General features: G+C 43.2%; 50 protein-coding genes. 31 read left to right on the top strand and 19 right to left on the bottom strand.

Annotation, left to right across the window (positions count from 1 at the left end; translation table 11 throughout):
- The first annotated feature begins 1022 nt into the window (after positions 1–1022).
- The 10 genes from AC2204_RS05900 (at position 1023) to AC2204_RS05855 (ending at position 5072) form a co-directional block, all read left to right on the top strand.
- Entirely contained in the window at positions 1023–1235 is a 213-nt protein-coding gene (locus tag AC2204_RS05900) for an HP1 family phage holin (RefSeq protein ID WP_318924551.1), read from the top strand.
- Entirely contained in the window at positions 1216–1722 is a 507-nt protein-coding gene (locus tag AC2204_RS05895; RefSeq protein ID WP_318924550.1) for a lysozyme, read from the top strand. Before AC2204_RS05900 ends, AC2204_RS05895 begins: the two co-directional genes overlap by 20 nt.
- Positions 1704–2072 carry a DUF2570 family protein gene (locus tag AC2204_RS05890; protein ID WP_318924549.1) on the top strand — a complete coding sequence of 123 codons (369 nt, stop codon included), beginning with the start codon at positions 1704–1706 and terminating at the stop codon, positions 2070–2072. Before AC2204_RS05895 ends, AC2204_RS05890 begins: the two co-directional genes overlap by 19 nt.
- Positions 2011–2286 carry an Rz1-like lysis system protein LysC gene (gene lysC / locus AC2204_RS05885; protein ID WP_486766997.1) on the top strand — a complete coding sequence of 92 codons (276 nt, stop codon included), beginning with the start codon at positions 2011–2013 and terminating at the stop codon, positions 2284–2286. The genes AC2204_RS05890 and lysC overlap by 62 nt, the downstream gene beginning before the upstream one ends.
- 259 nt (positions 2287–2545) lie before the next feature.
- On the top strand, positions 2546–2839 hold the full coding sequence (locus AC2204_RS05880; protein WP_318924548.1) for a glycine zipper domain-containing protein: 294 nt from the start codon (positions 2546–2548) through the stop codon (positions 2837–2839).
- The gene (locus AC2204_RS05875; RefSeq protein WP_318924547.1) at positions 2823–3062 is read left to right on the top strand and encodes a hypothetical protein; all 240 of its coding nucleotides are present in this window, start codon (positions 2823–2825) and stop codon (positions 3060–3062) included. The genes AC2204_RS05880 and AC2204_RS05875 overlap by 17 nt, the downstream gene beginning before the upstream one ends.
- 3 nt (positions 3063–3065) lie before the next feature.
- Positions 3066–3440, top strand: coding sequence for a phage tail protein (locus AC2204_RS05870; protein ID WP_318924546.1), 375 nt, complete (start codon positions 3066–3068; stop codon positions 3438–3440).
- Positions 3430–3633: a hypothetical protein gene (locus AC2204_RS05865; protein ID WP_318924545.1), complete on the top strand. Its 204-nt coding sequence runs from the start codon at positions 3430–3432 to the stop codon at positions 3631–3633. Before AC2204_RS05870 ends, AC2204_RS05865 begins: the two co-directional genes overlap by 11 nt.
- 4 nt (positions 3634–3637) lie before the next feature.
- Positions 3638–4714 carry a hypothetical protein gene (locus AC2204_RS05860; RefSeq protein ID WP_318924544.1) on the top strand — a complete coding sequence of 359 codons (1077 nt, stop codon included), beginning with the start codon at positions 3638–3640 and terminating at the stop codon, positions 4712–4714.
- Positions 4715–4775: 61 nt separating this feature from the next.
- A complete protein-coding gene (locus AC2204_RS05855) occupies positions 4776–5072 on the top strand; it encodes a MarR family transcriptional regulator (RefSeq protein ID WP_318924543.1) in 297 nt (98 codons plus the stop codon).
- On the opposite strand, the gene AC2204_RS05850 is transcribed toward AC2204_RS05855, so the two are convergent.
- From AC2204_RS05850 to AC2204_RS05840, 3 genes are all read right to left on the bottom strand, one after another.
- The gene (locus AC2204_RS05850) at positions 5056–5313 is read right to left on the bottom strand and encodes a GNAT family N-acetyltransferase (RefSeq protein ID WP_413466678.1); all 258 of its coding nucleotides are present in this window, start codon (positions 5311–5313) and stop codon (positions 5056–5058) included. The two genes, AC2204_RS05855 and AC2204_RS05850, sit on opposite strands and share 17 nt — an antisense overlap.
- A gap of 537 nt (positions 5314–5850) precedes the next feature.
- On the bottom strand, positions 5851–6015 hold the full coding sequence (locus AC2204_RS05845) for a hypothetical protein (protein ID WP_318924542.1): 165 nt from the start codon (positions 6013–6015) through the stop codon (positions 5851–5853).
- A gap of 101 nt (positions 6016–6116) precedes the next feature.
- Positions 6117–7403 carry a radical SAM protein gene (locus AC2204_RS05840; RefSeq protein WP_318924541.1) on the bottom strand — a complete coding sequence of 429 codons (1287 nt, stop codon included), beginning with the start codon at positions 7401–7403 and terminating at the stop codon, positions 6117–6119.
- A 1284-nt stretch (positions 7404–8687) separates the two neighbouring features.
- Here AC2204_RS05840 and AC2204_RS05835 point away from each other — a divergent pair.
- The 7 genes from AC2204_RS05835 to AC2204_RS05805 all read left to right on the top strand — a co-directional run bounded on the left by AC2204_RS05835 (position 8688) and on the right by AC2204_RS05805 (position 14125).
- Positions 8688–8825, top strand: a complete 138-nt coding sequence (locus AC2204_RS05835) for an integrase (RefSeq protein WP_318924540.1) — start codon at positions 8688–8690, stop codon at positions 8823–8825.
- 292 nt (positions 8826–9117) lie between these two features.
- Positions 9118–9666, top strand: coding sequence for a cysteine hydrolase family protein (locus AC2204_RS05830; protein WP_318924539.1), 549 nt, complete (start codon positions 9118–9120; stop codon positions 9664–9666).
- A gap of 160 nt (positions 9667–9826) precedes the next feature.
- Positions 9827–10240, top strand: coding sequence for a nucleoside diphosphate kinase regulator (gene rnk, locus AC2204_RS05825; RefSeq protein WP_318924538.1), 414 nt, complete (start codon positions 9827–9829; stop codon positions 10238–10240).
- A gap of 149 nt (positions 10241–10389) precedes the next feature.
- Positions 10390–10971 carry an HD domain-containing protein gene (locus AC2204_RS05820; protein WP_318924537.1) on the top strand — a complete coding sequence of 194 codons (582 nt, stop codon included), beginning with the start codon at positions 10390–10392 and terminating at the stop codon, positions 10969–10971.
- 203 nt (positions 10972–11174) lie between these two features.
- Positions 11175–11693, top strand: coding sequence for a macro domain-containing protein (locus tag AC2204_RS05815; RefSeq protein ID WP_318924536.1), 519 nt, complete (start codon positions 11175–11177; stop codon positions 11691–11693).
- Between the two features lie 418 nt (positions 11694–12111).
- Positions 12112–12987 (top strand): rhombotarget lipoprotein, encoded by an 876-nt coding sequence (rhlP, locus tag AC2204_RS05810; RefSeq protein WP_318924535.1) that lies wholly within the window; start codon positions 12112–12114, stop codon positions 12985–12987.
- Between the two features lie 919 nt (positions 12988–13906).
- Positions 13907–14125, top strand: a complete 219-nt coding sequence (locus tag AC2204_RS05805) for a DUF6500 family protein (RefSeq protein ID WP_318924534.1) — start codon at positions 13907–13909, stop codon at positions 14123–14125.
- An 885-nt stretch (positions 14126–15010) separates the two neighbouring features.
- Here AC2204_RS05805 and AC2204_RS05800 read toward each other — a convergent pair.
- Positions 15011–15514 (bottom strand): asparaginase domain-containing protein, encoded by a 504-nt coding sequence (locus tag AC2204_RS05800; protein ID WP_318924533.1) that lies wholly within the window; start codon positions 15512–15514, stop codon positions 15011–15013.
- A 311-nt stretch (positions 15515–15825) separates the two neighbouring features.
- On the opposite strand from AC2204_RS05800, the gene AC2204_RS05795 reads away from it, so the two are divergent.
- The 4 genes from AC2204_RS05795 to AC2204_RS05780 all read left to right on the top strand — a co-directional run bounded on the left by AC2204_RS05795 (position 15826) and on the right by AC2204_RS05780 (position 19923).
- Positions 15826–16263: a hypothetical protein gene (locus AC2204_RS05795; RefSeq protein ID WP_318924532.1), complete on the top strand. Its 438-nt coding sequence runs from the start codon at positions 15826–15828 to the stop codon at positions 16261–16263.
- An 83-nt stretch (positions 16264–16346) separates the two neighbouring features.
- On the top strand, positions 16347–17534 hold the full coding sequence (locus AC2204_RS05790; protein ID WP_318924531.1) for an alkaline phosphatase: 1188 nt from the start codon (positions 16347–16349) through the stop codon (positions 17532–17534).
- A gap of 168 nt (positions 17535–17702) precedes the next feature.
- On the top strand, positions 17703–19412 hold the full coding sequence (locus AC2204_RS05785) for a diguanylate cyclase (RefSeq protein ID WP_318924529.1): 1710 nt from the start codon (positions 17703–17705) through the stop codon (positions 19410–19412).
- Between the two features lie 154 nt (positions 19413–19566).
- Positions 19567–19923, top strand: a complete 357-nt coding sequence (locus tag AC2204_RS05780; RefSeq protein ID WP_318924528.1) for an MmcQ/YjbR family DNA-binding protein — start codon at positions 19567–19569, stop codon at positions 19921–19923.
- 15 nt (positions 19924–19938) lie between these two features.
- On the opposite strand, the gene AC2204_RS05775 is transcribed toward AC2204_RS05780, so the two are convergent.
- Both AC2204_RS05775 and AC2204_RS05770 read right to left on the bottom strand, forming a co-directional pair.
- Entirely contained in the window at positions 19939–20415 is a 477-nt protein-coding gene (locus tag AC2204_RS05775) for a tellurite resistance TerB family protein (RefSeq protein WP_318924527.1), read from the bottom strand.
- Positions 20416–20539: 124 nt separating this feature from the next.
- Complete coding sequence (locus AC2204_RS05770; protein ID WP_318924526.1) at positions 20540–21424, bottom strand: AraC family transcriptional regulator; 885 nt, start codon at positions 21422–21424, stop codon at positions 20540–20542.
- A 159-nt stretch (positions 21425–21583) separates the two neighbouring features.
- Between AC2204_RS05770 and AC2204_RS05765 the strand changes: the two genes are divergently transcribed.
- Both AC2204_RS05765 and hrpA read left to right on the top strand, forming a co-directional pair.
- The gene (locus tag AC2204_RS05765; protein ID WP_318924525.1) at positions 21584–22987 is read left to right on the top strand and encodes an MATE family efflux transporter; all 1404 of its coding nucleotides are present in this window, start codon (positions 21584–21586) and stop codon (positions 22985–22987) included.
- A 292-nt stretch (positions 22988–23279) separates the two neighbouring features.
- Positions 23280–27155: an ATP-dependent RNA helicase HrpA gene (gene hrpA, locus AC2204_RS05760; RefSeq protein ID WP_318924559.1), complete on the top strand. Its 3876-nt coding sequence runs from the start codon at positions 23280–23282 to the stop codon at positions 27153–27155.
- Between the two features lie 77 nt (positions 27156–27232).
- Here hrpA and AC2204_RS05755 read toward each other — a convergent pair whose 3' ends face one another.
- Together AC2204_RS05755 and AC2204_RS05750 are read right to left on the bottom strand one after the other, a co-directional pair.
- Positions 27233–28537, bottom strand: coding sequence for an inosine/guanosine kinase (locus AC2204_RS05755; RefSeq protein WP_318924524.1), 1305 nt, complete (start codon positions 28535–28537; stop codon positions 27233–27235).
- Between the two features lie 297 nt (positions 28538–28834).
- Positions 28835–29533, bottom strand: a complete 699-nt coding sequence (locus AC2204_RS05750; RefSeq protein WP_318924523.1) for a DUF2786 domain-containing protein — start codon at positions 29531–29533, stop codon at positions 28835–28837.
- 207 nt (positions 29534–29740) lie between these two features.
- Between AC2204_RS05750 and AC2204_RS05745 the strand changes: the two genes are divergently transcribed.
- Positions 29741–30721 carry a hypothetical protein gene (locus tag AC2204_RS05745; protein WP_318924522.1) on the top strand — a complete coding sequence of 327 codons (981 nt, stop codon included), beginning with the start codon at positions 29741–29743 and terminating at the stop codon, positions 30719–30721.
- Between the two features lie 141 nt (positions 30722–30862).
- The gene (locus AC2204_RS05740) at positions 30863–31216 is read left to right on the top strand and encodes an XRE family transcriptional regulator (protein ID WP_318924521.1); all 354 of its coding nucleotides are present in this window, start codon (positions 30863–30865) and stop codon (positions 31214–31216) included.
- Positions 31217–31302: 86 nt separating this feature from the next.
- On the opposite strand, the gene AC2204_RS05735 is transcribed toward AC2204_RS05740, so the two are convergent.
- Positions 31303–32031, bottom strand: a complete 729-nt coding sequence (locus AC2204_RS05735; RefSeq protein ID WP_318924520.1) for a phosphatase PAP2 family protein — start codon at positions 32029–32031, stop codon at positions 31303–31305.
- Between the two features lie 258 nt (positions 32032–32289).
- On the bottom strand, positions 32290–33330 hold the full coding sequence (gene rsgA / locus AC2204_RS05730) for a ribosome small subunit-dependent GTPase A (protein WP_318924519.1): 1041 nt from the start codon (positions 33328–33330) through the stop codon (positions 32290–32292).
- A gap of 360 nt (positions 33331–33690) precedes the next feature.
- Between rsgA and AC2204_RS05725 the strand changes: the two genes are divergently transcribed.
- The gene (locus AC2204_RS05725) at positions 33691–34584 is read left to right on the top strand and encodes a GNAT family N-acetyltransferase (protein WP_318924518.1); all 894 of its coding nucleotides are present in this window, start codon (positions 33691–33693) and stop codon (positions 34582–34584) included.
- Positions 34585–34654: 70 nt separating this feature from the next.
- Here AC2204_RS05725 and AC2204_RS05720 read toward each other — a convergent pair whose 3' ends face one another.
- The 7 genes from AC2204_RS05720 to AC2204_RS05690 all read right to left on the bottom strand — a co-directional run bounded on the left by AC2204_RS05720 (position 34655) and on the right by AC2204_RS05690 (position 42327).
- A complete protein-coding gene (locus AC2204_RS05720; protein WP_318924517.1) occupies positions 34655–35371 on the bottom strand; it encodes a DUF3581 domain-containing protein in 717 nt (238 codons plus the stop codon).
- A 677-nt stretch (positions 35372–36048) separates the two neighbouring features.
- The gene (locus AC2204_RS05715; protein ID WP_318924516.1) at positions 36049–37875 is read right to left on the bottom strand and encodes a bifunctional molybdopterin-guanine dinucleotide biosynthesis adaptor protein MobB/molybdopterin molybdotransferase MoeA; all 1827 of its coding nucleotides are present in this window, start codon (positions 37873–37875) and stop codon (positions 36049–36051) included.
- A complete protein-coding gene (gene mobA, locus AC2204_RS05710; RefSeq protein ID WP_318924515.1) occupies positions 37862–38455 on the bottom strand; it encodes a molybdenum cofactor guanylyltransferase MobA in 594 nt (197 codons plus the stop codon). Before mobA ends, AC2204_RS05715 begins: the two co-directional genes overlap by 14 nt.
- Positions 38442–39146 (bottom strand): ABC transporter ATP-binding protein, encoded by a 705-nt coding sequence (locus AC2204_RS05705; protein WP_318924514.1) that lies wholly within the window; start codon positions 39144–39146, stop codon positions 38442–38444. The genes mobA and AC2204_RS05705 overlap by 14 nt, the downstream gene beginning before the upstream one ends.
- Before the next feature lie 15 nt (positions 39147–39161).
- Positions 39162–39863, bottom strand: coding sequence for an ABC transporter permease (locus AC2204_RS05700; RefSeq protein WP_318924513.1), 702 nt, complete (start codon positions 39861–39863; stop codon positions 39162–39164).
- A 45-nt stretch (positions 39864–39908) separates the two neighbouring features.
- Positions 39909–40721 (bottom strand): ABC transporter substrate-binding protein, encoded by an 813-nt coding sequence (locus tag AC2204_RS05695; protein ID WP_318924512.1) that lies wholly within the window; start codon positions 40719–40721, stop codon positions 39909–39911.
- A gap of 388 nt (positions 40722–41109) precedes the next feature.
- Positions 41110–42327 (bottom strand): transglycosylase SLT domain-containing protein, encoded by a 1218-nt coding sequence (locus tag AC2204_RS05690; RefSeq protein WP_318924511.1) that lies wholly within the window; start codon positions 42325–42327, stop codon positions 41110–41112.
- Positions 42328–42561: 234 nt separating this feature from the next.
- On the opposite strand from AC2204_RS05690, the gene AC2204_RS05685 reads away from it, so the two are divergent.
- The 5 genes from AC2204_RS05685 (at position 42562) to AC2204_RS05665 (ending at position 46160) form a co-directional block, all read left to right on the top strand.
- On the top strand, positions 42562–43095 hold the full coding sequence (locus tag AC2204_RS05685) for a lecithin retinol acyltransferase family protein (RefSeq protein ID WP_318924510.1): 534 nt from the start codon (positions 42562–42564) through the stop codon (positions 43093–43095).
- A 131-nt stretch (positions 43096–43226) separates the two neighbouring features.
- Positions 43227–43505 carry a polyhydroxyalkanoic acid system family protein gene (locus AC2204_RS05680; protein WP_318924509.1) on the top strand — a complete coding sequence of 93 codons (279 nt, stop codon included), beginning with the start codon at positions 43227–43229 and terminating at the stop codon, positions 43503–43505.
- 258 nt (positions 43506–43763) lie between these two features.
- Positions 43764–44384: a phasin-related domain-containing protein gene (locus AC2204_RS05675; protein ID WP_318924508.1), complete on the top strand. Its 621-nt coding sequence runs from the start codon at positions 43764–43766 to the stop codon at positions 44382–44384.
- Positions 44385–44548: 164 nt separating this feature from the next.
- On the top strand, positions 44549–44908 hold the full coding sequence (locus AC2204_RS05670) for a phasin-related domain-containing protein (protein ID WP_107282595.1): 360 nt from the start codon (positions 44549–44551) through the stop codon (positions 44906–44908).
- 307 nt (positions 44909–45215) lie between these two features.
- Positions 45216–46160 carry an alpha/beta hydrolase gene (locus tag AC2204_RS05665; protein ID WP_318924507.1) on the top strand — a complete coding sequence of 315 codons (945 nt, stop codon included), beginning with the start codon at positions 45216–45218 and terminating at the stop codon, positions 46158–46160.
- Between the two features lie 35 nt (positions 46161–46195).
- Here the strand turns inward: AC2204_RS05665 and pbpG are convergent, their stop codons facing one another.
- Both pbpG and AC2204_RS05655 read right to left on the bottom strand, forming a co-directional pair.
- Positions 46196–47092, bottom strand: a complete 897-nt coding sequence (pbpG, locus tag AC2204_RS05660) for a D-alanyl-D-alanine endopeptidase (RefSeq protein ID WP_318924506.1) — start codon at positions 47090–47092, stop codon at positions 46196–46198.
- A gap of 289 nt (positions 47093–47381) precedes the next feature.
- A complete protein-coding gene (locus AC2204_RS05655; protein ID WP_318924505.1) occupies positions 47382–48347 on the bottom strand; it encodes a hypothetical protein in 966 nt (321 codons plus the stop codon).
- Positions 48348–48786: the final 439 nt, after the last annotated feature.

Raw genomic sequence — 48786 nt, 5'->3', positions numbered from 1 at the left:
TATGTGTTTGCCGCAAGCGTGACTTGACCGGCTGCTCTGACTAACGAAAAGGACGCGCTTGTTAATCGACTTTCAGTCGACCGCTAACGCGGCCGATAGGATTCGCTTTACTGCTTGACGCCCGAAGGCTCATATGTGTTAAGTGTGGGCTTCACAACACGCTGCCAACTCAATAACATAGATAAAATTTCAGCGACATTCACCGAAGCCAGAGGCACCGGTTCGCAAAACTATCCTTTGCCGAACTTCAATGCCGCAATTTATACGGATTTAATTCTCCATCATGAAAATTTCGATTGCGGCAAGCCGTTGAAACTAATTTGCTGACTTAATGGCGGTGATTGCGGTAAACCAAAAAGCCTAAAGATCACTGAATTTCTGGCATACGACGCTGAAGTTACTCTTCATGCTCGAAAGCATCACCGCAATTTGCGAGAAAATAACCACAACCAACAATGTCAAAATTGCGGCTCGCGGAACCGACAAAATACTACGCGCCCACATTTAACATTTTATACAACGATCATAGATCGCATATCTTTCCTGAATTGGACCTATACGATCTGTGATCGCTACGTCCCAACCTATTCCCAAGAACATGAAGATCTATTCTCAGGAATATCAGGGGAAAGGCATATTTTTCATGCACATATCTTGTTATAAGCACGCTACCGCCCTTGAGTCACAGCCTCACAACCAAAAAGGGCAAGAAATTTTGCGGGACATTATGCCTTAAAATCCGTCATTAAGTGTATGTTACACATCAAAGTTATTACTCTATTTTATGATAAAAGCACTTAAAATTAGTAGATTATCGGGATGGTACGTTTTGATGAAAAATTCGAGCGTCTAATTATCCGTACATTTTCAACCTGATTGTTGACACTCACCCTTGAATGGGGCAACATTACCATGTTGAGAAACCTCGCCTGATTGGCGGGGTTTTTTCGTTTTAGCACTATCAACAAGAATCGGCGCCTTTGGTCTTCAGATCAGCGGCGCTTTTTTTATGGGTGAAAAGCATGCAAGAAAAACTCAATTCAGCTTTGGCGTATTTCTTCGCCTGGCTGTTGGCTTTCTTCGGGGCGTTATCACTACAAGATTGGGCCACCATTATTGGCGTGGGGTTGGCGATTGGTACGTTCTGTGTCAATCGCCACTACCGAAAGAAAAGCTTCAAGTTGTTGCAGCAGCATCCCCAGTTGAGGGAGCTGTATGAAGATATCAACGGCTAAACGCTGTATCGCTGTTGTTATCGTTGGTCTGTTATCTGCTTTGCCAACCGGCACATTAAAAACCAGTGACGTCGGGCTTAAGCTGATAACCGATTATGAAGGGTGCCAGCTTAATACTTATCAATGCTTTGCCAATGTCTGGACCAATGGCTTCGGCCATACCGTCGGCGTCAGCCCCGATTCTGTGGTTACACATGAAGAGGTGGTCGATAACCTGGTGAAAGATGTGCAATCGGCTGAGGCCGTGATTGATAAGCAGGTAACGGTACCACTCGAACAATTCCAGTTTGATGCGTTCGTCAGCTTTGTTTTTAACGTTGGGGCAGGGAACTTCAAACAATCGACGTTGCTGAAAAAACTGAATACCAAAGATTATACCGGAGCCTGTAACGAACTTACTCGCTGGGTGTATGCCGATGGTAAACGCTTGAAGGGCTTGGTTCGTCGAAGAAACGCCGAAAAGGAGGTGTGTTTGAATGTTCACTAGCATTAAAGCGTACTTCAGTTTTGGTGTCGGGCTTTCTCTTGTTTGTCAGCCTCTTATTCAATTATTCCCAATCTCAAGTAAACGAAAATCTAAGCACACAGCTTATAACTTCCAACCTTTCTGTTAAGTCTCTTACTGCCAAGAACCAAGCGCTTGATAACCAAATGCAGGCGTTGTTGTTGGATCGTGATGCGGCGCAACAGGCCGCTGATGAAAATCAGCGCGAGGTATTGACGTTAAGGCGCGATGCTCTGGTTAAAGTGAAAGAGGTTCGGACGGTGATACAACATGAAGATTGTTATTCTCAGCCTTTGCCTGACAGCGTTATTAAGCGGATGCACTACAACTGAAATTGTCACTGAATATCGGGAGGTGTTTGTTAAGCCTCCCGCTTCAGACCTTACCTTATGCTTACAACCGTTTGAATTGCCTCCCGCCACGTATGGCGAGGCGGTTGAACGTGATCCTTTATGGTTCGCTTCCTGGAAGGAGTGCGCCAACAAAATTCAACGTTTGAGAACCTTCTACGGCTTCTTGAACGTTAACCCGAATACGGGCGAATAAGTCATTACCTATTGGGTGGTCGTCCACCGTTAAAACCTAGTCGCCCGTTCCTTATTAGCTTTGCTTAGTTTTACTTTCCTGCGTCAGTACCTCGCCGTCTTAGTTGTTAGCCACGACGGAGCTCCTTACTCCTGAGCGCAATATAAGAATCAAAAAGGTATTAGCCTCGCGTATCCCGCGACATTAAGGCCAACGTCAGGCCGAGGCGAACAATGGCGTGACACCCGGAGAGACGGGATTACTTTTATCGAGGGTGGTTATGAATAATGAAAAACGGCTCTGGAATACCAGTGAATTAGAGCAGTTTGGTTCTCACCGCTCGACTGTTCGAAAACGTCTTAACGGAATAGTGAATGGTGATATGGAACAAGCTGGTGGCGCTATTGGTGACATTGGTGGTTCGCTGGCGGGGGCTGCAGCAGGTGCGGCTATTGGTTCTGTGGTACCGGTGATCGGGACTGCCATTGGTGGATTAGTTGGCGCGATTGCTGGTGGCATGGGCGGTGAAATGATCGGTAGTTGGTTTGGTAGCCAACTTGATTTTGCCCAATGAAACCGCCAAGAAAGTGAATGATGTGCAAATGAAAGAGGCTGAAGCAAGGCAACGTGGCAATGTGCATTTTGCTCCGGTCATTCAAGTTAATGGTGCAGCTCTACAAGATCCAAGCGCTGTCGCTAATGCTGCCGTAGAGAAAATGAATCAGCAATATAGCTATTTAATGGGCGGCAACACCATGACTAAACAGTTTGGCTATGCAGCGATCGATCAGGGGTAAGCGATGCAACATCTTGTTATTGGTGCGTTTGTGTTTTCGGTGTCTGCTCATACGCCGCTCACTAAATTTACGCGTACTACCAAAGGTGCCTTTTCTGAGGTGCCGTTAGTCGATAACGCGACTTCTGAAAAAACAGGCAGACCACTAGAAACCATCGATATTACTGCGAAATGGCTCCGTTATGGAGCTCATGACAATGTGGAAGCATTGCGTGGCTTAATCGACGAACCGCAGCAAGTCAGCAACGGCCAGGGTGAAAACCTTGGCCGTTGGACCATTAAAAGCCTGACAGAAGGTAAAACTGATTTTGTTCATGATGGCCGCAATATGGTGACCGAGGTGAGCTTGCAACTGTTGGAGTATCGAGGTGAGAGTTAACGTTAATAAAGGTGAGTTGATCACCGATATTTTATATCAACACACAGGACAGGATGACGATCAGGTTGAGGCGGAGTTTTATCGCATTAATCCGGGTGTCAGGGGGGAGCTATTTACGGCTGATATGGCTGTGACTCTCCCGCAACCCACTCATAAACAAAACCTGAAAACAGTGAATCGAAGTTGGGACTAAGAGAATGTTTAAATTAATGGGTAAAAACAGCGAATTGATTTTATCTCGCCTGAAATCATGGCGCTTAACAGATGGCAACGGCACTGAAGGGGATAACCTGACATTGACGATTAACTCTGATGATATTGACGGTATACCGCCCAAAGGTGAGAAATACACCGTGTATTTGGGAGAAGTGAAACGTGATGTGTTTGAGATCTCTCAGCGCTCCATTGAGTTGCACCCGCGTGAAGTTAAACTGGTGCTTACTGTTAGCCCATTCTCGATTAATGACGTGACCGGATACAGAGAACGTAAGTCACTCAGTTGGGATAATGCGACGCTTAGTCAGGTTGTCGGTGATTGTGTTACTCCCCATGGCTTTGCTTTATTTGTTCATCCTGAATTACAAAAAATTGTAATCCAGCATTTGGATCGGACAGAAGAAAGCACTCCAGCTTTTCTTAACCGGTTGGCAAAACAATATGATGCCGTCGCTAAACCTGTTGAAAGTAAATATATTTTTGTACCCATTGGTAAACAGAAATCCGCAACGGGTACAGACATTGAAGCCATTACGCTGTCACTTCCTCAAGGTAATACTACCGAGAATACAAATTTCATTAGCTTGAGTGCCGATCTCGATGGTCGGTCTGAGTTTAATGGGGTACGTGCGTTTTATGTTCCGACCGAAGATGGCAGTAGAAAAGAGGTTAAGACTGGCAGCAAGCCGTTTAAGTTACTGCGCTCATACCGTGAATGGCAAATTGAGCTAGGTTATAGAAGTGACTCAGTCTTTCCTGTTTCAAAGCACAGCAATAAGCCAATCTATGGGGCTAAGGCAAGTGATTGGATCCGTGCTATTGCTAAAAAAGAATGGGCGGCTCATGACCTGAGAAAACGGGCGCGTACTGTCTGGGCTGAATTGGGTGTTGATTACATTGTCGGTGAAGCATTGTTGAATCACGCAAGGGATAAACTAGATCAAGCCTATATTCACACTCATATGGAAAAGCAAAAGAGAGAAGCCCTAGAAGCCTATCATAATTGGCTAAAAAACTGCTGGTGTAACTGTTTTACGCCTGTCTCGGATCATATTTAGCTCCCACTTTAACCCGCGTCAGACCTGCTCAAAATGAAGATCTCACGCTAAACCCCAGAGGATGATAAAACGAATGGATAATTTGGCTCAAAGCGGCCCAATCGACCTGAGTTTGGTAAGTATTGCGCGTGTGGTTCCGCACCAGGTTGGATTGGTTAAGCTGAGTAAGACACAGTTGCGAGTGCTTAAGTCGATTAAAGAACAGGAGGAGGTGACCGCGTTGATGATAGCTACACGTTGCCAAGTGTCTCCCAGTTGGGCGAGTTCCTTGTTAAGACGGCTTTTTGAAAAGTGTTACCTTCAGAGGTCTGTGGGTGTTCTTCAAACTGGAGGTGTTGAATTTAAATATTATCGTTAAGCCTGAGATCTAGGAGACCAGTCTCTGGGTAAATATCAAATCCTAACCTTCGGTAGAAGTTGTGAACCGGGTTGGACTCACCAACTGAACAGTAGCCATAAATTCTTTCATAGCCTTTGCGTCGGGCTAATTGAATTGCTAGAGATAAGACTGCATTTCCAATCCCGCCGGAGCGTCTGGAGTAATCATGGATGTAGATGTCTCCAATGAACAGCCCATCTTCCTTGATTGAAATGTGCAAGCGAAGGACTGGTTCTCTATAACCCTTATCTCTTTAATGATGAAAGAAAACCAAGGCAACTCTCGTCTTACTTCTAGATCATAAGTCATATCTTCGATGTTGATTTCAAATAGCATTCTTCGAACCTCCTTGTAACATATTGAATGTATTAGAACATAGGTTCTTCTAGCAAGTAAATCTCTGCATACGATGCGACATCTCGCGAAATAAAAATTTTTCGGGCTCTTTGGTCACCACCACCGGGCTTGCATCAGAAGTAGCCCGGCGTCATTTGGACTATGCGCGTTATGCGTAACGTATTGATGATTTATCACGATGAATGAGAGTTGCTATGCAGCTCGAGCTAACCGGTATGAGCTGCTTTGGACAGAAGTTTGTTAGTGCTTTTAATCTAACGTGTCAGGATTAAATTAGTAAATGTATAGAAAACGCAAACATAACCGACCAACTAAAGCGGAGCCAAGAGAAAGCGCCGCTTTATTTGGTTCGAGTTGATGCACATGTTAGGCTTTAGGCGGCCTGCAATAGCTGTCTAAACTAGTCCATCCCAGACCCAGAGCAGCTACCACAACACACAACTTGATCGCCTTTTTCATCGTCGCTTGGCTTCTCGTCCTCAGTTGTTTCAGTGATTTCTTTTTCGTCTTCTTTCGTTTTATCATCGTCTTTTTTAGGGCCACTATCGGAATTTACTACTTTCATTGTTTCACCTCATTCATAGTTAGAGTTGCAGGTATCGTTGCTCAATTTGAACAGTTAAGACTACATATAAAGCGTGCGCTTAGTTTAGGGCTTATGAACAACTATTCTTGAAAAAAGCCTCTGAAGTAATGCTGATTTCCCAATAAAGTCTGTTTAACATACGTGCGAAGAAAAATTTCTAAATCAACAGTTCCATAGTTGCACGGATTATCTCGACAAAAGTGTTTGCCGCCACAAATAGCTATTTCTCGGCAACTAATGCAAGTATCATTATTAAATGGGCTCATGTTTTTTTCTTGAGCGAGTTCAAGCAATTTATTGGGATTTGTATATATATCATTAATTTTTAAGCACTTTCTTCCCGTAAAATCTCCATTGCATAATCCAACCCTACCATCTGCAAAAATTTTTATGTTATGTCGATAGTATGCCCTACATGGAGTTTTAAGGAGACTAGGGCTTTGCAACACGTTTAACCCGTGCTCAATAGACAGATCTATTACTTGGGATGAGTTCCATAATTTGAACTCATCATATGACATGCCGTTCTTGTAATGGTTATATTTGTGCTCGTGTGTATAAGCTATCTTTGGCGTGTATTTGATTCCAAGGTTCTTCATGTGCCCGAAGAATTCTGGTAAATATTTCTTGTTTGTTGAATCAGAATTATACCTGATTATTAATTCTTTTCTTGAATCATTTATAAAAATACGATTACAACTGACAATATTCCTTTCAATGGCTATATAATTAGCCTTATTTCCTCTTGTTAGCCGTTTTTTGTCATGATCCACCTGAAGAGTTAGAGAGACTGCGACCCGTAAGTTATCAAATTCTTCAATAAATTCAGGAGCTAACAATACACCATTAGTATCAATGTGTATCCAGATTAGAGCATTATGATTTTCACAAATAGATTTGGCTTTTTTGTAAATTTCTAATATCTTTCTTTTTTGTAGTAACGGCTCACCACCAAAAAAATAAAATTGAAGACCTGAGTACTCTCCAGTCTTAAAACAATTCTCAATATATTTAATTGTTTTGTCTATTGTTGCTGATGAAATATTGGAATTCTTATTCCATTGAGACTGATAACAGTAAACACAATCCATATTGCATTTTTCTGTTAGTTCAATAATGATTTCTAGACGGTTGGAGTAAAAATTATTATACGTATTCTGAATATGAGAAATAGCTTCTACGTCACTCAGAAAAAATCCAAGTCGTCGTAACTCATCTAGTTCACCCTCACTGCCACGTATCACCCCATCCTGTAGCTTTTCTCGTTCCAATAAAACAGTGGCCCTGTTTATTGAATTATAAAGTATAGAGTTTTCCTTGTCATAACCAACCTCGAAAACATACTTATTTAATCCATAGTTATTCACGACAGTGCTACCTATTCAAACAGCCTAACAACCGTATATATTGCTTTCTGCCACATAACAGATCTATATAGTTCTGGAAATAGCGGCAATTTCAACTTAAGCCAATTAGCGAAAGCATGTGGGCTACGATGTGATGTGTAGCAACAGGTTATATATCATGCGCTACCGCTATCACGTCACCAAGACTTCATTCATCAGCATAGCCAACCTTGCAAGCAAAGAAAACTAGGCAGTCCGATTCATATCACAAAACAAGTAACATAAGGGAAATTTGGGCAAAAGTTATGGTTGATAAACACAACTAAATAACTGTGTTATCAAGCTTTGTGGCAGAAGTAAGCTAAAGCTGCCAAATTAGCCCGCATCAATAGTCGTGTAGTTTTTTAGGCGTATATGAATCGAAGAAATTTGGCTTAGGTCATGGGGGCAAAAAAGGGGTATTTAAAAACCGTTATAAACAATAATGCTAGTAGGTTTAATGCCTTGAATGGTAATGCTTTTTCTGGTTTTCGTCGCTAAATCGGGCTTTTGCAAGGCACTAAGTCAGCATTCCGCCCAGTATTTTGGATATTGCTTATAATAGTGTTACTCAATATAAGGGATGAATTGATTCCTGAAAGGGGAGGTAGCCTGGTTTTATTTTTCAGCTATGATTTGTACTGTTATGGAATTACGCTAAATAATCGATTGTGTAATGTGTCCACACTGCGTCCTAGTAATCGGCTCTTAAATATATAGTCTTTATAAAACAATAGATTAAAGTGATCGTCTCATAAACTAACCAAAACAGTGTTGGCTGGTTTTCATTGTTGCTCATTATAATCTTCTGCACAGTTAATGATCTGTTGTCTTTGGTCATAATAACAGAGAATTATGACGACTGCGGAATTAGATTAGATGGAGGGGATCATAAACCAATGATTATGAAGAACGGGTGGTGTGAGTTGTGAAAAGGCATGTTGGTACAACCGGCTGTCAGAGCTGCGCTTAGCCAGGCGATCACACTTTGACATGCATGCTGCAAAGCCAATAAGCCAATAAGCCAATAAGCCTATCCGCCGATCAATCCCCACTAAATCGAGAGCGATACTAGAACGAGTAATGGAAAATCATATGGAAAGCAGTGATGATGTATTGTTTCCTGCCCCTTAGTTAAACAGCCCTATTACCATTTCAGGGGCTAATCGTTATATCCGGCGTATACGTGACAACTAGCCATAAGAAAGCTGGCGAACCCACGACTTCAGGCGATCACTTTCAACGGGTGTTTCAGAACTTGGTGTAATGCCACGTGTAGTAAAAAAGATGTTAGGTCATGAGCTGGGTGGGGGACTTGCCGTCTACAACAATCAGGATTGGTTAGACAATCAGCTTGAAGCGTATGCGGATCGGTTGTTTGAGGCGATAGAGTTCAAGCAGTAAAAGCAGATTATCCTTCGATACACATATTCGTTACGTTTCATTTGCAGTTCAATATGTTCCGAGTAATATGTACATATAATTGTGCGAAATTGCTTGTTTTTATAGACAGTTTGCGTGGGATGATTAGAGCTGTTACTTGAGGGCGATGAGAGAGCTTAAGAAGATATGTGATCCAAATTCGCATATTTCCTTTATATCTTTCGATTGGTGAAGGATATTCGAAAGGTGTCCGTATAATAAAATGTTATATGCCAATATTCATGTTTAGCGTAAATATTAAGGATAGTGAATAATGAAACAGGGATTACTTGTAATAGATGTTCAAAATGACTATTTCAGTGGCGGGAACATGGAATTGGTCGAAATGGACGCAGCGGCTTCAAATTGTGAAAGGTTACTAGATACTTTCCGTAATAAACAAGCTCCAATTTTCCACATTCAACATCTCGCAATCAAAGAAGGGGCAACATTTTTTGTTCCAAATACTCAAGGATGTGAAATTCATAAAAGTGTAAAACCTCACGGTAAGGAACCAGTACTTGTTAAGCATTATCCTAACTCGTTCCGTGATACTGAACTTCATGAAATGCTCCAACGGGCGGGTATTGAAGAAGTCGTTATTTGTGGGGCAATGACTCACATGTGTATAGATACAACAACTCGTGCGGCCTTTGATTTAGGGTACAAGTGTCAAGTTGTTGCTGATGCATGTGCAACACGAGATTTAGAGTTCAATGGCCGTCTTCTTAAAGCCGTTGATGTGCAGACTGCTTTCATCGCTGCTTTGAATGGTCCATTTGCTGAAATATCATCAACAGAGCAATATTTAAGTTTACAGTAACAGGCATACAATGCCATCAAGGTGACGCCTTACATTCGGCTTTTTGGTTTGGAGTTCGGTATGCTTGGCTAGTTCAGAGTTGGCACAGCTTATTGTAGGCGTTATACATCCCTCATAATGTTGTACTTATCTGTAAAATATAGATTTAAAGGAAGATAGAATGAACACAAAACCAAAAATTATTATTTCGTCACTTGATGCAGAAAGGCTGGATAATATTCTGGATTCATTACCTCATAATTCCTTCCCGGGTAAGCAATCTTTAGAAGATGAGTTGGACAGAGCTCAAATTGTAGAGCCGAAGGATGTTCCATCTACAGTGGTGACAATGAACTCAACTGTCAGATTTATAGTTAAATCTTCAAAAGAAAAGTTCTGTTTGACGCTGGTATACCCTAAAGATGTTAATGCTAAAGCAGACAATATCTCAATACTTGCCCCCGTGGGTAGTGCTCTTCTCGGGTTGTCCCAAGGCGATGAAATAGAATGGCCAAAGCCGGGCGGTGGAATGTTGAGTGTACGCATTGAAGAAATTTTATATCAGCCAGAGCGTAGTGGAGACTATCATCGTTAGATGTTCTGTACATTTTTGCAGCCTGGTGCATATAAGGCAATTATGGTGATGCCTTAACTCGGCAGCTTTAGTATGGAGTTAGGTGTGCTTGGCGGGTTCAGCGTTGGCACACCTTATTACAGGCGTTAATGCCCAAGGAAGGTATTTAGATGAATGAAATCACGCAAATTTTAGACTTTATAGTTGAAGTTGAAAAGTTAAAATCGGTTATACGTAAAACTCGTCCAGTAGGCCTGCGACGCTATGAGAATTCAGCCGAACATAGTTGGCATGTTTGTCTTTCCGCCCTAATGCTTAAAGATTACGCCAATGAACTTGTGGATATCAATCATGTGATAAAGATGCTGTTGATTCACGATTTAGGGGAGATAGATGCTGGTGACAAAATCATTTATTCAAGTGAAACAACTGAGAATAAATTGAATGAAGAGTCAGGGATAAAACGACTTATTGATATTTTGCCGCAAGGCCAAGGTGATGAATATCTGTCGTTATGGTATGAGTTTGAAGCTGGAGAAACTCCCGAATCAAAGTATGCGAAGGCAATCGATCGTGTTCCACCTTTACTTCATAATCTTCATGATAATGGGCATAGTTGGAAAAAACATAATATCCCGAAAGAGAAAGTTTTTTCCTTGAATGGCAGTCGTATATCAGAAGGTAGTCACCAGCTTTGGGATGTGCTTGAAGTTCAATTACAACAAGCAGTGAAAGATGGCCTGTTGAACTAAGGGCACTTTACAAAGCATCAACACATTGCAAACGTTAATCTCGACGAGTATCTACAAAAGCGGTTACTCTATAGTGACCGATTTTCACTAAACATCTACCTCGAACACCCACCAACATTCAGCTTCCATTCTTCCACTACAAGTAGTTTCTAGAGGTTCAATGCAAGTTTTAGAGGAGATGTTGTAACAGGGCTTTAATACGAATGAATAATATCTTTATCGTTGAAGGCGATTTAACAAAAGCAAATGTCGATGCAATCGTGAATGCAGCAAATCCCAAAATGTTGGGAGGTGGTGGCGTTGATGGAGCCATTCATCGAGCGGCCGGCCCTGGTTTACGAGAAGAATGTTTTAAGGTTAAGCCTGTAAATGGCATTCGCTGCCCAGTTGGAGAAGCACGAATTACCTCGGCAGGAAATCTGCCTTCAAAGTATGTAATTCATACTGTTGGACCTATATATAAACACGTTGCTAATCCGAGAGAATTGCTTGAATCTGCTTATTTAAACTCGCTTCGTTTGGCTATAGAGAATCATTGTCAGACAGTAGCATTCCCTGCGATATCTTGCGGTGTATATGGCTATCCTCATCAAGAGGCTGCGGAGGTTGCGCTTGGTGTCTGTAGTCGCGATGAATTTCAAGCGCTTAAAATCTACTTCTACCTAATTGGTCGCCAGATGGTAGATATATGGCGTTGTGCAAAAAGTAATAGGTATAACTAACCATTTTCGTGCTAAGAGCAAGGAGAGCTTCATTTCTGTCGTCACAATAATCCCACTTTCCCCAAATCAGATATGGATATTCGAATTATTACATATGCACACGATGGAACTTTTTGCTATACATATATAAGTGATATCTAAAGTACAAGGTAAAAATGTAAAAGTTACTGTTGTTATCTAAGGGGTATATCTAGAGTGTTTTTTACTTTGCATGCGATAGACATAAATCTTTCGATACTTGTTGGAATTACGATCTGAGGTTGTGGGGTAAGTTTATTGAGATTTATAAAACAATCAAAATCCCAGCGATGAACGATTTATCAAGTTAGATCGAGAGGCTAATGAAATTTAAAGCTTCTTCAGGCAGACGTTGGATTTTCCATAAACCAAGACATTGGTGAATTTTGAAGGTGGAAAAATGAATTTACAAATTGGTAAAGCTGCTCCTTACTGGATGGTGATTTTGGTAGCGTTAATATCCGGGTGTGCCGGTCAACAGATCAGAACGAAAAGTAGCGTTGTTGACTATCTTTATCCAACAGAGTCTGAAGCAATAGTGCAGCCTTCAATCCCTGTACTAAATCTTCCTGTTAAGGTTGGGATAGCCTTTGTTCCTGAACAATCTTCCAGATTAAGAGGGGTTAATATGTGGTCTGGAGTTACGGTTGGTGGATCACTTACCGAAGCAAATAAAACAGACCTCCTCGAAAAAGTAGCAGAAAATTTCAGAGGTCAGGAATTTGTCAGTGACATTGAAGTTATACCATCAGCCTATTTAGCTGCCGGAGGTGGATTTTCTAACCTTGAACAAATACGTACCATGTACGGAATCGATATAATCGCTCTGGTTTCATACGATCAAATTCAATTTACTGACGAAGGGCTGCTTTCATTAGCTTACTGGACGTTAGTTGGCGCGTATGTGATTTCAGGTGAGAAGAATGATACTAGCACCATGTTAGATACAGCTGTATATGACATACAAAGCAAAAATATGTTATTCCGAGCGCCTGGCACCAGTAATGTAAAAGGGAGTTCAACACCAATAAACCTGAGTGAAGAATTACGAAAGGATAGTGTCAGGAGCTACGATGAAGCAACGGATAATATGATTTCGAACTTAGAGGTGCAGCTGGAAAAGTTCAAAGAGAAAATAAAACAAGACCCCGAGCAAGTTAAAGTTGTACACCGAGAAGGCTATAGTGGTGGTTCTATTGGGTTGTTGGAAATGATAATGATGTTTTTGCTCTTTGGGGCTGTCAGGCATGGTTACTCAAAATACTCTCCCAGATAGGGTACTTAATGCCTAATGTTAAACTAAGTGTTTATAATTAAGTGCTTAACTAAAGTTTGTCAATGTTTTAAGCTTCAGAAAGGTTAAAAAACGCCGAGTGTTGGCTATCCACCAAAGTTGTTTGTACGGTATTGTTATCCGTTGTAGTCGTAGAGATTGTTTTGTGAACCATACAGTTCCATTGTTCCTTTCAGGCTAAAGCCTACGTTTTTTAATAAACGATTAGAGCCTAAATTTTACTTGACCACTACAATTACTGATGTTAACTAGATCGACAGAGGTGTACAGTTTCCCGTCCCTACAAACCATCGTCATGGTTTTATCTCGACATTTAGGGTCATCACATAAAAAATTATATCTATTACATTAGTTGCATATTTGGGGTTTTCGTTCTTAACTTATAGTACGGTGCAGTCGAGGTAGATGTTAACCGCAGAAGTCTAATCAATAGATGGAGGTAGCAGATGACAATAACAAGAACCTTGGTGGCTGCAACTCCAGAGATATTATATAGTTTTTTGCAGAACAGACTCGAACGTGATTATTTTATCTACTGTCAATTCAGCAAGGAGTGCTGGCCAGGGAACAGTCGATTTTTTGGTGCGAAAGGCATTGAATTCAAAGAAGAATATGACAATAACGTTCGGTTTCTTAACCCCAATGACTACTTCTGAGGTCATTATGACAGTTCGGCAAAGGCGCTGACAGAGCTGTGATGCTTGTTACTTCTATACTTTACTATTTCTTGGGCTAGTCGATATTTGTGACGTAAACGTCACTGCATGCGATTTGAAACCTGGCGAAACCACGATAATTGTCGACAGTGGTAATACTGTGTATAAATACAGTTTTCGGGTTGCTTGTTGTGGCAACGCTATGTAATGTTTATGTAATTCTTACTTCAACTCAAAGGCCTGAAATGCGCCATTCATTACGCGAAAAAGTCATAGAAGTCTGTACTAAAAAAATAGAGCAAAAAGGAGACAACGTAGGTGTCTCTTTTTACGCATTCTTCGCTAACAAGAATGATGCGCCAGAATTGTTGATGGAAGCGGCAACGTGGTGGATTCAAACTCATCAACTCGATCATTTCGAGAAAGCGAAAAAAATCATAGCCATGATGGAGGATGGCAAGTAGCAAGCTATCAGGTTTACGGCCATACAAGGCGTCCAAAAGGGATTCATTACGCTTGGTGTTTTAACTTTAATCCGCTTCCATATTGATGGAACAATAATGGATTGTCGTCTGGTTGGCGTTGTTCAGCCCTTAACGGGTCAGGCATTCAGTCATCAAGATAGAAAGCTGTAACAAATGGTTAAGGGAAACAAGAAATACTAGTGTTAATACTGTATATTTCTCACTTTAGTTCCTGGTACATCAAAGAGAAAAATCTTCATGAATTTAATTGTCATATTTCTAGCTGTAATGGTCGGTGATTTTCTTACTGACCATTTTGGATTTGGCTTTAATGTTTTTTCTGACCCATTCGATTTAACGCTACTTGTTATTAATGTTATTACATACATTGCGATTGCTACATGTCTTGATTTTGCACTGAAAAAATTTAAATTTCACACGAAGAAATTATAAAGATGGTTTCATGGTATTGACAGCAATACTCTTGACATCTGTCTTATCCGATATACTCGCTCAGGGTGTTTTTGTCTAATATTGTATTGGTTCTGTTCACGATTTGGCTTGGTGTCGCTTGAATCCTGAACAGGGCTCCAATTACTCGTTGACGCCCATCATGTGATATTTTCAATTTTTTACTCAAGGCACTTTAGGTGAGTGTAACTTTATCGAACAGGAGTCTGGATACAACAAGCAGCTGCGGATCCTCGATAGTGGTTGTGGTACGGGTCGCCAAGCAACTGAACTGACCAAACGTCGTTACACTAATCTGCTGGCGAAGCTTTTTCCTCCCTCTTTAACAGACGCGAATTAAGGCATCAAATCAGACTAATACACTTGTGGCCGTGCCGTTTTCTGGCCGGTTTTCGTTGTCTCACTTTAATGTAACTAGTGCAAGCCTTCGAGATCATCTGGTTGGTAAAGCTTTCCGTTAAACGCGACATAGATACCCGGAGGGGCGAGCCGGGCCGCCAGAAAAGCGGAACCCAAATTAAAGCCGGCATCGTTGGGTGAAAATCCGACTAATGGCCACATTGCTCCTGTAAAAATAATAGTTTGACCATGATTTTTTGCTAATAGAATTTGTAGCCGACGAGCACTGTCGAACAGCGTAAAAGTGCCATGAGTGATAATGTGGCGGCAGCAGTTACTGAGGCTAATCGAGATATGTATCTTTTCAATATCCTGGTGATTAATATTCCGGCTATCTTTCATGCAGATCTCGGTGAGTTCGAATTCGTCGTTTGAAAGTTGGCCGAATCTGGTTATGAATTCGGGAATGGCGGTTTGTTGATGGCATAAAGTTGTACTGGCATCAATATCATAGTAGGAATCAATAGTACCGCCGGTAACGAGAATTTGAATTCTTTCTTCATTGTAGTTTCTGCTCATATCAGCCTCCTAAGGAGCAATAAGGGTAAGTATAGTTAGCGACAGATGACTCGGTGTATTTGCGTTCGCTAGAGCGTCGTCTGGTTATCGAAGTCACAGTCAAACTATCGTATTTCGTGCGAAATTCAAAAATCGCGTGAATGGTATCCGTACGGCTAAAATATGATTAGGTTCTTAATAAGTGAAATGCTATGTCAGAACACTATCCACAATTGCACGATTACTATCTATGACGGCATTAAAGTATCCGGATTGCAAAGACTTGATCTTAAAGCTTGAACGACTTTAAAACCAGGAAGAAGGATTTCATTATGGGATTTGAACAACTGACCCGTGCAGAACGAATTGTATTAATTGGTCTGGCAAGGCGTGGCGGTTCAACCAGCGAAACTTTTAGCTATGGTTTTGTTACCGGTGATATGTCTGTGTTTAAAGGGTTTTACAAGAACTTGCATGAAGCATGGGGGCGACTTGATGCCAGCCAGCAAGATGCGGTAATCGCCGCCCGCAAAGTAGCGAATATAGGGTGCCATTGCGCAGAGGGTGGTAGCACTATTGTGCCAGAGCGCGATGATTTTGTTCTTGATTTCACTCGCTGGAAAAGAAAGCTGATGCTAGCACAGTTAAAATCGGAATGGTTTGAGGCAAACCCGAACGGTGGCGTGGGTAAAGATAATGAAGACTTGCCTGAAAACGTTCTGGCTGAACATATTGAAAGTGTCGATACTGAAATGATGACGTATTTCTAAAACAACGGAAATCAGAACTCAATAAATTGATTTTTCTGCTAGGTTTAGATTGATATTTGCCAATGATAAAGTAGAGGTTGAATATGGAAATCACTCTATTGAGAGTCTTCCTGGTTATTTATGTGGCAACTTTTATATTTAAATGTGGTGATAGTGAGATTGATTCTGTTTTTATTCCACCTGTCGTGACCTCAGAAGCAAAAAATATTATTTTATTCATTGGCGATGGCATGGGGGAGGAACATCGAAAAGCGGCGCGTTTGGTAAAAGTAGGATCTGCAGGCAGACTTTCCATGGACAACATGCCAACAAGAGGCTTTTTACAGACGTATTCTGCTGATAGTCTTATCACTGATTCTGCTGCAGGGGCAACAGCATTAGCGACGGGAGTAAAAACAAACAATGGTGTTATAGGGCTGGATGCTAACCTCGGGTTTGTTCCAACAATATTAGAAGATGCAAAAAATCAAGATAAGCTTGTTGGTTTGGTAACTACGGTACAGATCACACATGCAACCCCAGCTGCATTTTATGCGCATGTTGAAAATAGAGCTATGATGACAAATATTGCACTTCAGATGTTGCATGCAGATATTGATGTATTGCTCGGCGGTGGAGAGGATGAATTTCTCCCAAGCTCAGAAAGTGGCTGCTATCCGGAAGCGGGAGAAAGAGGTGATGGAAGAAACCTCATTCAGGAAGCGATATCAATTGGATACACCTATGTATGCGATTTACCTTCATTTAGAGCAATCGATTCGTCAACATCGCCAAAGTTACTTGGACTTTTTGGTGATGAAGGCCTGATACGCCCTTTTTCTCCTTCATTAGCTGAAATGACCCAACGTGCGATAGATATACTTTCGAAAGAAACAAATGGTTTCTTTTTGATGGTCGAAGGCGGTCAAATTGATTGGGCTAGTCATAATAATGATGCGACCAATGCTATTTCCGATACGATAGACTTTGATGAAGCCGTTGAGGTTGCCAGGCAATTTTCATTTATTGATCGTGATACATTGATTATCGTAACGGCAGATCATGAAACGGGTGGCATGTCAGTTTCACCGTCACCGAATGGTTTGGCTAGCGAAGATGGGCCATTTAGTACCGCGGATGGAAATTTGTTTTATGTTAATTGGTCAACGACAGGGCATACTGCAGTCAATGTGCCAATAACATCACAAGGTCCGGCGTCTGAAAGATTATCCGGCGTACATGACAATACATTTGTTCATAGTGTCATGCATGGTGCTCTTAGCGACGACTAACTTAAGCGGTATTATATTTTTAATCTCTCTTTTGTGATTACATATCACGACTCAATCGATAACAACTAGATTGAACAGAGTCAATAAATTATACTCAATTGGTATGTTGGGGGTGAGTGGATACACATGCCTTTTTGGAACAACAAGAATGGTTAAGGTGTCCCCTCGGTGGTAAATCAGCACTCGTCAATTAAGCATAAAATTGCCTTTTCATTTTTTGGTGTTTCTGCTCTGCTCACCGCGATGATTTTATTTGTAGTCGTGATTGTGTTTCTTCCGAGCATCTGGAAGGTAGAGGAAGAGACGATTGAAAGCGATCTGCATCAAGCCATCAATACGCTCGACCGCGAACTCATACGTTTGGGCCACTACGCAAATGATTGGGCTTATTGGGATGATACCTACCGTTATTTAGTCGCTGAAGCGCCCAATTTTGAACAATCAAACTTAAATGATGATACTTTGCGTATTGCCAACGTTAGCTTTATAACAATAGCAACGTCAGATGGCGAGATTGTATGGGGGCGTTACTTCAAACCTGACAGTGTGGATACTGGCTACCCGGGAGCGCCGACAGTTGACGGGGTCTGGTCTGAACGGTTTAAGAGTGAATTAAGTCAATCACCGGAAGGGTTAGATGGTTACTTTTCAACGCACTTAGGTACTCTTTTTATTGCCGCCAGGCCTGTTTTAACCAGTCATAAAAAAGGACCCTCACGAGGTTGGTTCATTACGGGCCTTTGGTTGAATCATCAGTTCACACAAGAATTTAGCAATCAATTACAGAAGTCTGTTCTTTTTTCCCCGGCTGATTTGAATGAGGTTGGAGTATTCAGAAAATCGCTTACCATCAGTACTGATTATTATATTAAGAGACTAAGCCTTACAGAAATCAGAGCAAAAGCCCTTATTCGCGACTACAAAGGTGACGCTGATTTTACGTTAACAATTGATAAACAGAGAACCGGGTTTATTGAATCATTGAAAGCAATCATGATCGCCATATTAGGACTGATTATTGTCGGCATATTTTGTTCCTGGTTTGCTTATCGGCGGGTAAAAAAAGTCGTGTTGGATCCTTTGTCGGAGCTGGCCAACTCCATGGATCAATTGGGTAATGAGAAGACACTCTCTTCGCTGCCAACAATTAATAACGGTGATGAAATTACCTTGCTCTACCATAAATACCGACAGATGGCGAAGAGGTTGATTAAGACTCAGCAAGCACTGAAAGAGCACTCAGCGAACCTGGAAGAAGAGGCATTAACCGATCCTCTTACTAAATTACACAATCGACGCTACCTAGAACGCTTAATGGCACGTGTGAGCAGAAATGTGCTGCATGATCCCAACCAGAAAAAGTTATTGTTGGTTATTGATGTCGATCATTTTAAAAAGTTGAACGACAATTATGGCCATGCAACCGGAGACATGGTTTTGATCCAGTTGGCAAATATTCTCAATTCTATTTTCCGTGAAAATGATCATGTGGTGCGCATGGGCGGTGAAGAATTTTTAGTCGTTGCCGCTTGTCAGGGAGAGGACCATAGTCAAAAGTTGGCAGAGCGAGTCAGAACATGTATTGAAGCGTTCCGGTTTGGCTCTGATCAGGATAAGTCTCTCTCTGTCACTATCTCAACAGGGTTTGCCTGTTTTCCGATATGTGATCAGCCCGCAATATCACGAGAAAGCTGGCAGACTGCATTAGAGCTGGCCGATTATGGTTTATATAAAGCAAAAGTGGCGGGCAGAAACGCTTGGTGTGGCTATTATGCCGAATCTTCAATCTCTGAAACTCAATTAGCGATGATACCGGATAGAGTAGACACTCTGGTTGAATCGAAAATGTTGCGGCAAGTTGCGTTCGCCGCTGAATAAAAATGGGTTAAGTAATCCATATAACTGTTTACGCGTGAAGTGAGGTCTAGCCCGCGTAGTTAACAGGAAATGCTTCTTTAGTTGTTGATTCATTTTCATGCCATAACCGTCTTTGTTAATATGTTTTACCATATACAACATAAGGTTAGGTCTAATGGGAAAAGTTGATATTGAAAACTACCTGTCTGGTTTGCGGGGTTCTGAGTCCAGTTATCCTTTTGGGCCCGAAGCCCTCGTCTTTAAGGTGATGGGCAAGATGTTTGCGCTTGTTTCACAGCTAGACGACATACCCAGGGTTACATTGAAATGTGCGCCTGCTGATGGTGAGGTACTGACAAGCCAGTTTGAGTCTATTACTCCGGGTTACTATATGAATAAGAAGCATTGGATCACGATCTTGCTCTCTGGAGAAGTATCGGAATCCATGCTGATTGATTTGGCTAATGGTTCATATTCACTTGTTGTTAGTAAATTAACGAAAGCGAACAAGCAGGAACTTGAACAAATTTAGCATAGTCATAAACAGTTATAGCTTAACGTTATTCTTGGCTGAAATTTTCGCTCGAATAAACTCTGAGTGCTCGAGATAAATTAAGTCCGAAACCTGTCGAATGACCGCTTCTTCTATTGGTTCGACGATGCCATCGGCATAAGCAACCTGCCACATAGCTTCAATAAGCTGAAAGCGTTCTTCCGGCATCAAAGCACGTAACTTTGTGGTGAAATCGAATAATGATACTGACTGTTTACTTTGGGTAACGGCTTTAGCCAGCAGTTCTTTGGCTTCATTTTCACTGATATCGAGTAGCAGAACGAGCAAGTGTATTTTGGCTGACTCTTCCCGGGGGGCGATATCGTGATCGGCATTGGCGACTTCACAGAGTAGTGAGGCCATCGCGAGGTTCATTGCAGGGGTATTATCCTCCGCACCCTCTTGAAAAATGCCGCTTTCGCCCCCTTCGAGCATCACTTTGCGGAACAGGGTACGTAATTGAGTAAACATAAGTTGCCTCTTGGTGAACGAAACGTCATACAGAATACTGTATATCTATATTGCATTACTTTGGGTGTTTATTCCCATAATTCAAGGTTTGCGGAGTGATTTTCTACTAGAGAGTCAGCTACAGCTAAGGATTGTGGCGGAAGCGTTGCCTGAACTCTCTTGGTGTCAGTGAACTCCATTTTTTGAAACGGGTGCTGAAATTGCCCGGGTTAGGATAGCCGCTTAGTTCGCAGATATGCTGGATTGGCCAGTCAGTAGCACTGAGCAGGCGAGCCGCATATTCCATTCGCAATCGTGTTAAATGGGCCATGGGGCCGTGTCCATAGTATTGCTGACATAAGCGATGAAAGTGGGGCTCTGAACAAGGGTGAAGTTCGGCAAGTTCTGAAACCTGCCAGCTTCGATGAAATTGTTCTTTGGCGCGATCAAACACTTTCTCTAAACGCTGCAGTGAAGTCGGCATTGATGTAGGTAGCCGGTGAGACACCAGCAAATTGATCTGTTCAACCAGGCTGTTTCCTAATTGATTGCCGACGGGATAGGGCAGTGACATCGACTGATGCAGGCAGTCGATGGTTTTTCTTAACATATCACCACATTGAGTTTTACTGTATGTCACCTCTTTCGGCATAATGTTTTCCCATTCGCCATTGTCGCTGAGCATAACCCAGGCGATATCCCAGATATTGCTTTCATCGCTGCCCTCATTTGCGCCCTCTTTATCATCTAGGTTCATACCAAAACCATTGGCATAGCCGGGCGGCACATAAATAACACTGCCGGGTTCAAGTTTCCATTTTCTTAACGGAGTTTCCAGCCATCCTTCACCGCAACAAGTGAATAGCAGCATGTGCATATTAGGATTACGACGGTAAATCGTGAAGCTATCACGGGCGTAATTTATGCCGCATTGAATAATCTTATGCTTCTCTAAAGCAATAAGCTGACCCTGATCGATAGTCGTTGTGCGGCAGAGATCAGAAATTTGGAAGTGCTCAGGCCAATTCATCAGGTGATTTTATTCCATCAGTTATTTTGATGTTTGATAGTTTTGCAAAAGTTATTGAGACGCAAGCATAAGTCGTTTTCATTCTTTGCGAGTATGATTCACATCACGCTTTGGGAATATGAATCACATCACACAAAAAACAATAATAAGGAGGCAAAAATGCAAAATTGGCGAACGGCCGCAGATAAAGAGTTCTGGAATAAAACCTGGCGTTTAGCGATACCCGTTTCGATGCAGTCGATGCTTTTTGCCGTCTTAGGTTTAGTCGACATTATGATGGTGTCAAAGCTGGGTGAATCCCAGATCGCTGCGGTCGGCGTTGGTAATCGGATATTCTTCTTTAACTTACTGATAACTATCGGTGTAAGTGGTGCTGTTGGTGTACTTGCCGCACAGTTTTTCGGTGCCGGAAGAATGGATGGTGTGCGTCGTACTTTGCTTCAGTCGTGGGTCTGTGCGGTTGTTTTTACGATACCTTTTGCCCTTTTGTACCGTCTGGAGCCTGAAAGTATTGTCAGCTTGATTACCGATGATCCCGCCTTTGTCGAACATGCCACAACGTATCTGTTTGTGTGCGGCTGGAGCATCATTTTTACCGCCATTGTTGTGCCACTCGAATCGGCACTTCGTGCTGTCGGTGTGGCTAAAATGCCGACTGTTGTGGGGCTGATTGCGGTGCTGATCAATGCGCTGCTGAATGCCTTATTGATCTTCGGCCTGTATGGCTTCCCTGAGATGGGGGTAGCGGGTGCCGCGTTAGGAACAACGATCTCCCGTGGTATCCAGACGGTGGTATTACTGTGGGTGACTTACCGAAAGTATAATGAGATTTTGCCAAAAGCCAAAGATGTAGATAATGCTGTTGTCCCTAAAGCGCGTAAGAAGTACTTGTCAGTGGCACTGCCGATGATTATTCATGATGGTGGCTGGGCGATGGGTCTGTTGGTTTATAATTACATTATCGGGCAGCTTGGAGTGACAGAACTGGCCATTATCAGTCTGTTGTCGCCCATTGAAGGTGTTCTGATCTCTGGCTTTATTGGTTTTGCGGTAGCGGCTTCAACCATTCTTGGTCATGAACTGGGCGCAGAGAACTATCAACGAGCCTGGCATCAGTCATGGTGGTTTGTTGGGCTGAGTGCATCGCTCGCACTGTTGCTAGGTATGACAGTCATCCTGTTCCAGGATGGTATCGGTAGCTTGCTGGCTAAAACAGAGGCCCCAAATATGGAAATGGCTATCAATGTTACCTTGGTACTGGGACTGGGCCTGTGCCTGAAAGTGTTTAATATGGTAGGTATTGGCGGGGTGTTGAGAAGCGGCGGCGATATTCGCTACAGCATATTCATTGACTTGTTTGCGCAATGGGGCGTTGGTATCCCACTTGCGATCTTTACCGGTATTTACCTTGGCTGGCCATTACACTGGGTGATGCTGGCGATACTGGCTGAAGAGTTAGTTAAAGTCGTACTGACGACACATCGTATTAGAGGTCGCCACTGGTTAACCAACCTGATTAATGACGAATTACCTGATAGTGACAAGGAGTGTTTGGCTGCCTGAAGAAGCGTATATTTAGTATCTAGGTTCTAGGTTCTAATGACGAGTCGCGAGTAAAAGTGTGTTCAAAAGCAGAGTCTGGGTAGGTATATCCGACTCTGCTTTTTTGTGTCTTCAGTTCGTTGCTTCATTTTTTTTACTGTTCGTTTGTTTCTTAATTTATGATTTTTGTGGCAGCCGGATCAGGTGTGAGAAATGTGGTAGAATCGAACCTGTTTTTATTACTATTTATTACTTTCAAATTGAAAAGTCAGGAATTCCGTTGAGTTTGTCAAATACACCTCAATCAGACGTTTTGAATAATGAAAAAACGCTGAAAGCCGCAATTAAAGATTGCATGATCCGCGATCGTTTTCGTTTGCACAAACGTGTGCAGGGTGCGGCAAGAATTAAGAACGAAAAAGCGAAACACGCTGTTTTCGATGAAATCGCATTAGATATTGTCAAGTCGATGCAAACCGTTGAGTTACGCAGAACCCAACGCCCCACCATTCGCTATCCTGAACTGTTACCTGTCAGCCAAAAGAAAGATGATATTGCAGAAGCCATTAAGCATCATCAGGTAGTCATTGTTGCGGGTGAGACCGGCTCCGGTAAAACGACTCAGCTACCTAAAATCTGTATGGAACTGGGGCGCGGTACTCATGGCATGATTGGCCATACCCAGCCTCGTCGTCTGGCTGCCCGTACGGTAGCAAGCCGTATTGCCGAAGAGCTGGAATGCGAGCTGGGTGCGTCGGTCGGTTACAAAGTCCGATTTAACGATCAGGTATCTGATCGCAGTCAGGTCAAACTGATGACCGATGGTATCTTGCTGGCTGAAATTCAGAGCGACCGCTATCTGAACCAGTACGACACCATTATTATCGATGAAGCCCACGAACGTAGCTTGAATATCGATTTCATCATGGGCTACTTGCGTGAACTGTTACCGAAGCGTCCTGATTTAAAGGTTATTATCACTTCAGCAACGATTGATCCGGAGCGTTTTTCTAAACACTTCCATAACGCACCTATCATTGAAGTGTCTGGCCGCACTTATCCGGTAGAAACGCGTTATCGCCCGGTGACAGAAGAAGAGTCTGAACGTGACCAGCTGCAGGCTATTTTCGATGCGGTCGATGAACTGTGCGATGAAGGCTTGGGTGATATCCTGATCTTCATGAATGGTGAGCGTGAGATCCGCGATACTGCTGATGCACTTGAAAAACGTAATTTGCGTGATACTGAAATCTTACCGCTTTATGCGCGCTTGTCTGCCGGTGAGCAAAATCGGGTATTCCAGTCGCATGCCGGCCGCCGTATTGTGTTGTCGACTAACGTGGCCGAAACCTCGCTGACGGTACCGGGGATCAAATATGTGATTGACCCGGGTACAGCACGGATCAGCCGTTACAGCTACCGAACGAAAGTACAGCGACTACCGATAGAAGCGATTTCTCAGGCCAGTGCTAACCAGCGAAAAGGTCGATGTGGTCGTGTGCAGGAAGGGATCTGCATTCGTCTCTATTCTGAAGAAGACTTCCTGTCGCGTCCGGAATTTACCGATCCGGAAATTTTGCGTACTAACCTGGCATCCGTTATCTTGCAAATGACCAATATTGGTCTTGGCGATATTCAGGCATTCCCATTTTTAGAAGCGCCGGATAATCGTAATATTCAGGATGGTATTCGCCTGCTTGAAGAGCTGGGTGCCATTAATACCAAAGCGACGGATCCGCGCAAGCGTCTGTCACCAATGGGACGTCAGTTAGCCCGTTTACCGCTCGATCCACGTCTGGCACGAATGGTTTTAGAAGCGCCCCGGTTGGGTTCATTGCGTGAAGTGATGATCATCGCTTCTGCGCTATCAATTCAAGATCCGCGTGAACGCCCATCAGAAAAGAAGCAAGCGTCTGATGAAAAGCATAATCGTTTTGCCGATAAAGAGTCGGATTTCATTACGTTTGTTAACTTATGGAATTATGTACAAGAGCAGCAAAAAGCGCTGTCTGGTAATCAGTTCCGTAAGCAGTGTAAAAATGATTATCTCAACTACCTGCGAATTCGTGAGTGGCAAGATATTTATTACCAGGTCAGTCAGGTAGTGAAAGAGCTGGACTTGCGTTTGAATAGTCAGGAGGCCAGCTATGAAAGCATTCATACCGCGTTACTGGCAGGTATGCTCTCTCATATCGGGCTTAAAGATCAGGAAAAGAATGAATATCAGGGCGCGCGTAATGCCCGTTTCAATATTTTTCCGGGATCGGGTATTTTCAAGAAACAGCCCAAATGGGTGATGGTGGCTGAGTTAGTTGAAACCTCGAAATTGTGGGGACGTATTGCCGCCAAAATTCAACCTGAGTGGGTTGAGCCTCTGGCTCAGCACTTGCTCAAGCGAAGCTACAGCGAACCGCATTGGGAGAAAAAGCAGGCAGCAGTGTTTGGTTTTGAAAAAATCATGCTGTACGGCATTCCGATTGTTGCTAAACGCAAAGTTAACTACGGCAATATTGATGCGCAGGTATCTCGTGAGATTTTCATTCGATCGGCCTTGGTAGAAGGTGATTGGGAAACCAAACATAAGTTCTACCATCAAAACCGCAAGTTATTACGGGAAGTCGAAGAGCTTGAGCATAAGTCTCGTCGTCGCGATATTCTGATTGATGATGATCAGCTCTTTGAATTTTACGATCAGCGTATTGAACATACGGTTGTTTCCGGTCGTTTCTTTGATAGCTGGTGGAAGAAAGCATCTAAAGAAAATAAAGACTTGCTTAACTTTGAACGCGAAATGCTATTCAAAGGCGATGCGAGCCATATTACCGATCTGGATTACCCTAACTTCTGGCATCAGGGCAACTTGAAACTGAAGTTGAGTTACCAGTTTGAGCCGGGTGAAGATAGTGACGGTGTCACGGTTCATATTCCGCTCCCGATCTTAAATCAGGTTGAACCGGATAACTTCGACTGGCAAATTCCGGGGCTGCGACAAGAATTAGTGATTGCACTGATCAAGTCACTGCCAAAGCCTGTACGCCGTAACTTTGTACCGGCACCTAACTATGCCGATGCTTTCTTAGCGCGTGCTGAGCCAATGGCGATGCCATTACTCGATTCGTTAGAAAAAGAACTGAAGCGTATTTCTGGGGTAACAGTATTACGTGAAGACTGGAATCTCAATCAAGTGCCTGATCACTTGAAAATCACTTATCGGGTTGTTGATCATCGCAACCGTAAGCTGAATGAGAGCAAAGACTTATACAGTCTGAAAGAAGGCCTGAAAGAGAAAGTCCAGGAAACGTTATCGCAAGTTGCGGACGACGACATTGAGCAGGACGGCCTGAAAACCTGGAGTTTCGGTACTTTACCTGAATGCTATCAGCAAAAACGCGGCGGCTTTGAAGTGAAGGCTTTCCCGGCATTGGTTGATAATAAAGACTCGGTCGGCATTAAGTTATTTGAAACTGAGGACGAACAGCGCACAGCCATGAGTCAGGGACAGCGCCGCCTGATCTTGCTGAACGTACCTTCGCCAATCAAATACCTCCATGCGAACTTGCCGAATAAATCGAAGCTTGGTTTGTACTTCAACCCGTATGGCCGTGTCATGGATTTGATTGATGACTGTATCGCTTGCGGTGTGGATAAGCTGATCGGGCAAAAGGGCGGATTGATCTGGCAACCGGAGCAGTTTGAGGCGACCAAAGAATACGTACGTGCGGAGCTGGGCGATACGGTTGTTGATGTTGCGAAGCAGGTCGAAGCTATTCTGACGACGGCATTTAACATTAACAAGCGCTTGAAGGGCAGGGTCGATCTGAGCATGGCGTTTGCACTGTCAGATATCAAAGCACAGATTGAAGGATTGATTTTCAAAGGCTTTGCGACAGAGTGCGGTTGGCAGCGTTTGCCGGACATCCTGCGTTATATGAAAGCCATTGAGCGCCGGATGGAAAAACTGCCGATCGACCCCAACAAGGATCGTGTTCATATTCTGAAGATTGAATCTGTGGTCAACGACTATAAAGAGCTGCTGAATAAGATCCCGAAAGGGCAGCCAGTACCTGAAAAGATCAGAGAGATACGCTGGATGATTGAAGAGCTACGTGTAAGCTACTTTGCTCAGCAACTCGGCACCCCATATCCGGTATCGGATAAGCGAGTTCGCAATGCGATCAATGAGTGTTGATTGCCGCTTGGTTAATTGAGCGATAGAAACAAAAACGGAGCCAGAAGGCTCCGTTTTTTATTCACAACGTGTTGGGATCAACGTTCCCAGTAGGCTTCTTCTAAGCAATCTTCGCGTTCTGGCAGGCCACGTGACAGGCGAGGAGCATGCTGGGTGAGTACCTCATAGCTGACACGGTTAGAATATTGGCAAATCTGCGAGAATGAAGAGTAACTGAGGAACTTACCGCTGTGTTTACCTGAATTAGGGACATTGGCCTTATGGTAGCGGTTTGCTGACATGTCATGCAATAATGCTGACAGGGCTGCATCACCCGCACCATTGGTGTTTTTAATTTCCACCGGGCCGCCAAGGTAAGGGGCAATATGCGAATAGACTCGTACTGGATTTTCACAGTCAGTCTTCATCATAGGACGACTGAATTCGTATTTATTGAATTCTGCGATACGGCCAGGCAGTAATGGCAGGGTTGACTCACGTTTGAGCGCATCGTCAGTGTAACCCGCCATATATAAACCAACAGGGCCTGCGGTACATAGCACCATATCAACCCAATCTAGCGTTTTGTCTGCGGCAATCAGAGGATCCTTTTCACCGGTAAGTGCTTCAGCTTCTTCTTCGTTCATCGCGACACAGGTGACATGTTGTTTGAGGAACTCAATCCACCACTCTTTTTTGTCTTCTATGACGTATTTTGTACCTAAGGTTAGAACAACAGGGACATCATGTTTCTTTGCATGCTCAATGGCTTTTAGCGCAGCATTTTTCATCGGATCGGTGGCTTTGCCACGTACCAAGTAAGATGAAAGGACAAGTGCAGAGGCATTTTCAAAGGCACATTCAGGCACGCTGTCAGGAAGAAGCTGGTTCATCTGACCTTCGTTAATGGCAAATGTACGCTCGCCATCTTTGGTGATCAATGTATAACAGCGCCCAATTGGGCCATCGACAGGCTGTAAATAATCCAGATCCATTCGGCTTGAAGTCTTGCACAGGTAGCGATACGCATATGAACCGACTTTAAGATCTTGGCTCATCACACCTAACAAAATTGACTTGTCATCGGCCAGCACCGAGTAGTTGTGCAGCGTGTTACCGATAGTATCGCCAGGATATTCGTGGCTGATGAGATCCTGCTCTTTTAGCTCTTGATAAAGTAGTTCGGCCTTATCTTCATCAAGTACTAACGAGTGGCCTTTACTCAGAGAATGCCTGTTTAAGAACTCATCATCAACGCGTGCTTCAATATCAACAATGGTTTGACCAACACCGACTAGATGGGTACGTGCAAGTGGATTATCATGCTGGATTTGAGCAACTAATGGATCGCGGGCATTAACAGGGAAGTAATGCTTTGATTTACGCTGACCAGGAAATTTCATGTGTGAAGGCTACGGGATTTATGGGATTTTATTTGATGTTAACACAGAATTGCGAGATACATCCCATTTCATTGCAATATGGCGAAGAATTGCTTTCACTTGCTTCTTTTTTAATCCACCTAAACGTGAGTTAATTTAGAAAGAAGAGGAAGAGCCTAATAACTGCCTATATTTAGCCATCAAATATAGGCAGCAATGCGAAGTTGTAATAATAAATCGCAGAACTTGCTACTGATAATATGAAGTCAGATTATGAGTTCGCTTGTGATGAAATAATACTTACAGTGATCAAAATCATTATTCTAATAGTTTCACATCTTGCTTGGTCGCTGAACCACCAACAGGACGATTGACGGAAATACTGCGGCCTTTTTTCATGCCTTTTTCATAGTCGTCAGTGATCCCTTTCATTGCTTCCTGGAGCTGCTGCTTAAATGTTTCACGATCAAGGTTTTCAAACTGTTTATCGATATAATTCGACATGCGCTGATCATGGTCATCATCAGTATTAAGCACGGGTAACTTTTCCAGTGCGCCTTCCAGCCAGCCAGCGAGGAAAGAAGAAACACGACGGGTAACTTCGGTCGTGCTGGTTCCCGTTCCGGCGAAGCTATTGCGGAACTGACCTGTTTGCTGGTTCATTTCACGGTAGACAATATCAAAAGCGAAAGCGGCAAAAATGGCTCGCTCAGCGACACCGATGAATTCGGCTTTTTTAAGCCCTTTGTGATTGGTCAAGACACATTCGACACCAAAGCGACGGTTGATACCACGAATGATCTTAAGAATTTGTGTACTTATGTCTGCTGGTAACAAGGTGGCAGACTTGGTTTTCCCCATCTTGATGAATTCAATGTCATCTTTATCTAAGCCGTATTTCAGCATCAGACGGTGTGCCATACGAATGGCTTGTGCGGCTTCGTTGATGTTCGCAGAGTTACCCAGCTCTAGGCATTTTGCAATTTTTTTCAGTGCCTTTCGCTTCTGTTCAGACATTCAATCACACTCTTTAAGAAAAGGGGGGACGTATTTTAACGTTTTACTCGGGTCTTTGGCAAAAAATGTGTGTAGATAATGCTAAATTTATATTTGAGTCGGTAAAACCTGACGATCTCAGGCTTGTGAAAAGATGGGATGGTTTGCATAATGATTGAAATATTCCCGGTTAGTAATGCTGGGCTGCATTAATAAGTATAAAAAAATATGACAACAGCTTATCAATCCATTGATGTTCCTTTTGAGTTTCGTCACACCTGCTGGTTTTGTGGTGAACCGTATTATGAATCTTATCCATTCATGGCTTCCCCTAACTATGAGCAGCAACTATCACCGATTATGATCCCTAGCTGTCAGGAGTGTTTTACGTTATGTAAATCCATTAAGGTCAGTGGCTTGGACTTATTACGCGATAAAGTGAAAGAAAAGCTTCACAATCGTTATGAGAAACACTTGCAAATAGGTGTGAACTGGACAAAAGAAGAGCTGAAAGATTCAGAGCTGGAAGGCAGAGCATTTGAAGGTTTTCGCGACAGTGCCTGGATGATGTTTGAAATCGCAAAAGGACGGGTGAATTACCCTGGTTGGCCCGTGAGTATCGACGGTGTGCCAGTTATGGGTATTAACAATGCCTTTCAGCTTGAGTTTAATGGCATCATCTATACCGGTCTGGTACAGGCAGTTGAGCAACTGGCCAAGGCCTATAATATACCTCAACCTTACCTGGAAGAAGTCGTTGAGCTTGTCGGCCGTCAAAAATTAGCCTATGCAATTCGTTTTTGTAAAACGACTTATGGTTATTCAGCCGCTGAACGTGAAACTAGTATCGCGAGCCTGAGAGCACTATTGGCAGAACAAGAAGCCGCAGAGCACGAACTGTCAGTTCATACGCAAACTGATCAGTTATTTGAGATAGCGTTGTCAGAGATTGAAGAATTGATGTTATATCGCACGGTGATTTCACCGCACGCGATTCAGTGGGCATTACAGCGGGGTATTACAACGCTAGGCGATTTGGCTCAGCAGGAGGATGCTTTCTTTGAACATTTTATGCGAGATTCAGAATTAACCGCCTTTACTTATTTTAACGGCTTACAAGTTTATTTTGAAAAACGCGAAGTCGATCCCGAGTGGGCGCAACAGAGCGATCCCAACCGGGCTTTGTTTTCTCGTATTGAAGCGCGCTGATCGTTTTTAAAGGTGAAAAAGCCCGGCAACAATATCGGGCTGCAACTTTCAGGTTACAAGCCTTACGTTCCCCTGACATTGCATGAGCTTCTTTACGCTTTAATATCATAATAAGTAAAAAGTTGCGCGGGGAAATTTGGGATGCAGTATACAGAACAAGATAGAAAAATCTTACATGACACATGGATGAGCTATAAGGCCAAGATGAGAGTGACCCAAATCGAAATGGCGAAACGGTTAGGGATCAGTCAGCTTATCTTCTCTGATATTTTACGAGGCAAGTTGTCTCTTGAACATCGGTTTGTAAGCCAGTTCTGTAGCTTCATGTCTGTTGATCCGGTATTGACTTTGCCATCGTTGCGAAAGCAAATGGGGGCGTCAATGCCAAATTCAGTCACCGTGACAAATACCTATATTCTTGATGGTGACATTAAAAATGTGCGCTATGACGGTAACCAATTGGTGGTTGAGTACGAACATAGTGTTAACGTGTAATTGTTACCTCATCTTAAAATTCCAGTTTTTATAAAGCCCTCACACAGAGGGCTTTTTAAATGCTGTAAATAGTCTTTTTATAAAATTTATCCCTTATCTTCCTTACCATCTACTTCCCACTCCGGAATTAAACAATATAAGATCCCGGCACAAGCTATGGATACCAACAGGTCTGATGGCCAGTGCATACCTAGCCAGATCCGGCTTGTTCCCACACCAGTAGCCCATAATATGATGATAAAAGCGGGTAATAACTGTTTACGGCGTAAGAAAAAGCCTGCCCAGAAGACAACGCAAACGGCAGCAAAAATAGTATGTCCTGACGGCATCGAATAGTTTGTTTCGCCTTGCCAGTGACGAGTGCGCCAATGGCTGATATTGTCAGCGGCTTTCACCACAACGGCTTCTTTATTCGCATCATCCAACAGATAAAAGCTCTGTACGGAATCGACCAGTCCAAGGCTTTGCAGTTCATAACTGTACGGGCGGGGGATTTCGGTAATGTGCTTTAATCCGGTTTTAGCGACAAAGCTAAGTATTAACAAGATGCCGAATTGAATCCATAAGGAGAAGCGTTTCTTCTTGGGGTATTTCAGGAAAAGCGGGATCAGGCAAAGCAGTCCTGTGGTGATCAGAAAGTAGGGGCTTCCCGCAGAATCAGTGAGCAGGGTAAAGAGCAAGCCTGTCAGATCATTAACCTCTGTTGTAAAAGCAGGTTGTGGAAAAAAGACCAGTACACCGGCCATCAATACCGTAAAAAGGGATAGGGCGATGATCCCTGGTATTTTTTTAGGAATGAATGAAGAAGTTAACATTTTATGGTTTTGTTATTAAACGGGTTTGAATTTTATCAGAGGGTATCCGTGATAACGTAAAAAAAGTGTCATTTTTTGCCATTCAGTATCAACTAGGCGATGTTTCATGCGTTTTATATGGTACGCCAAAAGAAACGAACGCGACTAGAGGATGCAACAGGGCGTATTTCTTTGTTGTTATGTGTCTGAAATGAATTGAGTAATCAGATGTTTGGGTTGCGAGTGCTCCCCCTCAGGATGAGGGAGGAGCAGGATTATTTATCCCTTCTTTCTTTTCCGTGATTCATTTTGAACTGAGCGGTAGTACTTACCTAAATTTCGAGAGCGAGCTCGTTTTTCAGCAATACTCGCACCGTTTATTGCCTGCTCTCGATTGAGCTTGAGGTAACTGACCAGCCTGCGTTCGTTCAATTCTCCGCTGTCAATCGCTTCGCGAACCGCACATCCTGGCTCACCTTGGTGATGGCAATCAGAGAAGCGGCATTGTTCGGCAAGTGAGTAGATATCAGCAAAAGTTGCGGTTAGTCCCTGTTCACAATCAGACAACTGTAGTTCGCGCATTCCCGGGGTATCGAGAAGTAATCCACCCGCTGTCATTACATGTAATGATCGTGAGGTAGTGGTATGGCGTCCTTTACTGTCGTCGTGACGAATATCACCGGTTGTTTGGGCTTGTTTCTCTTGCAGGGAGTTAATCAAAGTTGATTTTCCTGCGCCAGATGAACCCACAAACGCAACGGTTCTGCCTGTTTGACACCATGGCTCTAGCACGGTGACGCTATTGCGATCGAGGCAGTTTACCGCCTCAACCAGCAGCATAGGATCAAGCTCTTGAACCTGTCGCACAAACGGTAGAGGGTTGTCGCAACAATCTGCCTTGGTCAGAACGATAACAGGTTCAACGCCCGCTTCATTGGTAAGTGCAAGATAGCGTTCAATTCGGCTCAGATTGAAGTCATGATTGAGAGAGCTGATGATAAACACGGTATCTACGTTCGCTGCAATCAACTGTGTATCGATCTTGCTGCCAGCAGCCTTACGGCTGAACTGAGAGATACGGTCGAGCAAACGAATAAAGTGTCCTTGCTTGTCGACCAACAGCCAGTCACCCACCGTTACCGCAGGCATAGACGGAGTAACAGGTAAGTAAAAGCCGCCTTGCTCTGTCATCAGCTCTAACTGGCTGCGATGCTGCGCCATTACACGCATAATACGAGCTTGTTCAAATTCGTCTAAGGAAAGTTGTTGTTGAAAAAAAGGTCTCCAGCCTAGTTCAGGCAGAGAAATAGAGTTTGTCATTATTTGAAACCCCTGACGCAAATAATGCGTCTGAACTGAGTAATATCATCAGGGGCAATTGAGGCCCCGGCTAAGTGGCCGGGCAAAAAAGGAGAGGCTTAATTTAAACGTCTCGCTGTGCCCGGTTAGTTTTTAATACAATCATCAATATTTCCTCTATGGGTCTATAAAACTTGAATGACATCACACTTAACTGAGTCGCGGTGATAACGGCTAAAATTTAGCAAACAACTCTCGCTAATGCCAGTTATCAGATCTCAGAATACATTTTTTGCCTGTAAGTGCAGGATCAACATATTTGATTTTTTTATTTTCGTACAATGTCAGCGAGTGAATTGGCATCTAGGAAGACGTAAAAGTATGAATCAGTACCGATATCATGTGTTGCAGCATGACGGCATAAGTGCAGAGCTTGTTGATACATATAAAATGTGGGCAGAGGCTGTTTATTCGGCGATATCATTGACTGTCAAGGCGTCAAGTTCCGGGTCTTCTGGTCAAGTCGCCAGAGGTAAGAGGTATATTATTGATACCGAAGCTAAAGAAGGTGATGAAGATGTATTTATTATCGACAAAACGAAAAACGTCTTCAGTACTGGCCATCGTCGCAGGGCCTACTTAGATCGATTGTCTTTGCTCCCAATTGCCACATTGGCAATGAGCCAGCTCGATGAACCCATCCCGGCGGTTGATACGATCACCGTTTTATTATCGCTCTCGCAGAGTACAGCGGCACTTAAAGATCTAATGGATAGTAATAGTGCTCGGCCTTCTTCCGATGATTTACCCGCATCACCATCACCTCTTACGCGACATTTAGAGCCTGATAGTGACGTATGTCTGATGGTTTATCATCGTGGAGATGTGATCGCAATGGCAAGCTTTAGTCGCTATATCGAAGATCATCGCTTTGCTTTATCTTGCGATGAATTATGCTATGAGCTCTCGCTACATACAGTATTTGTAGATCCACAATACCGGGGACTCGGAATAGCAAGTTCTTTGACCGAGACTATCATCAATATTGTCCGCAAAGACATGAAACATCTGCATCAGGCGCTGAGCGAAGGGGGGATTCAGTTAAGCCCATGGTTTTCTGCGGTTGCGCTTACACTTGGTGGTGAAGTGATCTGCGATAAAATCAGTGAAGCGTTTGTTGAAGTGAATGAAGATATTGTCGGTGAACTTGCAGAAGAGGGGTTGCATGTGGGGTATCAAGAGCCCGTTATTTGCGTAGAAAGTGTTGCCAATTGATGTTTTATGTTCCAGAGGATATTCACCGGAAGAGAAAAAAGCCTGTGATAAACACAGGCTTTTAAAATAATTAGGCGGCAATGCCTGAGAAGAGGTCTTTCCGCTCATTGAAGCGGTTTACCAGATCGTCAATGTCATTCTGGCAATACGGCTTAAGTCCACTCATGACCATACGCTTACGGCCCGTGCCGACAACTTCGCCATTCTCCTTAAAGCAGAATTTTAGTGTCACGCTACCACGTTTGCCATCAACATCAATTTCAGAATCGGTCAGTTCAACCGTCGGTGCAGTGAGATCTAAACGGGTAAAATCCAGTTCCATGCTTTCGTAGATCACCAGAGGACGGCTTGGATTAATCATCATTTGTTTCGATTCCATTAGAGGAACCATGATGTGCGGGAAGTTCATCCCCGAAAACTGCACATAACTTTTTGTCACTTGTGCAATTAAATCTTGATTCGTAGTGGTGTTACCTTCGCGGGTGATATGCAGGTATTCTTTACCTTTAGCATCCACCAACGACAGTTCGGTATCAGATTTGGTATCGAGACTTACAGCAATGCTGTCATTAATCATACCGGCGAAGTCAAAACGCATTTTTTGGCTCAGACCTGCTTTTGAAAGCACAACAGAGAACAGCAGATCACCAGGTACGCAAAAACGTTTATTGTCTTCATCATGAATTGGATTGAAATCACCTGCAATTTTTTTTGCGAAGTGGCTTGCCTGTTCACGAGTAAAAGAATACTCACCGTTCTGTTCTGAATAATACGAATCTAAAAACATGCTTAATTTATGAATACCTTGATCATTACACTGTCGACTATTGTACATGAGAAGAAGCAACAAATGGTCTAGCCAGATGAACTTTGCCCCTTGGAGGTTAAGTATGACAGAGAAATGAATAAACAGCCCAACCTGTTGGCAAAACATGTTTAAGCAGATACCTAAGTCATCGGATGGATTTTTGTTTTTAAGATCCTGATATCAGGGGTTTTGTGCAATACGGTCGTGTTTTTTTGCTAAAAAAGAGTATCAATTAAGTGCAATGTGACAGGTTTTATCTTTCTTTAGTTTGAACTTTGCCGAAATGAGTCGCATTTGTTATGAGTGATGCTTGATTGCTTTGATGAATCAGCATTCAAAAATGTGATTTTCCAAGTGCAACAAATCGAATAGTTATGTATGATGCGTTTCGCAATGACAATAAAAACAAAGCAATATCGAATTTTAGGCTAGGGTTGCTTTATCTGAGGTTTATTAAAATAGTGCAAAATTCGTACGTAAAATACGCTATAGCACATATAACATCTTCTAACGTGTAGAAGCTCAGGAAAAATAAAGCAGCACGGAAGCTGCAAACAAAAAAAGCACTCAGTAAGCGATGAGTTATCATCGCTTGCTGAGAGCTAATAAAATTGTTTGCAGTGTTATACCAATCGGGACAATTATCCCGATTGGTATTAGATTCGACTGATCAGCGGTATCACCCGAACCGTTTCACCCACCTCCACAGCTGGTTGTTCAGGCACAATCTCAATCAGACAGTTAGCCTCACGCATTGACCGTAAAATCCCTGAACCTTGCTGCCCCGTTGTTTTCACCGACAATCTACCGTTTGCATCCAGACTGTAGATACCACGGGTGTATTCTGTTCGCCCCGGGCGTGAGCGAAGGTACTCTGCTGCGACGGCATTCAATATTTGTGGCTGCCAGTTTTCGATACCTTGAAGTTTACGAATGGCGGGTTCGACAAACTGGAGGAAGACAACCATGACGGCAACGGGGTTGCCCGGAAGGCCGAAGAAAGGCGTTTGTGCGATTTGCCCAAAGGCCAGCGGACGTCCCGGACGCATGTCAATACGCCAGAAGTTGACCTCGCCCAGTTTGTTCAATACGGTTTTTATATAGTCTGCATCGCCAACAGAAACCCCGCCCGATGACAGAATTAAATCAGCTTGTTGGCTGGCTTGGGTGAGAGTGGCTTCAAGTGACGCTTCGCTGTCTTCAATAATGCCGAAATCAATCACTTCGCAACCAATCTGAGTCAGCATTGCGTGCAGGGTGTAGCGATTGGAATCGTAAATACAGTTATCTTTCTGAACTTCGCCAGGCTGCTGCACTTCATCACCGGTCGAGAAAATCGCGACTTTAATCGGGGCGTTGATGGTGACGTTATCAATACCCAGCGAGGCAATCATTCCCAGTTCTGGGGCCGAGATTTGCGTTCCTTTAGCAATCGCGGTTTGACCGATGGCGAGATCTTCACCCGCCAGACGAACATTCTGTCCCGGATAAATAGCTGATTTCGCCATGTCAAAGGTGACGGTGTCACTGTCTTCTGTTGCTTGCTCGCGCATTACCACGGTATCGGCATTTTCCGGCACGGGCGCGCCGGTCATAATGCGCACAGCCTGACCTTTTTGCAGAGGTTGATCATAGCTATGGCCAGCCATGACGTGTGCCACCACCTGATAGATCTTGCTTGTTAATACACCTCCGCTTTGTAACTCATCGCTGCCTGACAAGTCGTCACCGCGAATGGCATAACCATCCATCGCAGAATTGGTGTGCTGAGGTACATTGACGGGCGACAAAATGTCGTGTGCGGCAATTTGTCCTAACGCTTCTTTAAGCGGGACCGATTGAACGGATGCTGGTGGAACAATCTGACTCAGAATGCACTGGCGCCCGTCATCGACCGAGAGCATGCCGGAAGGGGAAAAGTCGCTGCAGGCTAAACCTTGCTTCTGATCTTGCTCTTTGATGGCATTACCTTGCCTGGCAAAGTTGACGACAAAGTCGGTGATTTGATCCAGATTGTTAATATCCATTGTTGGCAATGTGGTATCCGCTTTCACATTGGCTGCAACCGCTATAATGTTGGAATCGTCGGGGTGTAACCAGGGTTTACCGACTTCCTCCCGATGTAATTCGATTTTTGGAAAACTGAGCTTTTTAAAACCTTCAACCAAAATCAGATCCAGCTGGGTTTGATCCAGCTGGGAAATCAGGTAGGGCAGGCTGGCTTCCTCTTCAGGTGTTTCAGTCACCAGTGCGCGACGATAGCGAGAAGATATCAGCATCTGACCGGCCCCGGCCTTGCGTAAGCGATAGCTGTCTTTACCTTCTTGGTCGATATCGAAATTATGGTGGGCGTGTTTTATTACCGCCACCCGAATACCATGTTTGACAAGTTTAGGCAGCATTGCTTCAAGCAAGGTGGTTTTTCCTGTACCGCTGAAGGCCGCAAAACCGAGTAGTGGAAGAGAGGCGTTAATTTGACTCATAGCGTTGTCCAAATTGTTGTAATTCTTCTGGTGTGTTGAGATTCACGAATGCATTCGGTTGATCGCTGAAATCCACGGTGATCATGTTGCACTGGCGATACAAGAGAATGATCTTTCGATCACCATTAGCAAGGAAAGCTTCCAGTTTGGGCAAGATACGGCGGTTAATGAGTGTCACCACTGGCTGAATATGATCGCCATCGTGGGCAACGGCAATATCAGTATCTTCCTGACAAGCATTGGCCATGCGAGTAACTAAGTCAGAAGGGAGCCGCGGGCAGTCGCAGGGAACAAAGCCAATCCATTCGTTATCGATATGGTGTAGCGCTGCGTGCATGCCACCTAATGGGCCGGGATAATTCTGAATATTATCGCCGAACACCGAACCATAAGCCTGGTAACGGCCGCGGTTGCGGTTGGCATTGATGATGATCGATGATGTCTGTGGTTTTAGCGCTTCGATCACATGTTCGATCATGGCCTTGCCTGCGAGTTCAACGAGCCCTTTATCATGGCCTCCCATACGGCTGGCTTGTCCGCCAGCTAAAATGACCCAACTTGTTTGTTCAGCCGTAGGCATAGTTGTTCTTGTCCTCATGTACGAGCTGTAAATCCGCTCGTTCAACTAGTTTTGTATTAGTAATTGTCCATTGGCGGCGGCATAAAGCGGTGAGCGCATTTTGCTGATGGCTGGTGATCACCACGCTTGAACCTCTCTCCAGCAGATCTTCTGTCAGATGCACTTGCCGTTCAATTGACTCACTGTCCAGACTGGCACTTGATTCATCCATCAGCAATACACTGGGTTTTAATACCCAGGCCCGTGCCATCGCCACACGCTGTCTTTCACCACCTGAAAGCACTGAAATATGCTCGTCAGCCAGAGTCTCTAACCCTACCATACGCAAAGCATTTATGGCTTCACTTCGGCGCGTTCTGCGATCTTTTATGGCGAACTTAAGACCATAGCAGACATTCTCAAACACAGAAACATCAAACATATAGGGGGTTTGGTGCATATATATAACACCGCCCTTGCTCTCACCTCTGAACAGGCGGGACAGCCATGACTGATTTCGCAGGTTGATCCGGCCTGTCGTTGGCCTTTGCAGCCCGGAAAGAATTTTGAGCAGGGTGGTTTTACCAACACCATTATCGCCAGTTAAATAGACCGCCTCTTGGGGCCCAAGGCTGAGCTGCGGTATGTGAAATAGCAGGCGATCTTTAAATCGCATCGAAAGATCATGTGCCTGAATGGAAATTTGTGCCATCACCTGTTTTCCTGCTTAATTGGTACGCAAGTGGGCTTTGCCACGCGCAACAGATAAAAAGAAGTTTAGCCCCAGCGCCAGAATTAATAATACCATGCCAAGGGCAACGCCTTGTGCAAACGCTCCTTTAGAGCTTTCGAGGGCTATTGCGGTAGGAATATTTCGGGTTGAGCTTAAAATGTTACCACCGACCATCATCGAACAGCCAACTTCAGTAATAATACGGCTGAAAGCGGCAATAACTGCGGCAAATAAAGGAAAGCGGCTTTCCCACATCAGGCTGGTAAAAGCGCGCGGTAGGCTAGCGCCTAAGGTCAGGGCGGTTTCCCATGCCCGGCGATCACTATTTTGAAATGCGGCGTGCATCATTGAGACTAAAATCGGAAAACAGATCAGAGTCTGCCCCAACACCATGGCTTGCTGGGTAAATAACATTTTCCAGTCACCCAGCGGGCCTGAGCGTGACAATAACATGTAGAGCAGCAAGCCGATTACCACCGTGGGGATCGACTGGAAGGTATTAAACAGCGAAAGGATCAGCCAGCGTCCCGGAAACTTCCCGTAGGCGAGAGCAAACCCTATCGCCAATGCTGGTAACAGCACAATTCCAATTGCCAGCAAAGAGACGGAAAATGACACCCCCACAATTCCCCATAATGCCATATCACCGCTAAATAAAAGTTGAACAGCTTGTTGGGTTGTCTGCCAAATATCCATTGTTTCGTAATGTTATCCACGTCAAGTGAGTGTGTTGATAGAGGTTTACTGCGTGATAGCATCTGCAACGAACAACTGATGACCCTGACGTTTGTAGTTGTTAATCATAGATTTTGCTTTCGGGTTAACTAACCAATCGCTGAATGTTTTTGCGCCTTGGTAGTTAATATCCGGATAGCGACTTGGGTTAACCAGAATAACCTGATACGGGTTAAACAGGCGCTTATCACCTTCAACCATGATTCTCAGATCTAGCTTATTCTGGTATGCCAGCCAAGTACCACGGTCAGTCATAGTATATGCCTGTAGTTCTGACGCCATATTAAGGGTCGGGCCCATACCTTGGCCTACGGCTTTATACCCACCGAAGTCAGGTTCGATTGTGGTTTGTGCCCATAGGTTCAGTTCTTTTTTATGTGTGCCGGAATCGTCGCCCCGAGAAACAAACGTCGCATTATATGAGGCAATGCGAGTCAGCGCTTTAACAACATCCTTTCCGCCCGTAATTTTCGCAGGATCGCTATCAGGACCAACCACGACAAAATCATTGTGCATCAATTTACGAGGCAGTACGCCGAAACCGTTATTAACAAATTCTGCTTCTGCTTTTGGCGCATGTGTCATCACCAAATCAACATCGCCGTTCTCACCCATGCGCAATGATTTACCGGTACCGGCGGCCAAGACTTCAACATTGTAACCCGTATCTTTTTTGAATTCTGGTAACAGGTGATCAAGTAAACCTGAATGGTAAGTACTTGTTGTTGTCGCAAGGCGAATAGTCATGTTTTCAGCTGCGTGAGCGGCGGTTGCTGAAGCAATACTTAAAATAACGAGTGTTGGCTTTATAAATTTCATTAATCATCCTGACGTTAAGTCACTATTATTTTTGTTGATGGACAAGTTACGGTAAAAAATGGCTAAGAGTTGATAGGTAACCCAATTTACATCGCGGTCTTAACAACGCTAATTAGACATGTATAAGCAAGTCAAATGCCAATTTGTAGGGGTTATGCAACATTAACGCTAATGGCCCCCAGAGTTGAATGATTTAAAACAAAAAGGCATGCAAAACTCAGCAATATTGTTGCGATAGTATGAAACGGTTAATCCCATTGCTGTGATTTTGGGTAATGTTGAGTTATTTCATCTTGAGCTGGAAGCAATTCACGATCATATGCCGTAGTGGTATGGGCAGGGGTTTACTGTTAGTCAGAGTCTTGCCGATCATTTCGTGTACTTTTCGTCACTCTGTATAAAACAAAGGGATCAGGAGTTGCTGTCCGGCGATAATAATTGAATCTGATAGCTTATTTATCTGTTTTATATGCGAGACGGTTGTGTTGTTGATCTGAGCCAGTTCGCTCAATGATTCGCCCGGTTGAATGTTGTGAATTGTGAATTTGTATTTGACATAATCAAGACTCCCTTCATTTTTGTAAAAAGCTTCTATTTTGTCTTTAGGCAGAAGAATACGATTATCTCGTTTGGCCAGAGTATAACCAGCCGTGTAGCCAGGATTGAGTGCATACACGGCTTTACTTGAGATCTCAGCATGGCTGGCTAAAACGTTTAATTGAACGCGGGTATTTACAATAACCTCAGACAACGCTGGCTCGGGCTTGATAGTTGCGAAATCCAGGTCATATTTTTTGTGGTGTTTAATAATGTCAGCCATGGCTAACAACTTAGGAACATACCATCGGGTCTCTTTCGGTAATTCTAATGCCCAGAAGTCAGTTGATTTTCCTTCAGATTTATTCTTTTTGATTGCATTTCGGACTCGCGCTCCACCGGTATTATAAGCGGCAATGGCATGAAGCCAATTACCGTTAAACTTTTCATGTAGGTATTCCAGTAGATCTAATGCCGCGGCCGTTGACGCTAGAACATCACGTCCGCCGTCGTAACCTTTTCTGTATTCCAGGCCGAATGTTTTCCCTGTCGGCACGGTGATCTGCCAGAGACCGGCAGCGGAGCGAGGTGAATATGCAAACTGATCGAAAGCACTTTCGATGAAAGGTAACAGGGCAACTTCAATAGGCATGTTGCGCTGTTGTACCTCGTCATATATGAGGTATAAGAAAGGTTCGGCCCGTCGGGATACCGTTCTGATATGGTATGGATTATTCACAAACCAGTGACGAGATTGTCGGATACGTTTATTGTCGGGAACAGGCAATGAAAAGGAACGGGCTAAGATATCCCACAAATCAGGTTCGATTTTCTCTGAAATATCAGAAATAGGTTGTTGTGAATTTGTTTGTGGCTGTCCTGTAGCAACATAAGTACCACTGTGTCGCTGGTGGTCAATACGACAGTGTTGATTTATGGTTTCTGAAGTCAAATCAATGATCGAACTATCGTTCGATTGGTCGTGGTTGCTTGTCGTTTCTTCCAGCAGGTATGCTCCCTGACAGCCAGAAAGCAGTATTGTACTGAACAATAAAAATTTATAATTCATATTGATTATTTTCAATTACCAATGATTTTAAGTTATTAATATCGTTACGCAATATTGATTTCCAAATTTCACCTGTAGTTAAATTTATAGCAGGTAAAATGTATTTTGCTTATAAATCTATCTATCGACAGGTTTGGATATATTGAGTCTGAAACCAAATTTCACCGATGAAACGTCGATATTTGGTTATGCTTAATAAGCTAAATCGGCAATGTCTAAAGTAAGAGGTAAGAAATGTCAGATGTTCTTTATCCCGTGGGAACGGTTTTAAAAATTCGTTGTAGCACATACTGGCACTATGGCATGTCGGACGGACAAGGTAGTGTGATCCATAATTCGAAAAAAAGACGCAGGGTACAGTTTGATACACTGGAAGAGTTCGCTGACGGCAAGGAAATTGTTGTCAGCTCTATTGTTGGGCAGGATCCTGAGCAGGCCTATATCAATGGTCAAAAATACTTAGGCATGCCTTATAATTTATTTAATCAAAATTGCGAACAATTTGTCCGTGAATCGCACGGTTTACCGGTGGAGTGTACCCAATTGCAGCGTTTTATCGTATTAATACTTGGAAGCTATTTGATATTGAGGGCACAAGAGCGCTTGATAAAGTTGGCGGGAGTAGGCTTGTTGTGCGGAGGGTTAACCACCCCTTCTGAAAAAAAACCGTATCGTCGTGCGATAATAGGTGCCCAGCTTGCAGTAGGAAGCGCTATATTATTGACGAGGGTTGCTCGTCTGCTAGTCCGACGAAGCATGCCCCTGTGACTCACTAATTTTATTTGTACGTTGATCGTCTTGTATTCGATCCGTGGCACAGAAAAAGATATCTCTGTCAGGTATGTTTATAATACAAGTAGAGTAATTGCACTAGTTGCATTAATTGAATGGAATCCATTGTGACTATTTTCATTGAACGCGAACATGATTTTCATCTGGATGATATTGTTGAAATGTCAGAGACAATTGCTGAAGAGTTGGCGCAGGAATATGGTATAAACTGGTCGTGGCAGGAAGGTAAACTGGTCATTCACCATTCATCGGCACGTGGATTTTTACATTCACAGGAAGGCAAGATTGTTATTCAGCTGAAATTGGGGTTTGCTGCGAGTTTTTTTGCATCTACGATTGAAAACCATATCACGGAACGGCTGGACCAACTGCTAATATCTAACTAATTCAAGTCTTAGTGACGAGGGCCGAGAAACGAGAACCTAGATTCTCGTTTCTCTATACTTATTACTCGATTCTAGCTTCTTGCCCCGAGGTATACCGCTACACCTTCCCGATTCAATCATTCAAATATTTGATCTCGCCCGCGTAAAATCGCTCTTTTAGTAAGAACATTCTAATTGAAATTCTTATTCTATGTATAAGCAGTCAGGCAAATACCACTGGCTGACAACAGATGGAATAGAAATTAGGAGGGCGCAATAATGGGCATCTTTAAACAGACTGCGTATGAATCAGGCAAAGATAAAAAAGTTATACGTGATGCCATGGTCTACAACATTTGGTTAGCCGGGTTGGGCGCTTATGCAAAAAGCGCGGATGAAGTGAATCAGTTATCAGATAAAGGTAAAAGCTTGTTTGATGAACTGGTAGAGCGCGGACATGCGGTTGAATCAAAAACTAAAGAACGTGTGCATACTGCACGTAATCAAACATCTGTTGCGATCGAAGAACGCGTTCATCAGATGGTGCAGAAATTTATCGGTATCGATAATGAGCGTTTGAATCGTGTCGATAACAAGATTGATCAATTAACAGCCAGTATTGAATCGCTGTTAGAGCGTCAGCAGACAGCTAAGCCAGAACAGGCAAAAGCTATTGCAAAACCAACGACAGCAAAAGCCCCTGCAGCACAAGGAAAGAAATCAGGCGTTGCACGTCGTAAATCGGCGAAAACAACAGAGACAGCTGTTAAAAAAGACACTGCTGTCAAAAAAGAAGTTGTTTCTGAGAAACCAAGAATGGCTGAGCCGGTAAAGAACGAAACCGCAGCTAAACCTGTAGCGGAAAAGATGGAAGTTAAGCCTGCATCGGAAAAAGCATAAACATCAGGTGCTGACGAGTCAGGTGGTAATAAAATAGCGAAAGTGAATTTAAAGTACGCTGAGTTCGCAGGAAGTCTACCAACAATCAATGAGCAGGCATCTAGTGAACACATAGCGATAGTTTCATTACACAGACCAGCGTTTAAGCGCAGGGGGATAATATTATGATCGATAAAACAGTAGTGAAAGCGGCGAAGAATGTCGTTGAAAGTGGTGAAGGTGTTGCGCGCAATATTTGGTTAGCAGGCTTGGGCCTTTATAGCCGCACACTTGAAGAAGCTCAGCAGTTAAATGAGAAAACGTCTACTGCGTTCGATGAACTGGTAGAGCGCGGGAAAGAAGTAGAAACCCAAGCGAAAGAGTGCATTGGTCAAAATGCCGAGAAGGCTTCTGATGAAGTAGAAGCGGGCATGAATGATCTATTCTACCGCCTAAGTGGCGTTGACCGTGAAAAACTAGAACGTATGGATGAGAAAATCGACAAGCTGACACTAGCTGTCGAAAAATTGGCAGAAGTAGAGTAGCTGCCAATGCAGGGTTATGTATCATCAAGCCAGCCAGATGATACTGTAACCCGGCAAGACATATAACCACACCTTCAGGATATATGTCTTTTTAGGTTGCGCGTGGGCCATGCACGCGCGCCTTTTTTCTATGGGGTTGGTTAATCAAATGGAGTCGTCTGGCATGAGGTTAGCGACGGCATAGAAGTAGTGACGGCGTTGTTAGTCGATAGAATTTTTACTGCCATACATTGACTAAACGGGTTATCTAACCCTTAATTAGTAATTAGCTCGGTTATTAACTTTTTATGTTAACAAGGTTGGAGTTATGGATAGCTGGCGTAATAGAGCCTTTAATAAACTCTTATCCCGTGTCATGCGTCAACGGCTTGCCCGTTGTAACTCAACCATAGAAATGCGTGAATTAATTTCTAGCATTGATAATTACGGCGCACTCATCAGTATGCCGAAAAATATGGTTGTGACCTCGGCTAAGTTCGCTAATGTAGGTTGTGACTGGGTTGATATGCCAAACAGCAGTGGCAATAAAATTATTCTGTATTTCCATGGCGGTGGATTTTGTTTCCATAGCCCCAACATCCATAATGCTTTTCTTGCCAGGCTTGCCAATGCCACGAAGTCACGAGGTTTAATGGTGAACTATAGTCTGGCACCGGAAAGGCCCTATCCAGCGGCTGCTGACGAATGTTATGGAGTGTATCGGACATTGCTGATCAAAGGCTATTTACCTCATCAGATTATTTTTGCCGGGGATTCAGCTGGTGGCAATTTAGCCCTAACAACTTTAATTCGTGCGCGAAACGCCAATTTACCTATGCCTGCAGGAGCAATATTATTGTCTCCTGTGACTGACATGGCCGTGACTGGAGAGTCTGCATTTACCAAGAGCAAAGATGACCCTTTCTTTGACTTGAGCAGCCTGCTGCTGATGCGTAATAACTATATAGGCAATCATAACCCCTGCGATCCTGATGTTTCTCCTTACTATGCGGCACTGCACGATCTACCACCGATTTTTATTACCGCTGGTACGGAGGAAGTCTTAATGGATGACTCCATTCGCTTAGCCGCAAAGATTGCTGAAGCGGAAGGGGATGTGTCTATTAATGTGGTTAAAGGTGTTCCGCATGTTTATCCGTTGTTTTATCAGCTGAGTGAAGCCCAAGAAGCGATCAAGCTCATGGCATCATTTGTCGTTGACCGATATGAAGCAAGTAAACCCACCATACCCAGCAAAAAAAAAGCCAGCTAAAGTAAACTGGCCTCATCGTGCGCACTCAAGCTGGCTTAGTCAGTCAGATCCGTTAGCTTTGTTTTTTGGTATTGAATAGCAGAATCCGAAATATCACCGCTATTACCCGTTTGCAACCATTTCTTGATACGTCCTGCATCTCCTACAGGCGTCAATTTCCCCTGAGTATCAAGCATGACCATTAATATCTTCTTGCCTTCAATTTTAGTAATCATTACCAAACAGTGCCCAGCAACATCCAGGTAACCGGTTTTACTCAGTTCTACCGCCCATTTTTTGCCACGCGCTAATAGATTGGTATTGGTATAACCCAGTTTGTATTTTGGCTTTTTGAAGTAAGCGGTATGCACGGCAGTGGTGCTGTATTTGCGGATTTCCGGGTACTGATAAGCGGCATGAACCATTTTTGCTAAGTTGTCAGCGGTTGATACATTTTCAGGGCTAAGACCTGAACTATCAACAAAGGTTGTATCTGCCATGCCGAGTGATTTTGCTTTATTGTTCATGGCATCGATGAAGGTGTCGTAACCGCCAGGGTAATTTCCGGCGAGTGCCGCTGCCGCCAGATTTTCCGATGACATCAGCGCAATGCGAATAGTCTCACCGCGACTGAGTTGCGACGCCATTCGGATGCGAGAGTAGCCGTTGTACATCCGTTCTTTATCTAATCTTGTGAATGTAATTTTTTCGTTCAGGGGCAACTTTGCATCTAGCACCACCATGGCCGTCATAAGCTTAGTTAACGATGCTATTGGCATCACCACATCGGCGTTTTTCTCAAAGAGGGTTTTGCCAGATTTCATGTCAGTGACATAGGTACTGACTGATGCCGTTTGGATATTTTCCGGATCCAGTTTGGCCGTGTTGATTGTTGCAGTCGCGGTAAAACTAGCACTGGATAAGAAAAAGAAAAAAAGTAACGCTTTGCCCACAATGGCTCCTTGCAAGGTTATATTAAATAAATCGGTATAAAGATAACAAAAAAACAAAGGCTATTGTTTCCCTTCCCTGAACTCTAATGCGAGTGAACATACTGTAAAACCACACGAATTAAAGATAAAATTTCGTTTATTCAAGGGAATACAATTAAAAAAGCCAGCTAAAAAGTTAGCTGGCTTTTTTATATTTTTATCGATAAGCGATTAGTTTTTGCAGCGGGATCAAATTTTCCCGTTTTTATCTGGCTGTTCGCTTACAATTTTAATCAGCGTTCAAAAATTATTAGCTTTCAAAATTGTAAGTCAGGCTGACCGCATCGGTGATATTTTGTACTGTAGACTCTTGCTGGCCGTTGTATCTCGCCAGAATCGAATGCTGGCCTTTAGGAATGTTAACCATCACATTAATCCCTTCACCAACAGGCACTCCATTGATGTAGAAGCTTGCAGCCTTATTACTGACTAACTTAACATCGAACGATTCCACACCAATTTCTTTGATGATCTGGGCATTGATATCTTCGTTGTACTGAACAAATAAGTTGAATGAAACATTGTAGGTAACATTCCCATCGTAATCCATCATCGCTGAGTTGACATTGAATTTGTTAACGTTACTTTTAATGTTGATCTGACCAAAACGAGACTCAATGGCATCATTGACTAATTTGCTATTGGTCTGCTTATTTTCAAAACACTCACGAATAGATTGATAAGGAGAGCACTTAAGCTTGCCGTTTAACTCAATCGGAATAGGGCTGGCAAATTCTTTTTTGATTCGAGAGACTGCATTCTCTTTGAGAGAAGTGAGCTTCTCGTTGTAGGTTTTATTTGACTCACGGATCGCATCATTAAGCTTGTCGATTTTCTTTTTATTCTTGTCAATAAGAGCAGTATTTGTATTTATTCTCTCTTGAGCAGACTTAATCTCTTTTGACACCTTTTTCATTGAGTCGAAATAGTAATTCGTGCTTTCTTCTGTGCCAGAAAGCATTTCTTCACTCATTTTCAGTTGGAATTCATGATAGGTCTTTTTTCCACGAATAATGGCTGATTCCAACTGCGCAGTTTGGTTTTTATAAGTGAAGATACTGCTGTTGACCTCAGTGAGCTCTTTCAATTCAGTCGTATTGTTATACTGTTCTTTTACTTGCTTTATCTGCTCGAGTTCGCTTTCAGTCAGTAATGAAGCCCCTTGAGCAAAGAAAGCTGCACTTATCGATAGCAGGAAAATGGCTTTTTTTAACATTGACGAATGGTTAACCTTTGAAAATATAGAGTTTTAATCAAGCAGCGAGACCTGCTAGCGAAAATTCAGCATGTATAAAAGCTTCAGTAGCCTTAAAGCTATCATTTTTTTGCAGAACCCTGACAAACTGAAGTTGCATTTCATGTAATACATCACAATTTTTTACAAATGTATTAAATAATTATTTAAGCCGGAAGTCATTATTTTTATGGTAGTTATAAGAATAAAATCATCATAATTTTAAATTCGCCCCAAACACAATAAGCACCATTGTGCATATGATTGGCAATAATAGCTAAGTGAAAAGTAAATAACGGTCAAAATACAGGCGCTGTCAGGCCAAATTAATGGCGTCAGGCTTGTCGTTATAATATCAAAAGAAAGCTTACTTTTTGTTGGTGGTTAAAAAACGACCGATATTGTTGGCCAGTTAATATGT

The sequence above is a fragment of the Photobacterium sp. genome (assembly GCF_057456235.1).
Note: the sequence above shows the minus strand (reverse complement) of the source record. Positions and strands in the feature narration are given on the sequence as shown.

Bases quoted from the DNA above. Each gene is read 5' to 3' on its own strand.
- AC2204_RS05740 (WP_318924521.1), top strand. From the start codon at position 30,863: ATGCAGTATACAGAACAAGATAGAAAAATCTTACATGACACATGGATG.
- AC2204_RS05725 (WP_318924518.1), top strand. From the start codon at position 33,691: ATGAATCAGTACCGATATCATGTGTTGCAGCATGACGGCATAAGTGCA.
- rsgA (WP_318924519.1), bottom strand. From the start codon at position 33,330: ATGACAAACTCTATTTCTCTGCCTGAACTAGGCTGGAGACCTTTTTTT.
- AC2204_RS05745 (WP_318924522.1), top strand. From the start codon at position 29,741: ATGACAACAGCTTATCAATCCATTGATGTTCCTTTTGAGTTTCGTCAC.
- AC2204_RS05835 (WP_318924540.1), top strand. From the start codon at position 8,688: ATGCCACGTGTAGTAAAAAAGATGTTAGGTCATGAGCTGGGTGGGGGA.
- AC2204_RS05775 (WP_318924527.1), bottom strand. From the start codon at position 20,415: ATGTTTACTCAATTACGTACCCTGTTCCGCAAAGTGATGCTCGAAGGG.
- AC2204_RS05700 (WP_318924513.1), bottom strand. From the start codon at position 39,863: ATGGATATTTGGCAGACAACCCAACAAGCTGTTCAACTTTTATTTAGC.
- AC2204_RS05705 (WP_318924514.1), bottom strand. From the start codon at position 39,146: ATGGCACAAATTTCCATTCAGGCACATGATCTTTCGATGCGATTTAAA.
- AC2204_RS05770 (WP_318924526.1), bottom strand. From the start codon at position 21,424: ATGAATTGGCCTGAGCACTTCCAAATTTCTGATCTCTGCCGCACAACG.
- AC2204_RS05805 (WP_318924534.1), top strand. From the start codon at position 13,907: ATGCGCCATTCATTACGCGAAAAAGTCATAGAAGTCTGTACTAAAAAA.
- AC2204_RS05895 (WP_318924550.1), top strand. From the start codon at position 1,216: ATGAAGATATCAACGGCTAAACGCTGTATCGCTGTTGTTATCGTTGGT.
- AC2204_RS05665 (WP_318924507.1), top strand. From the start codon at position 45,216: ATGGATAGCTGGCGTAATAGAGCCTTTAATAAACTCTTATCCCGTGTC.
- AC2204_RS05675 (WP_318924508.1), top strand. From the start codon at position 43,764: ATGGGCATCTTTAAACAGACTGCGTATGAATCAGGCAAAGATAAAAAA.
- rhlP (WP_318924535.1), top strand. From the start codon at position 12,112: ATGAATTTACAAATTGGTAAAGCTGCTCCTTACTGGATGGTGATTTTG.
- AC2204_RS05790 (WP_318924531.1), top strand. From the start codon at position 16,347: ATGGAAATCACTCTATTGAGAGTCTTCCTGGTTATTTATGTGGCAACT.
- AC2204_RS05780 (WP_318924528.1), top strand. From the start codon at position 19,567: ATGGGAAAAGTTGATATTGAAAACTACCTGTCTGGTTTGCGGGGTTCT.
- AC2204_RS05735 (WP_318924520.1), bottom strand. From the start codon at position 32,031: ATGTTAACTTCTTCATTCATTCCTAAAAAAATACCAGGGATCATCGCC.
- AC2204_RS05870 (WP_318924546.1), top strand. From the start codon at position 3,066: ATGCAACATCTTGTTATTGGTGCGTTTGTGTTTTCGGTGTCTGCTCAT.
- lysC (WP_486766997.1), top strand. From the start codon at position 2,011: ATGAAGATTGTTATTCTCAGCCTTTGCCTGACAGCGTTATTAAGCGGA.
- AC2204_RS05685 (WP_318924510.1), top strand. From the start codon at position 42,562: ATGTCAGATGTTCTTTATCCCGTGGGAACGGTTTTAAAAATTCGTTGT.
- AC2204_RS05860 (WP_318924544.1), top strand. From the start codon at position 3,638: ATGTTTAAATTAATGGGTAAAAACAGCGAATTGATTTTATCTCGCCTG.
- AC2204_RS05820 (WP_318924537.1), top strand. From the start codon at position 10,390: ATGAATGAAATCACGCAAATTTTAGACTTTATAGTTGAAGTTGAAAAG.
- AC2204_RS05830 (WP_318924539.1), top strand. From the start codon at position 9,118: ATGAAACAGGGATTACTTGTAATAGATGTTCAAAATGACTATTTCAGT.
- AC2204_RS05715 (WP_318924516.1), bottom strand. From the start codon at position 37,875: ATGAGTCAAATTAACGCCTCTCTTCCACTACTCGGTTTTGCGGCCTTC.
- AC2204_RS05800 (WP_318924533.1), bottom strand. From the start codon at position 15,514: ATGAGCAGAAACTACAATGAAGAAAGAATTCAAATTCTCGTTACCGGC.
- mobA (WP_318924515.1), bottom strand. From the start codon at position 38,455: ATGCCTACGGCTGAACAAACAAGTTGGGTCATTTTAGCTGGCGGACAA.
- rnk (WP_318924538.1), top strand. From the start codon at position 9,827: ATGAACACAAAACCAAAAATTATTATTTCGTCACTTGATGCAGAAAGG.
- AC2204_RS05795 (WP_318924532.1), top strand. From the start codon at position 15,826: ATGGGATTTGAACAACTGACCCGTGCAGAACGAATTGTATTAATTGGT.
- AC2204_RS05670 (WP_107282595.1), top strand. From the start codon at position 44,549: ATGATCGATAAAACAGTAGTGAAAGCGGCGAAGAATGTCGTTGAAAGT.
- AC2204_RS05755 (WP_318924524.1), bottom strand. From the start codon at position 28,537: ATGAAATTTCCTGGTCAGCGTAAATCAAAGCATTACTTCCCTGTTAAT.
- AC2204_RS05720 (WP_318924517.1), bottom strand. From the start codon at position 35,371: ATGTTTTTAGATTCGTATTATTCAGAACAGAACGGTGAGTATTCTTTT.
- AC2204_RS05750 (WP_318924523.1), bottom strand. From the start codon at position 29,533: ATGTCTGAACAGAAGCGAAAGGCACTGAAAAAAATTGCAAAATGCCTA.
- AC2204_RS05900 (WP_318924551.1), top strand. From the start codon at position 1,023: ATGCAAGAAAAACTCAATTCAGCTTTGGCGTATTTCTTCGCCTGGCTG.
- AC2204_RS05880 (WP_318924548.1), top strand. From the start codon at position 2,546: ATGAATAATGAAAAACGGCTCTGGAATACCAGTGAATTAGAGCAGTTT.
- AC2204_RS05845 (WP_318924542.1), bottom strand. From the start codon at position 6,015: ATGAAAGTAGTAAATTCCGATAGTGGCCCTAAAAAAGACGATGATAAA.
- AC2204_RS05815 (WP_318924536.1), top strand. From the start codon at position 11,175: ATGAATAATATCTTTATCGTTGAAGGCGATTTAACAAAAGCAAATGTC.
- AC2204_RS05655 (WP_318924505.1), bottom strand. From the start codon at position 48,347: ATGTTAAAAAAAGCCATTTTCCTGCTATCGATAAGTGCAGCTTTCTTT.
- AC2204_RS05695 (WP_318924512.1), bottom strand. From the start codon at position 40,721: ATGAAATTTATAAAGCCAACACTCGTTATTTTAAGTATTGCTTCAGCA.
- AC2204_RS05855 (WP_318924543.1), top strand. From the start codon at position 4,776: ATGATAAAACGAATGGATAATTTGGCTCAAAGCGGCCCAATCGACCTG.
- AC2204_RS05765 (WP_318924525.1), top strand. From the start codon at position 21,584: ATGCAAAATTGGCGAACGGCCGCAGATAAAGAGTTCTGGAATAAAACC.
- AC2204_RS05690 (WP_318924511.1), bottom strand. From the start codon at position 42,327: ATGAATTATAAATTTTTATTGTTCAGTACAATACTGCTTTCTGGCTGT.